Here is a 48,244-nt window from a genome sequence, read left to right as displayed (position 1 = left end):
GCTCACATGCACAACCTCGCCATGGCCGCATGAACCGACCGGCCTCGAACCCGGCTCTGACCTGCCCGAATACGACCTTCTGCAACACGCTTTAGGCGCGGCCCGCCGCCTTCTGGCTCCTGCGGGACAGCGAGTCGACGACCACGGCGGCCAGCAGGACCGATCCCGTGATCATGAACTGGATGGCGTTGCTGACGCCCATGATGTTCATCCCGGACTGGATGGAACCGATCACCAGGGCGCCGAGCAGGGCGGACCAGACCGATCCCCGGCCGCCGAAGAGGCTGGTGCCGCCGATGACGGCCGCGGCGATGACGTTCATCAGGAGATTGCCTCCGCCGGAGGTCTGGCTCGCGGACTGGATCTGCCCGGCGAGGAAGAGTCCGCCGACGGCTGCCATGGTGCCGGAGATCGAGAAGACGCTCATCCTGACGAACGCGACGCTGATGCCGGCCCGTCGCGCGCCCTCGATGTTGCCGCCGACCGCGAAGACGCGCCGGCCGTAGGTCGTACGCCGGAGCACGAAGTCGAGCACCACGAGCAGGATGAGGAAGATCAGCAGCGCGAGCGGGAGGCCCTGGTACTGGTTGAGGATGTAGGCCGTGGCGAAGGCGATCGCCGCCAGCACGACCGTACGCAGCGCGATCTCGGCGACCGGCCGGGACGGCACCCCCGCCGACCTGCGGCGGTTGGCATCCAGCAGCGAGGCGGCCAGGAAGAGGCCGACGCCCACGGCAGCGGCGACGTAGGCGGCGGCCGGGCTGTGGAAGATGGTCGAGTAGAGCCGGGCGACGATGCTCTCGGCGGGGATGTTGACGGTGCCGCTGGTACCGAGGATCTGGAGCATCAGCCCGTTCCAGGCCAGATTGCCCGCCAGGGTGACCACGAACGCGGGCACGCCGACTTTCGCGAAGAAGAAGCCCTGGATGAGCCCGACGGCGGCTCCGCCCGCCACGGCGACGAGCAGCGCCAGCCACTCGTTCATGCCGTTCAGCACGTTGAGGACGGCGAAGAGCGCGGCGCACAGTCCGCTGACGGATCCGACGGACAGGTCGATCTCGCCGAGCAGCAGGACGAAGACGATGCCGACGGCGATCATGCCGGTGCCGACGATCTGCTGGCTGAGGTCGGAGAGGTTCTGGGCGGAGAGGAAGGCGCTGTTCAGGCTGCCGAAGACCGTCCAGATGACGATCACGGCGACCACGACGGGCAGCGAACCGAGTTCGCCGCTGCGCAGCTTGCGCCGGAACTCGCCGAGGTACCCCCGCAGGCCCTCCTCCCTGACGAGCAGACGGCTGTCGACGGCGGGCATGGCGTCGCGTGCCGGTTCCTGGGCGGCGGCGTCGTCGGGGCCTCGGGCACGCTTCATCGCTCCTCCTCCCGCTTGCGCGTCTCCCGGCGGGTGACCGCGCTGTCGGTGGCTCCGGTGATGGCGGAGATGATCTCCTCGGTGGAGGTGGAGCGCTTGTCGAAGAAGCCGTTGTTGCGGCCGAGGCGCATGACCGCGATCCGGTCGGCCACCGCCATCACGTCGACCATGTTGTGGCTGATCAGGATGGTGCCGAGGCCCCGATCGCGCAGTCGCTCGACCAGGTCGAGGACTTCGGCGGTCTGTTCCACGCCCAGGGCGGCGGTGGGCTCGTCCAGGATGACGACCTTGGGGTCGCCGATGAGCGAGCGCGCGATCGCGACGGTCTGACGCTGGCCGCCGGAGAGGGAGGCGACGGGGATGCGGACGCTGGGGATGCGGATGGACAACGTGGCCAGCAGCTCGCGGGAGCGCTTGTCCATGCGGACCTCGTCGAGGACGCCGAAGCGGCGCAGCTCGCGGCCGAGGAAGAGGTTGCCGACGACGTCGAGGTTGTCGCAGAGGGCCAGGTCCTGGTAGACGGTGGCGATGCCGAGGTTCTGGGCGTCATGGGGCCGGTTGATGCCGACCGAGCGGCCCTCCCACGCGATGACGCCCTCGTCGGGCGGGTTCACCCCGGCGATCGCCTTGACGGCGGTGGACTTGCCGGCGCCGTTGTCGCCGACCAGTGCGACGACCTCACCGGCGTGGACCTCCAGGTCGAAGCCGGACAGCGCCTGGACGGCGCCGAACCGTTTGGAGATGCCCCGCAGGGCGAGCACGGGTGCTTCCGGCAACGGAACCGCCTCCTCCGTTCACCCCCCTGACCGCCCGCCGTCTCCGGCGGGCGTCGCCTCGGGGCTACTGGAGCCCGGCCTCCTTGCAGGCTGCGGCGTAGGTCGGGGTGCAGATCTCCTGGACGGTGTAGAGGCCGTCCTTGACGACCGTGTCCTTGATGTTGTCCTTGTCGACGACGATCGGCGTGAGCAGGTTGGCCGGGACCTTCTGGCCGCTGCCGCTGGTGACGGTGGTGGGCGTCAGGTCGGCCGGGAGCGGCTTGTTCTCGGCGAGGTTCACGGCCATCGTCGCGGCGATGTCGGCCTCCGGCTTGTACGGCTTCTCGACCGTGATCGTCTGGGTGCCGAGCAGGATCCGCTGGATCGCGTCGAGCTGGGCGTCCTGGCCGGTCAGCGGCACGTTCATGCCGGCCGACTTGAGGGCGGTGGCGATGCCGGCGGCGAGGCCGTCGTTGGCGGAGTAGACGCCGACGATGTTCTCCTTGCCCAGGGAACTGATCGCGCCCGACATCTGCTGGTTGGCGTTGTTCGGGTCCCAGTTCGGCGTGTCGTACTCCTTGCCGATCTTCACCTTGCCGTCGAGGACGGAGTGGGCGCCGGCCTTGAACTCCGCCGCGTTCGGGTCGGTCGGCGAGCCGTTGTGCATCACGATCTGGCCGCTGCCGGCCTTGTCGCCGAGCGCGTCCAGCAGCGCCTTCCCCTGCAGCTCGCCCACCTTGCGGTTGTCGTACGAGACGTAGGCGTCGACCGGGCCCTGGGCGAGGCGGTCGTAGGCCACGACCTTCACGCCCGCGTCATGGGCCTTCTGCACGGAGGACTGGATCGACTTCGCGTCGACGGCGTCCAGGATCAGCACCTGGTCGCCCTTGGCGAGCGCGGTGTTGACCTGCTGTTGCTGGGTGGTGGCGCTCTCGGCGGCGTTGTAGTAGTCGATCTGCGCGTTGGGCGCCAGTTCCTTGATCTTCTGCTCGATGTACGGGCGGTCGAACTTCTCGTACCGCGTGGTCTTGCTCTCCGGCAGCAGCAGTCCGATCTTCACCTCGTCCTGGGCCGCGCTGTCCGCCCCCGGCTGGGAGGCGCCGCTGGTCGCCACCGCGCCCAGCGACAGAGCCACGGCTCCGGCGAGGGCTATCGCCCCGCGCACTGTACGGGTCATGGGAGGCTCCTCTCGTACGCCCCCTTCCCGTCACCGGCACAGCGTGGGAACGAGGATGCACATTTCGCCTATATATCGACATTAGCGGCAACCCGTGGAGCGGCAAGCGGGTGAACGACCCCGGCCCCGACCCGCCACGTCAGGGTTGGACACACCCGCCATAACGGGACAAAGCGACCACGACGCTCTAGATTCGCCCCGGCGGGCGACCGACGTGGTCGCGCGCGCGGACGCACCGAGCTCGTGGACGAGGTAGCCCATGCCCCCTGCTGACACCGGCGCGGAGACCGCCGACGGCGCAGCCGCCGCACCGGCGGCCAAGCTGACCCTGATCACACTGACCGCCATGGTCGTCGGCTCGATGGTCGGAGCGGGCGTGTTCTCGCTGCCCCGGCGCTTCGCCCAGGAGACCGGCGTCGCCGGGGCGCTGATCGCATGGGCCGTCGCCGGGTTCGGCATGCTGATGCTGGCCTTCGTCTTCCAGGCGCTCGCCGTGCGACGCCCGGACCTGGACGCCGGCGTGTACGCGTACGCCAAGGCGGGCTTCGGCGAATACCTCGGCTTCTTCTCGGCCTTCGGCTACTGGGCCAGCGCGTGCGTCGGCAACGTCACCTACTGGGTCCTGATCATGTCGACGGTCGGAGCCGTCGCCCCCGCCCTCGGCGACGGTGACACGGCCCTCTCCATCGTTCTGTCCTCCGTCGGGCTGTGGGGCTTCTTCCTGCTGATCCGGCGGGGCGTGAAGGAAGCGGCGACGATCAACCGGATCGTCACGGTCGCCAAGATCGTCCCCATCCTCGTCTTCGTGATCCTCGCGCTCTTCTCCTTCGAACCGGGCGTCTTCGCGGACAACTGGGGCGGCGCCGACTACGCGGGCTCCCTCTTCGACCAGGTCCGCGGCACCATGCTCGCGACCGTCTTCGTCTTCCTCGGCGTCGAGGGCGCGAGCGTCTACTCCCGGCACGCCAAGCGGCGCGAAGACGTCGGCCGCGCCACCATCCTGGGCTTCCTCAGCGTGTTCGCGATCTTCGCCTCGGTGACCATCGTGTCGTACGGAATCCTGCCGATGAGCGAGATCGCGGAACTCCGGCAGCCCTCCATGGCGGGGGTCCTGGAGGCAGCGGTCGGCACCTGGGGCGCGGTGTTCGTCAGCGTCGGCCTCATCGTGTCCGTCCTCGGCGCCTATCTCGCGTGGACCCTGATGGCGGCCGAGGTGCTGTTCGTCGCGGCCAAGGACGAGGACATGCCCCGCTTCCTCGGACGGTCCAGCGGCGACGACGTTCCGGTGCCGGCCCTGCTGATGACGACGGCGCTCAGCCAGGTCGTCCTCATCGTGACGGCGTTCTCCGACGACGCGTTCAACTTCGCCCTGGACCTGACCAGCTCCCTGAGCCTGATCCCGTTCCTGCTGGCCGCCGGCTTCGCGGTGAAGATCGCCCTGCGGCCGCGCCAGGAGAAGGTGGCGGGGCGGACCACCCGACGGGAACTGGTCGTCGCCGTCCTCGCCACGCTCTACACGGCCTTCCTGCTGTTCGCCGCCGGCCTGAAGTTCGTCCTGGTCTCGTTCATCGTCTACGCCCCGGCGACCTTCCTCTTCGTCAAGGCCCGGCGCGAACAGGGCAGACGGCTCTTCTCCCCCCGCGAGCTCGCGATCCTGGCCGTGTCCGTGGCCGGTGCGACCGCCGGGATCGTCGCGCTGGCGACCGGCACCATCGAACTCTGACCCACACGCGTCCCGCAACCGTCGGCGCGCCGACCCCTCGCCCCGTACGCCCGCCTCCCGTACGCATCCCGTACGCCCCCTCCCGTACGCGCCGACGCTCCGGACCGCACCACGCGCGTCGGCCACCCGCACCCGAAAGGCCCACCATGACCGGCAACACCACCGCGCCCGCCGAGTCCGCACTCGGTGTCCACTCCGAGGTCGGACGGCTCCGGAAAGTCCTGGTCTGCTCCCCCGGCCTCGCGCACCGGCGGCTCACCCCCACCAACTCCGACGACCTGCTCTTCGACGACGTGATGTGGGTGGAGAACGCGCAGCGGGACCACGCCGACTTCGTCGACGAGCTGAAGCGGCGGGGCGTCGAGGTCGTGGAGCTGCACGACCTGCTCGGCGAGACCATGGCCGACCCCGAGGCACGCGCGTGGCTCCTGGACCGGAAGATCGTCGCCAACGAGGTCGGGCTCGGGCTCATCGACGGCACCCGGGCCTTCCTCGAGTCCCTCGCTCCGCGCGCGCTCGCCGAGTACCTCATCGGCGGACTGTCCACCACCGACCTGCCCGACGACTTCCGCTCCGGATACCTCGCCCTCGCCCGCGAGGCGACCGGCGCGCGGGAGTACCTGATGCCTCCGCTGCCGAACACCCTCTACACACGGGACACCACCTGCTGGCTCTACGGCGGGGTGACCCTTAACCCGCTGTACTGGCCCGCCCGGCACGACGAGACCCTCCTGATGAAGGCGGTCTACCGCTTCCACCCCGACTTCAGGGGCAGCACGGTGTGGTGGGGCGACCCCGAACAGGACTGGGGACAGGCGACGTTCGAGGGCGGGGACATCATGCCCGTGGGCAACGGCGTGGTGCTCATGGGGATGAGCGAGCGCACCTCCCGCCAGGCCATCACCCAGGTCGCCGCCGCCCTCTTCGCCGCCGGGGCGGCCCGGCACGTCGTCGTCGCCGGCATGCCGCGGCTGCGTTCCGCGATGCACCTGGACACCGTCTTCACCTTCGCCGACCGGGACATCGTCACGCTCTATCCGCGCATCATGGACGCCGTGCACACCTTCTCCCTGCGCCCGAGCGACAAGGCTCCCGGCGTCGCGATCACCGACGAGGGCTCCACGCCCTTCGTCGACGTGGTCGCCAAGGCGCTCGGCCTGCCCGGGCTGCGGGTGATCGAGACCGGCGGCGACGTCTACGCCTCGGAGCGCCAGCAATGGGACAGCGGGAACAACGCGGTGGCCCTGGAGCCGGGCGTCGTCTTCACCTACGACCGCAACACCCAGACCAACACGCTGCTGCGCGAGGCGGGCGTCGAGGTGATCACCATCGTCGGCGCCGAGCTCGGCCGGGGACGCGGCGGCGGCCACTGCATGACCTGCCCGCTGATCCGCGACGCCGTGGAATTCTGACACGCGCCCCTCGCGGGCCCGCCGCGCGCGACGTCCGCGGCGCGACCGGGAGTCAGTACCGCTGCGCCTTGGTGAGCCTGGGGGTGAGCGGCGGCGCCTCGGGCTCCCGGCTGATCACCAAAGGCTGGACGCGTCCTGCGGGGGCGAGACCCTCGGCGCCGGTGAACTGGGTCTCGACCACCTTGCCGGACGCGTCGAGGAAGTCGACCTGGACGGCGTAGGAGGCCTTGGCCTTCGTCGTGTTGGTGATCGTGACGACGACGGCGAGCAGCCCGCCCGTCTGGGCGCGGGGCTTGCCCGTCATCGCCACGTCGCTCACGGCGTTGCCGGGAGCGTCGACGTTCTTCAGGGCGTTCTCGGCCGCCTGCCGGGAGCGCTCGACCTCCGTCCCGATCGATGCCTTGCGGGAGGCCTCACGGGCGGACGCCGACGCGGCGGCGGAGGACGCGGACTCCCTGGCGGCGGCCGCGGCGGACTCCGCGGCGGAGGCGAGGGCCGAGGGCGGTTCGCCGGCGAAGGACTCCTGGTCCGGCGGTGTGGGCGCGTCGCTGAACGACGAGCTCCTGCCCGAGTCGTCGTCCGAACCGCACGACACGAGGGCGCCGGCGGCGAGGGCCGCCAGGACCACCCCCGCCGCGGCGCTCACGGCACGGTCGCGGACAGGGTGCTTCCTGCGGAATGAGAAAATCACTCGGCTCGTCCTTCGGCGGGAGGGATGGGTGCGGGTGACGGTCGCGCTCGGCTGCCCGGGCGGGGACACGCGCTCGGCGTCCGGAGCAGGCGCGGTACGGACCTGGGCGGGGCCGGGAGCGTTACGGAAGAGGGCTGGACCGGGGCGGAACGAGACGGGGCGGAGGGCAGGGCTCCCCGTGGCGCCGGCGGTGCGTCGGTCAGGCGGCCTGCGCTCGGCCGGCGAGCTGCTCGACGAGCTCCTGCTCGTCCCGCTCGGCGAGCGACGTCTTGAGGACGGTTCCGCCGAAGGGCTGGAGGGCCTCGGCGAAAGCGTCCTCGGTGAGCGTGGAAGCCATGATCACGACGGCCGCCGAGCCGGGTTCGAGAAGGGACTGGACCTTCGCCCGGAAGTCCTTGTCGACACCCATCTGGCTGAGCTTGCCGATCAGCCCGCCGAGCGCGGCGCCGACCACGCCGATCCCGGGGGTCAGGATGAGCATGCCGAAGACCAGGCCCCACAGGGCGCCGGCCGTGGCCGAGACGGCGACCTTCTCGTTCTTGGCGGGTGTGTCGACGTGCGTCTCGCCGTCCTCGTCCACCGAGACGACGGCGAGCCCGTTGAGCTCGACGACTCCGCTCCGTTGCAGCTCCTGGACCTTGCTGAACGCCTCGTTCGCGGTGGAGCGGTCGGCAAAGCCGATGACGACGAGCTCGGACATGTCCTTCTCCTTAGCCACCAGATCGACACTATGCACGATATGTCCCGTATGCCTCGTCGGCATCAGCGAACGCGTCGACGGACGGCGGCACGGCGAGCGTGAGCCGTGACCTCCGGACCGGGAAAGGTGACGCACAGGTGACCGACAGACCGCCGCATGGCCGCGGCGCCGACCATCCACGTCGGCCGGTTCGGTCACCACTCCCCGTGCGGAGGCCGGCCGGTGGCGGAGGCACACGGCGGACGCAGACGGGCTCACGACGGACTTCAGCGGATCGGCCCGGTCGGCATCCCCGTGGCTGGAGGGGGTCGACCCCCGCGGCTCGTGTCCGGGAAAAGATCCGGGGGCGGCCGGACCCTCACGGGTCCGGCCGCCCCCGGAGCGGGGTGGCGCGACGGGATCAGACCGCCGGAGCCGGGAAGGTCGGGTACTCGACGCCGGAGACGTGCTGGACGACCCGGATGACCTGGCAGGAGTAGCCGAACTCGTTGTCGTACCAGAGGTAGAGGATGGCGTTGTCGCCGTCGACCTTGGTGGCACCGGCGTCGACGATCGAGGCGTGACGCGAGCCGACGAAGTCCATGGAGACCGCGTCGGGAGCGGTGGTGAAGTCGATCTGACGCTTGAGCGGCGAGTGCAGCGAGACGTCGCGGAGGTACTCCAGGACCTCCTCGCGGGTGGTCTCACGGCCGAGGCGCAGGCTGAGGATGGCGATCGAGACGTCCGGGACGGGGACGCGGATCGAGCTGCCTGTGATCGGCGCCTTCAGGTCGGGCAGCGCCTTGGCGACGGCGGAGGCGGCACCGGTCTCGGTGATCACCATGTTGAGCGGCGCCGAACGGCCGCGGCGGTCGGCCTTGTGGTAGTTGTCCAGCAGGTTCTGGTCGTTCGTGAACGAGTGGACGGTCTCCACGTGGCCGCGCAGGACGCCGTACTCGTCGTCCATGGCCTTCAGCGGCGGCACGATCGCGTTGGTGGTGCACGAGGCGCAGGACAGGACGCGCTCGTCGGGCTTGATGGTGTCGTGGTTGACGCCGTGGACGATGTTGGGCACGTCGCCCTTGCCCGGAGCCGTCAGGACGACCTTGTCGATGCCGGGACGCAGGTGCTTGGCCAGGCCCGCGCGGTCGCGCCACTTGCCCGTGTTGTCGATGAGGATGGCGTCCTTGATGCCGTACGCGGTGTAGTCGACCTCGGACGGGTCGTTCGCGTAGATCACCTTGATCGCGTTGCCGTTGGCGACGATCGTGCTGGTCGCCTCGTCGACGGTGATGGTGCCCTGGAACTGACCGTGGATCGAGTCGCGGCGCAGCAGCGAGGCGCGCTTGACCAGGTCCTGCTCGCCGCCGCCGCGCACCACGATGGCGCGCAGGCGCAGGCCGTTGCCCGAGCCGGACTTCTCGATCAGCAGGCGGGCGACGAGGCGGCCGATGCGGCCGAAGCCGTAGAGGACGACGTCCCGTCCCTCGCGGCGCTCGATCTTGTTGGCGCCCGTGGCACCGGCGACGGCTTCGGCGGTGAACTCGGCCACCGACAGACCGCGGTCGTCGGTCTTGTACGTCGCGGCGAGCATGCCGATGTCGATCTGGGAAGGACCGAGATCCAACGCGGTGAGGGCCTGGAGGAACGGCAGGGTCTCGGTGACCGAGAGCTCCTCGCCGGCGATCTGCCGAGCGAACCGGTGGGTCTTGAGAATGCTGACCACCGACTTGTTCACCAGGGAGCGGCTGTGCAGCAGGACGGTCACGTCCTGCTCGCGGTGCAACTTCCCGATGATCGGGATCATCGACTCCGCGATCTCCTCGCGGTTCTTCCAGTTGGTGAACGAGTCGTCATTGACAGTCACAGGCTTATCTTTCGAGCTAGGCGGCGCTCATATGCTAACCCGGCCATCTTTCCATCCTTCAAGGGGGCCTTCGGAGCGGTACGAGACGGGGGTGCGGGGGTGGGGACGGCGGGGCGCGGCGGCCTGGGCACGGCTGCTTGGGACGCGGGGCCGGGCGGTCGGGCGCCCGCGGTGTCTGTCCCCGCCGCACGGTACGGACCGCTCAGGTCCGCGTGATCTCCGGCTCCAGGGAGACCATGACGAGGCGATCACTGAGGCCCGCGGGACCTCGGCCCTTCACAGCGGCGCGGTGGTCGCGGATCGCCGGGTCGGAGAGCGTCAGCGTCAGCACGGGGCACAGGGTGGCGTCGTTGGTTCCCTCGGGCGAGCAGCTGCCCACATCGGTGACGGTGTGGCCGGGGCACACCGCACCGGCCGGAAGGTCCACGTCCAGACGCAGCGGCTCGCCGGGACGCACGCGGAACGCGCCGGACGCGGGGGTCGTCATGGGTCGGCTCGGGTAGCCGTCGTCCACGACCGTCGCCGTCAGGCCCCGGGCGGAGGCGCGGCGGCCCTCGCCCCGCGGACCGTAGACGTCGAGATCGACGCGTCCGCCGGCGACGGGCGCGGCAAGGAGCAGGGGCCGGTCGACGGTGCGGACCGACACATGGACGGTGAAGCGGGGCCGGCCCGGTGTCCGGGGACCGGGATCGACCGCGCTGTACCCGCCGAAGACGAGCTCCGGGTCCCTGTCGCGCTCCCCCTCACCTCGCGCGCGCGGGCGGGGGCCGTCGTCCACCCCGCAGGTCGAGAGCAGGGCCGTGCCGCCGCCGGGGAGTGGGGCGTCCGGCAGGGGTCCGGAGAGGGCGGGACGACCGGTGGGGCCGCGCCACGGGGAGGTCAGGGCGGAGGTCAGAGAGGGGAAGGAGAGGGACGCCGTCAGCATCAGGAACACGGCGGCGAGTGCGGCGAGCATCAGCCAGGAGCGCGGCGACAGGCGGAACATCAGGCATGCACCCGCCCGGGCCCGCGCCGCCGCTCGCCGACCGGGGGCATCGTTTCGATCTTGCTCATGATCCGTTCAGCGTGCAACGGGCCGCGAACGTCACGGGAGCCCGCGCACGACCGGGCCGGGGGCTTCGGATGCGGCGGGTGCTCTGCGGAGGGCCTCGCCGATCAGGCCGGCGGCCGGGCCGAGGTCAGCACGCCTATCTTGTCGATCCGGTGCTCGGGGTTGCCGTTCTCGTCCCGCCAGTAGTTGCCGGCCGCGTCGTCCTCCGGCGTGGCGCAGGTGGATATCGTGATCATGGCCTTCGTGGGCTTCGCGCCCGGCTCGCCCGGTACGGCGGCCCTCTGCTCGGCGAGGGAACGCTCGGACCGGAAGGACGTCTGGCGCGTCTCGACGATCTCGTACTCGTACACCGTGCCGTCCGCCGCCCGGACGACGGCGCGGTCGCCGACCTCCATGGCCGGGAGATCGCGCAGCGGTCCTCCGGCGGAGAGCCGGTGCGCCGTCACGAGGAAGTTCCCGACCTCGCCGGGCCCGACTCCGCCGCCCTTGCCCTGGGGGCTTGCGGCGACGCCCCGGTCCTGGATGCGGGTGCCCGGCGTGTCGTCGGTCGTCCCCTCGTACGGGACGACGCGCAGCTCCTCGACCCCGATGGACGGGAGGGAGAGCCGGGACGGCCGCGCCCGGTCGGCGGGATCCGGCGTGGGCTCCATCGCGACGGGATCGGCCGCCGTGGCCGGCGGCGAGCTCGGAGCCGGCAGGGTGGCGGAGGGCGCGGCGGGGGCCGGGGACGTCGCCTCGGGAGCGGGGGAGGGCGCCGCCTCGCGCGCGCCGAGGGCGGAACAGCCCATCAGCGCGGCGAGGGCCGCGGCGACGACGGAGAGGAGCAGGGTTCTGGCACGGATCATGGCGCTTCCCGAGGGGCTGCCGGGCAATCTCGGGCCACCGATGGCGGCGATGACCGCTCAGCGGGCCATAACGACGACGTGAAGCCGCGTATTCCCGCCGGGGGCGACGGGGGCGCGGCCTGACGGGCCGGTCAGCCGGGGAGGCCGGCCGGGCCGAAGGCCGGGGAGGTTGGCCGGTCAGCCGGGGGCCGGCCAGGCCGAAGGGGAGGTCAGCCCGGCGGAGGCCGGGAAGGTCAGCCGGAAAGGCCGGCCGGGCCGAAGGCCGGGGAGGTTGGCCGGTCAGCCGGGGGCCGGCCAGGCCGAAGGCCCGGGAGGTCAGCCCGGCGGAGGCCGGGAAGGTCAGCCGGGAAGGCCGCGCGGGCGGACAGCCTGACGGGACCCGGACGGGCGGACAGCCGGGCGGGACCCGTCGGCCGGGCGGGGCCCGTCGGCCCGCCGGGCGGACGGCCAAGCCCGACGCCCCTCCACCGGCCCGGTCCGCCCGCGTCGCCGCCGTGCGCCGAGCGGTCCGCCCCGCCCCACTCCCCCGCCCTCCGAGTCCCTTCCGCCGACGTGTCGACCGTCACATTCGGAATAGAAGGCGGACGTCCGGATAGGTGCCCTGCCCCGAGGGCGCCCTGCGGTGGCGCTGACCTGGAGGAACGAGAACATGCCCGAACTCTTCATCGGCGGGGCCTGGCGGTCCGCGCTCGACGAGCGGACCCGCGAGATCCGGTGCCCCGCCGACGGCGGGCTGGTCGCCGTCGTCGACGAGGCCGGCGGCAAGGACACCGTCGAGGCGATCGCGGCCGCGCGCCGCGCCTTCGACGAGGGTCCCTGGCCCACGACTCCCGCGGCGGAGCGCGGTGACCTGCTGCTGCGGGTGGCGGATCTCCTCGCCCGCGACAAGGAGGCGCTGGCCCGGGCCGAGTCCCTCGACACCGGCAAGCGGCTGGTGGAGAGCGCCTACGACATCGACGACATCGTCAACTGCTTCCGCTACTTCGGCAGGCTCGCCGCCACCGAGACCGGGCGCGTGATCGACACGGGCACGGCGGGCGCCGACAGCCGCGTGGTGTACGAACCGGTCGGCGTCTGCGGGCTGATCACGCCGTGGAACTATCCGCTGCTCCAGACGGCGTGGAAGGTGGCGCCCGCGCTCGCCGCCGGCAACACCTTCGTCCTCAAGCCGAGCGAACTCACCCCGCACACCGCGATCCACCTGATGCGGCTGCTCGCCGAGGCGGGGCTCCCTGACGGCGTCGCGAATCTCGTGCTCGGTGCGGGCCCCGAGGCCGGAGCGCCCCTGGCCGACCACCCCGACGTCGACCTGCTCTCCTTCACGGGCGGACTCCTGACCGGCCGCAGGCTCATGGCGGCCGCCGCCGGGACGGTGAAGAAGGTCGCGCTCGAGCTGGGCGGGAAAAACCCCAACATCGTGTTCGCCGACGCCGACTTCGAGGCGGCCGTGGACATGGCGCTGACGGCGGTGTTCCTCCACTCGGGGCAGGTCTGCTCGGCGGGTGCCCGACTCCTTGTCGAGGACTCGCTGCACGACCGGTTCGTCGACGAACTCGTCCGCAGGGCCCGGGAGATCAGGCTCGGCGGGCCGTTCGACGAGCGGGCGCAGACCGGGCCGCTCATCTCGGCGGCGCACCGGGACAAGGTCGCGGCGTACGTCGAGCGGGGTGTCGCCGAGGGCGCGGTGCTGCGCTGCGGCGGAGCCCGTCCGGAGGGCTCCGCGTACGACACGGGCTTCTACTACCTGCCGACCGTGCTCGACGAGTGCCGGGCGGACATGTCCGTGGTGCGGGAGGAGTCCTTCGGGCCGGTGCTGACCGTCGAGCGGTTCGGGGACGGCGACGAGGACGCGGCCGTGCGGCTCGCCAACGACACGGTCTACGGCCTCGCCGGCGCGGTCTGGACGAGCGACGAGGGCAGGGCCCGGCGCATGGCGGCACGTCTGCGCCTGGGAACCGTATGGATCAACGACTACCACCCCTATGTGCCGCAGGCCGAATGGGGCGGGTTCAAGCAGTCGGGCACCGGGCGGGAGCTCGGCCCCGCCGGCCTGGCGGAGTACCGCGAGACCAAGCACATCTGGCGCAACACCGCGCCGGAACCGCAGGGCTGGTTCGCCTGACCGCATCGCTACTGCCCCAGGAGACGACTCATGGCAACCGATCCACCGTCCCGGCCGGGTGACGACGCCGAACTCACCGAGTTCGGCTACCGGCCCGAACTCAAGCGGACGCTCGGCAACTTCCACACCTTCGCGGCCGGGATCTCGTACATCTCGATCCTCACCGGCACCTTCCAGCTCTTCTACTTCGGCTTCGCCAGCGGCGGCCCCGCCTACTGGTGGTCCTGGCCGATGGTCTTCGCCGGTCAGTTCATGGTCGCGCTCTGCTTCGCCGAGCTGGCCGCGCGCTACCCCGTGGCGGGCTCCATCTACAACTGGGCGAAGAAGGTGGGGAACGGGCACGTCGGCTGGCTGGCCGGCTGGATGATGCTCATCGCGTCGGTCGTGTCGATCGCCGCCGTCGCCCTCGCCTACCAGCTGACGCTCCCCCAGATCTCCTCGTTCTTCCAGTTCGTGGGGGACGGCACGGGGACGTACGACGTGGCGACGAACGCGGTGCTGCTGGCCGCCGGGCTCATCCTCTTCACCACGGTCGTCAACGCCTTCGGCGTGAGGCTGATGGCGATGATCAACACCGCGGGGGTGTTCCTCGAACTGATCGCCACGGTCGTGCTGATCGTGCTCCTCGCGGTGAACGTCGTCCGCGGCCCGGAGGTCGTCACCGACACCGCGGGCACCGGCTCGGGCCAGCCGTACGGCTACCTCGGGGCGTTCCTGATCGCCTCGCTCGCCTCGGCCTACGTCATGTACGGATTCGACACCGCGGCCTCGCTCGGCGAGGAGTCCCTGGACCCCTCCCGCAACGCGCCGCGCGCCATCATCCGGGCGATCGTCGCCTCGTTCGTCCTCGGCGGGCTCATCCTGATCCTGGCGCTGATGAGCGTGTCGAGCCTGCGGGGCGAGAAGCTGTCCTCCGACGGACTGCAGTACGTCGTCCTCGACGTCCTGGGCCCGACGGCCGGCAAGGCCATGCTGTGGTGCGTCCTGATCGCGGTCACCGTCTGCGCGCTGGCGGTGCACACGGCGGCGGTGCGGCTCACCTTCGCCATGGCGCGGGACAACAACCTGCCGGCCTCCTCCCGGCTGGCGAAGGTCAGCCCGCGGTTCGGCACCCCGATCCTGCCGACCGTGATCATCGGCGTCCTGGCACTGGCGATCCTGCTGGTCAACATCCGTCAGCCGCAGATCTTCACCGTGGTCACCAGCATCGGCATCGTCATGATCTACGTCGCCTATCTGCTGGTCACCGGGCCGATGCTGGTCGCCCGGCTGCGCGGCCGGTGGCAGCCCGCCGAGGGCAGGTTCTCGCTCGGCCGCTGGGGCCTGCCCGTCAACATCCTGGCGGTGCTCTGGGGCGGCGCCATGACGCTCAACCTCATCTGGCCGCGCGCGGCCGTCTACAACGCCGCCGCCCCGTTCCACTGGTACCTGCGCTGGGGCGCGGTCCTGTTCGTCGGCGCGATCGCGCTCGGCGGTTTCGCCTACTACTGGTTCGTCCAGCGGCACCGCACCGGCGTCCTCGCCGAGCACGCCGCCGAGGCGGCCCCCGAGCCCGCCACAGTGAAGGAGACCATCCCCTCATGAGCACGGAACCCGAAGAGGTTTTCGACTACGTCGTGGTCGGCGGCGGCACGGCGGGCAACGTCGTGGCCGCGCGTCTCAGCGAGGATCCGTCCGTCACGGTCTGCGTCCTCGAAGCCGGGCCCAGCGACGTCGGCGACGACAACGTCCTGAAGCTGGAACGGTGGATGGGCCTGCTGGACTCCGGCTACGACTGGGACTATCCCGTCGAACCGCAGGCGAGCGGCAACAGCTTCATGCGCCACGCCCGCGCCAAGGTCCTCGGCGGCTGCTCCTCGCACAACTCCTGCATCGCCTTCTGGGCACCGGCGGAGGACCTCGACGACTGGGCGAGGGCCGGCTGTACGGGCTGGAGCGCGACGGACCTGTTCCCCCTCTACCGGCGCCTGGAGAACAACGACGCGCCCGGGGACCACCACGGACGGACCGGTCCGGTGAAGCTCCGTACGCTCAGGGGCGGGGACCCGTGCGGGGAGGCGCTGCTGAAGGCGTGCGACCAGGCCGGCATCCCGACGACGCCCTTCAACACCGGCAGGACGGTGGTGCGCGGCGCCAACTGGTTCCAGATCAACTCCGACGAGAACAACGTGCGCCAGTCCTCGTCGGTGGCGTATCTGCACCCGATCATGGGCAAGCGGCCCAACCTGGAGATACGGACCGGGGTGCGGGCCAAGCGACTGATGCTCGACGGACGCCGCTGTGTGGGCGCCGAGTACCTGGATCCGGACCTCGTCCACACCCGACGGGTCCGCGCCCGCCGCGAGGTCGTCGTCTCGTGCGGCTCCATCGACACGCCGAAGCTGCTGATGCTGTCCGGCATCGGGCCCGCCGCGCACCTGCGCGAGGTGGGCGTCGAGGTCGTCGTGGACTCCGCCGGGGTCGGCGAGAACCTCCAGGACCATCCCGAGGGCGTCATCATGTGGGAGGCGAAACAGCCGATGCCCACGGTCTCCAGCCAGTGGTGGGAGGCGGGCGTCTTCTACGACACCGAGCCGGGCCTGGACCGGCCGGACCTGATGTTCCACTACGGCTCGGTGCCGTTCGACATGAACACCGCGCGGCACGGCTATCCGACGTCCGAGAACGCCTTCTGCCTGACGCCGAACGTCACGCGGGCCAAGTCGCGCGGGACGGTGCGGCTGCGTACCCGCGACTACCGCGACAAGCCGAAGGTCGACCCGCGGTACTTCACGCACGAGCACGACGTACGGGTGATGACGTACGGTCTCCGGCTCGCCCGCCGGATCGCCGGGCAGCCCGCGCTCGCCGGATGGGCCGGGGCCGAACTCGCGCCCGGGCCGTCGGTGCACACCGACGACGAGCTGCTCGACTACATCCACAAGACGCACAACACCGTCTACCACCCGGCGTGCACGGTGAAGATGGGCGCGGACGACGATCCCCTGGCGCCGCTCGACGCGCGCCTGCGCGTCAAGGGGGTCGACGGTCTGCGGGTCGCGGACGGGTCGGTCATGCCGGACCTCGTCACCGTCAATCCGTGCATCACCACGATGATGATCGGCGAGAAGTGCGCGGATCTGCTGCGCGAGGACGCCTGACCCGTCCGGACCGGCACGAGACGGAACCCGCCCCGGCCGGACGGCCGGGGCGGGTTCGGTGGTGCGGCCTCGCGTGAAGGTCACCTCGCGCGGGCCCCTCTCCGGAGGCCCGCGCAGTACGCGCTAGAAGGTGAGGTTCCAGGCGTCGACGCGGCCGGTGTCCTGGTTGGCGTTGTCGTTCACCCGCAGCTTCCAGACGCCGTTCGCCACCTCGGCGGAGGCGTTGACGGTGAAGGTCTGGACGAGGTTGTCCGTACCGCCGCCGGCCCGGTTGTGGACCGTGTAGACGGTGCCGTCCGGGGCGACGAGGTCGACCTTCAGGTCGCCGATGTACGTGTGCTTGATGTCCACGCCCACCTTGAGGGTGGCCGGCGCGTTGCCGGTCACGCCGCTGACGGTGATCGGGCTCTCGACGGTGGCGTTGTCGGCGATCGTGACGTCGGTCAGGTTCTCGAAGTACGTCCCGGGCGGCGGGGTGGTGGTGCCGCCGACGGCCTTGAGCGCGTCGACCTGGCCGTCGCCGAAGAAGCCGTTCTTGGCCGTCGTGCCCGTGCAGCGGCTGTCCGAGGGGCAGGCGACGTCGTCGGCCTGGACGGCGAGCCGGTCGCGGATCTGCGCCGGGGTCAGGGCCGGGTCGGTGCTCGCGATGAGCGCGGCGACGCCCGCCACGTGCGGGGACGCCATCGACGTGCCGTTCTTGCTGCCGTACTTGCCGCCCGGAAGCGTCGAGTAGACGCCGGAGGTGCCGTCGCCGCCGGGGGCCGCGACGTCGATGACGCCGTTGCCGAAGTTGGAGTACGAGGCCTTGACGTTGCCGCTGCCCATGGCGGCGACCGTCACGACGCCCGGCAGCTCGGTCGGGATGTCGATGCAGGCGTTGGTGATGGTGCGCCTGACCGGCGTGGAGTCGTTGGGGCTCTCGGTGTCGGTGGTCTTGTTCGCCAGGTCGTAGTTGGCGTTGCCCGCCGCCGCGATCTGGAGGGAGCCCTTGCTCTCGGCGTACGCCTGTGCCCTGCGCACGCCCTCGATGATGGCGGCCTGGTCGGCGTTGTCCGGGCAGTTGAACTGCCACGGGTCGGTGTAGTAGCTGTTGTTGGTGACCTTGAAGCCGTGGTCACCCGCCCAGATGAAGCCGCAGACGGTGTTCTCGGCGAAGAACAGCCCGCTCGGCTTCTCGGCGATGCGCACGGAGGAGATCTTCACGCCCGGCGCGACGCCGATGACGCCCTTGCCGTTCTTGGCCGCCGCGATGGTGCCGGCGACGTGGGTGCCGTGGGTGTCCACGTCCCGCCACGCGCCGGCGCGCGTGTCCGGCTTGCCGTAGGCGCAGGAGACCGAGTCGGCCGCGTTGAAGTTGGGCGCGATGTCCTGGTGCTGGTCGTCCACGCCGGTGTCCAGGACGCCGACCTTGACGCTCGCGGAGCCGGTCGTCACGGCCCAGGCCTGGTCCGCCTTGATCTGGGTCATGTCCCAGCGGTTGGACTCGGTCAGCGTCGTCGCCGACTGCGCCGGGTTGGCCGGGATGGCCGGGTTGTAGGCGTCGGCCGGGACGTCGGACGTCCGCGTCGCGCCGACCTGCTGGACACCGCTCACGGCGCGCATCGAGGAGGCGAACGCCGCCGACGCCGAGTGCGCCACGATCACGCCGATCGCGTCGTACGAGGCGAAGACGGAGCCGCCGTTGTTCGCGACGGCGGTGCGCGCGGCCGAGGTGTCACCGGGGGCGGTGATCACCAGATAGGCGCGGGTGCCGGCCGCCCAGGCGGTCGAGGCCGCCGTCGAGGCCGTCGGCGCCGTCGCGGTGCGCGCCGAGGGGGACGAGGGCTCCGGGACGGCGTTCGGTGCCGCGTGCGCGGAGCCCGCGGGCGCCGCGAGGGCCATGGTCGCGCCGAGGGCGACGGCCGCCAGGGCGGAGTGTCTCAGCCGGCTGGATATGTGGGAAAACAATGCGTCCTCCGATGACCCGGTGGCGCTGGTGGCGCCGGCCGGGCCGTGTGATGTGTGGGGTGGACGCAAGATCCCAGACGAGGCGTGCGGAAGGAAGGCTTCTGTCCGACAAGTCCTGGGGCGTTACAGAGTGTTGACCTGGTGCGGTGCCGATCGGGGAGGTCTTCGGACGGGATGCACCGCTTCGTCCGGCCGGCCGTCGGCGCGACGGGCACACGAAAGGTACGGACCGGAGGCGATCTCCGGTCCCTCAGGGGGCGACGACGTGTCCGTCACGTGGCGACGTCCGGGCCGTCAGGGGCGACCAGCCGTCCGTCGGGCGGCGGCCTCCGGGCCGTCAGGGCAGCGCCGGGCGGCGGTCAGTAGGCGCGTGGGGCCATCACCCGGGGCTCGGCGCCGGGCGCTTCGAGCACGCAGTGGGGGACGTCCGGGCCGGGCGTCGCGCGGACGACGGCCTGGGAGGGCGGATCGGTCGGCAGCTCGACGGCGACGGTCACGGGACGGTCGCCGGAGAGCTTGACGTACCCCGTCTCCTTGCCGTCGACGAGCACCACCACGGCCGCGTTGTGTCCCGTCTGCACGGTCACGCTGATCGAGTGCCCCGCGTGGTCGAGGTGGAAGTGGTGGCGTCGTGTCATGGGTCGCCTCCCGCCGGGCCGCACCGTGAGCGGTCTCGTACTCCAGGGTAGTCATCCCGCCCCCGGCCGGGCGGCCCCGCCGGTCGCTCACCGTATCCGTCCAGGTCACGGTGGGTACGGCCGGATGCCCGTCACCCGAACAGCTGCGCTCCGGGCGTGCAACCGGCCCTGTCTCCGGTGCACTGGAGGGGCAACCGCCCGCCGAGCATGGAGACGACCATGTACGAAATGCACGTCGGCATCGCGACCCCGGACGGCGTCTTCGTCTGGCACGTCGCTCCCGTGGGCAACCGGACGGCCCTGTGCGGCCAGTCCCTCCACGGAGTGCCCACCGAGGAACGCGACAAGACGGACCGGCACTGCGCCTCCTGCATGCACTCGTTCCAGGAGCTGATGAACGACCGGCGTTGATCCCCACGGCTCCCGGCCCCCGCGCCGCCGTGCGGGCCGGCGAATGCTCCCGGCCCCGGCCCCGGGCACGCGACCGCCGCCGGTGTCAGACGCCCATGCGTTCCCGCAGCGCCGACAGGCGGGGCCGCTTCTCCTTGCGTTCGCGCGAATGCCGGTCCAGCTCCTCCATCAGACGGCGCGAGCGGTGGTCGAGGTCGAGTTCGTCCAGGATGCGGTCGACCTCGGCCAGCAGCGCACCGTAGAGCTGCCACTGCCGGGGCTCGCGCAGCACGACCCGGAGCAGCAGGTCCGCCACGTTGTCCCGGACGGCGCGGGCGGCGTGGAGTTCGTTGGTGAGGCGTTCCTCGGCGGCGTCCGCGTCCTCGCTGACCCGGGTGGTGACGAGGACGCCGAAGCTGACCAGGGTGTCGGCGACATGGGCGAGGAGTTCCTCGACGGCGGGCCCCACCTCCTCGGGGACCAGCTCCTCGTCCTGCCGCGCCTTGGCGAGGTCGGTGAGGGTCCGCGCGAGCACGCGCAGGACGACGGCGCAGATCTCCAGGGTGTCCAGGCCGGTGCGCAGCACGATGCGGTGCAGGAGTCCCTCCTTGACCCTCGGATTGAGGCGGAGGCTGTCCTCGGCCTGCCGCAGGGCGGCGTCGACGTCGGCGATGTCGTTGTCGAGCCGTCGGGCCTCGTACAGGCGGGCGGCGGCCCGTTCGACGGGCGTGGTGGCGTTGAGCTCCTCGCCGATGCCCAGCAGGAGCTGGCGCATGCGGCGGGAGAGGTCCTCGATCGACTCCCCCGCCGTCCCCACCCAGACGGGGGGCACGAGCAGGATGTTGAACAGCAGGCCGACGACGGCGCCGATGAGCGTCTCCAGGACACGGTCCCAGGCGGTGTTCGCGACCTGGGTGACGCCGAGCACGAGCATGGCGCTGATGGCGACCTCGGGCACGAACTCGTCGACCCGCACGAACCGCCCCACGACCAGTGAGGCGAGGATGACGAGGCCGAGGCTCCACCAGGTCAGGCCGACCAGGACGCTGAACGCGATCGCGATGAGCACACCGACGACCACCGAGTTGACGCGGCGGATGCCGGTGGTCAGCGTGGAGTAGAGGGTGACCTGGACGACGAGCAGCGCCGTGAGGGGCGCCGTCAGGGGGGCCGGCTCGCTGCTGAGCTGGAGGGCGACGACGTAGGCGATGGTCGCCGCCGCGGTGGATCGAAGGGTCTGGACGACGGCCGGTTCCCTGCGCCGCGCGAGCAGTTGGGCCATCGGTCGTCGGAGCGCGGTGCGGACGTCCGCCACGTGGTTTCCCCGGTCCTTCCGTGTGCGCTGCGGTCTCCTGGCTCCCCAAGGTTTTCGCAACTCGGGCCGCTTCGCACGCCGTGCGCGGCACACGTGCGTGTCGGCTCGGGGTCGGATAGCGTCGCCACGGCGGACCACGCCGACGTTCGCCCTGGACAAGACGGACACGGCGGACACGACAGGCCGGACGAAGGGGAGGAGTCGCGATGCCGCTCGAGGGAGAGTACGAGCCGAGCCCGACGAAGTGGGTGCGCGAACAGGTCGAGCGGTACGAGTCCTCCGACGGCGCGAAGGGCACCACGATCCGCGGCATGCCCGTCGTCCTGGTGACGAACCGCGGCGCCCGGAGCGGCAAGATCCGCAAGACCCCGCTCATGCGGGTGGAGCACGAGGGCTCCTACGCCCTGGTGGCCTCGAACGGCGGAGCGGTGAAGCACCCGGTCTGGTACCACAACCTGGTCGCCTCCCCCGTGGTCGAGCTGCGGGACGGGCCGAAGGTACGGGACATGCGGGCGCGTCTGGTCACCGGCGAGGAGCGGCGGACCTGGTGGGACCGGGCCGTGGACGCCTTCCCCGACTACGCGGGCTACCAGCGCAAGGCCGAGCGGGAGATCCCCGTGTTCGTGGTGGAACCGCTGGACTGACCCGGTCGGCGCGGGCCCGGCCGCCATCGGACCGGGGCCCGGCCGGAATGGCGATCTTGCCGGGGGTGGGGTGGGGTGGGATGTGCTGCTGTCGGGCGTCCACGAAGGATGGTTGAAGTCTGTGTCGACCTCGAGCCACGCCGTTCCCGGTGCCCCCTGCTGGGTCAGCCTCATGGCCCGCGACCTGCGGGCCGCCGAGTCGTTCTACGGCGCCCTGTTCGGCTGGGAGTTCCGGCCCACGCGCCTGGGCGAGGAGTTCTCCGTGGCGTTCCGCGACGGCGCTCCCGTGGCGGGCATCGGCGCGCTGGCGCCCCGGCTCGCGGTGGCCGTCGCCTGGACGCCGTACTTCGCCGTCGACGACGCCGATCTGACCGCGGCCCGCATCCGGGAGCGCAGCGCCACCGTCGCGGTCGGTCCCCTGCGTTTCGGGACCGGGCGCGCGGCGCTGGCCGCCGACCGCGAGGGCGCCGTGTTCGGCATCTGGGAGGGCCAGGTCATCCCGGACTGGAGCGTGGGCCGGGGCGGCGCGCCCGCCTGGCTGGAGCTGCGGACCAGGAACGCGTTCGACGCGGCCATCTTCTACGCGGAGGTGCTGGACTGGGCGGGCGAGGGGCCGGACTGCTGCCAGGTCTCCTACGAGGACGACCACGTCGTGCTGAGCCATCGGGACATCACGGTCGCCCGGCTCTCCGGCGGGGCGGTGGAGGCCGCCCCCGACCCGCAGGTCCGGCCGCGCTGGCACGTGCACTTCCGCGTCGAGGACGTGGACAAGACGCGCGAGACCGCCCTCGGTCTGGGCGGGGCCACCGCCTCCGCGGTGCTGACCACGGCCCACGGGCGCGAGATCATCCTGCGCGACCCCGACGGCGGCCTCTTCACGGTCGCGGAGGGCACGGGCGCCGAAAGCTCGGGCGCCGACGCGGGCGGCTTCTAGGGCGTGTGCGAAAGTCCCGTCCAGGCCCGAAGCCCCGTCCAGGGCCCCCGCCGATCCGTGCCGTCCCTTTCCGTACCTTCCGGGTCCGCTCCCGTTCCTTCCGCTCGGGCGTCCGCCGCGTCCGTACGGCCCGTGTCACCCCGTCCGGGCGCGGACGCATACTGGGCGCATGGGATGGCAGCCCCCGACCGTCGACGATCTGAGGGAACGGCTCGGCGCCACGCTCTTCCGCCGGGTGGCCGGTCCGTCGGGCGCGTCGACGCGCGCCCGCATCCACGGCGCCCCCGGTCCTCGCTGGTTCGGCCCCGACCGGCCCATCCGCGCGGTCCACGGTGACGCCTCCATGTTCGTCGGCGGGTTGACGGCGCTGCTGCTGCAGTCGCTGCACCCCCTTGCCATGGCCGCGGTCGCGGCTCACTCCGGGTTCAGGGGCGATCCCTGGGGCAGGTTGCACCGGACCAGTACGTTCCTCGCCGTGACGACGTTCGGGACGGCCGAGGACGCCCGGCAGGCGGTGGAACGGGTCCGGGCCGTCCACGAGCGGGTCCGGGGGACGACCCCGGACGGCGTTCCGTACCGCGCCTCCGATCCGCACCTGCTGTGCTGGGTGCACGTGGCGGAGGTCGACAGCTTCCTGCGGGCCCACCGCGCCTACGGAGCGGCCCCGCTCGACGCCGCCGGCTACGACGGGTACGTGGCGGACGCCGCCGTGATCGCGCGGGAGCTCGGCGTCCCGGACCCGCCGCGCAGCGTCGCCGAGCTGGCGGCGCGGATGGACGCCTACCGCGCGGAGCTGCGGGCCACGCCCGCCTCCCGGGAGGCGGCGAGGTTCCTGCTGCTGCGTCCGCCGATCCCCTGGCCCGCCCGGCCGCCCTACGCGCTGCTGGCGGCGGCCTCCGTCGCGCTGCTGCCCCCGTGGGCCCGGAAGCCGCTGGGGCTGCCGCGCCTTCCGGGTCCGGCGTGGGACGGGGCCCGGGTGGGCGGGCGGCTGGTGACGGGCTCCATCCGCTGGGCCATGGCGCCCAGGCCGCGCACCTGGGACGAGCGTGACGTCACTCCCCCGCGTGCGCGGCGCGACGGATCGTCGCGTCGATGAGCGCGAGCGCCTGCTCGGCGGTGCGGCCCGGCGCGCGGTTCCACGGGCCGATCAGGCCCGTCCAGCCCTGGGCGCGCAGCTCGGTGACCAGCCAGGCGGCGGAGCGGTTCATGGTGTCGGCGCTGCCGTAGCCGAGGCGGTGGGCGGTGAGCAGGGCGCCGCAGAGGCAGCGGGCACCGCGGGCGTCGCGGAGGCGGTAGGGCTTGTTCTGCCAGCCCCATTCCACGAGGACGCGGCGGGCGTGGGCGAGATGGGTGGAGGGCCGCAGGTCTGGCCGGCCGATGCGGCGCCAGGTGTGCAGACGGTCCGGCACGACCGCGCCGAGCCGGCCGGGGAGCGGCCGCTCGGGGGGTGGGGGCGCGGGGAGGGCGTCCAGTGCGGTGGCGACGAGCTGGTCGACGGGCACCGACAGGAGGGCACGCCAGCCGTCCTCGGGGGGTGTGGCCGGGACGTCGGCGGCGGGCGTGGCCGGGGCGTCCCAGTGACGGACGATCTCCTGCCACGCGGCGGTGTCGCAGAGGCGCGCGGCGGCGCGGTCGACGTCTTCGAGGACCGGGTCCACAGCCGGGACCGGGTCCGGCTCCGGGAGGGGGTCCGGGGCGGACGCGAGGGCGGGGTCGGCGGCGGTGGTCGGCATGGTGGGCGCGCTCCTGGCTCGATCGGTCCTCACTCTGCCCAGAATGTCGGCTTCATGATGATTCACCTTGAATGCCGGAGCGCACAAGGTGCGCGACCCACCCATAAGTTACCTATCGGTTTACCGTGACTTCCCGCGCGGGCGGCAGTAGAACTCGTTCCTCTTCCCATCGGCAGAGAGGAACGTCACGTGGTATCACGCCGAAGATTCATCACTGGAACAGGTTCCCTAATCGGCGCCATGGCTCTCCCCGGAGCGGCCATGGCGGCCACCCGCGTCACCGCGGGGGCCCACCTTCCCGTTCTGGTGATCGGGACCGGCTACGGCGGCTCCGTCGCCGCGCTGCGCCTGGCCCAGGCAGGCGTCCCCGTGCACATGGTCGAGATGGGCATGTCCTGGGACACCCCGGGGCCGGACGGGAACGTCTTCGCCAACACCACCAAGCCGGACCACCGCTCCTTCTGGCTGCGCACCCGGACCAAGCAGCCCCTCAGCAGCTTTCTCGGCTTCCCGCTCGACAAGGACGTCCCCCGCTACACCGGCATCCTGGACGCGGAGGAGTTCGCCGGCATCACGGTCTACCAGGGCCGTGGGGTCGGAGGCGGCTCCCTCGTCAACGGCGGCATGGCGGTCACGCCCCGGCGGGAGAACTTCGGGGCGATCCTCCCCTCCGTGAACGCCGACGAGATGTACTCCGTCTACTACCCTCGCGCCAACGCCGGGCTCGGCGTCAACCAGGTGGACCCCGCCTGGTGGGAGGGCGCCGCCTGCTACCAGTACGCCCGGGTGGGCCGCAAGCACGCCCAGCGCTCCGGCTTCCCCTTCGTCTTCGTGCCCAACGTCTACGACTGGGAGTACATGAAGCAGGAGGCGGCCGGGGCGGTCCCCAGGTCGGCGCTGGCCGGCGAGGTCCTGTACGGCAACAACCACGGCAAGAAGACCCTGCGCAAGACCTATCTCGCCCAGGCCCAGGCCACCGGACGGGTCACCGTCTCACCCCTGCACAAGGTCACGTCCGTCACCCCGGCGGCCGGCGGCGGCTACACGGTCGCGATCGACGAGCTCGACACGACGGGCGCCACCAAGGCGGCCAAGACGGTCACGGCGGGGAAGGTCTTCTTCGCCGCCGGCAGCGTCGGCACCAGCAAGCTGCTGACGACACTGCGGGCCACCGGCGCGCTGCCCGGCCTGAACGGCGAGGTCGGCAAGGGCTGGGGGGACAACGGCAACGTCATGTGCGGCCGCGCGAACCACATGTGGGACGCGACCGGCAAGCTCCAGTCGTCCATGCCGACGGCCGGCATCGACAACTGGGACGCGGGCGGCGCGTTCGCCGAGGTGGCGCCGCTGCCCACCGGCATCGAGACGTACGCCTCGTTCTACCTCTCCATCACCAAGAACCCGCACCGGGCGGAGTTCTCCTACGACGCTGCGGCCGGCCGGGTCGATCTGAACTGGCAGACCGCCTGGAAGCAGCCGTCCATCGACATGGCGAAGAGCATCTTCGACAGGATCAACGCGAAGGAGGGGACGATCTACCGCACGGACCTCTTCGGGGGCTCCAGGATCTGGGGCGACCACCTCACGTACCACCCGCTCGGCGGCGCGGTGCTGAACCGGGCCACCGACAACTACGGCCGCCTGCACGGGCACCCGGGCCTCTACGTCATCGACGGCGCGCTGATCCCCGGCAACGCCAGCGTCAACCCCTTCGTGACGATCACGGCGCTCGCCGAGCGGAACATCGAGAAGATCATCGCCACCGACCTGTGACGGCGGCCAGGGGCCGGCTCAGCCCTGGGGCAGGACGCACACGCTGTCCAGGCCCAGCACGTGGTTGAGCCGGCCGAACGCCAGCCAGGAGCCGATGCTCATGCTCAGCTCCACGATCTCCGTCTGGCTGTAGTGCCCGGTCATCCGCGACCAGAACTCCTCGTCGAGACCGTGGTGGTCCAGCGCGTACCGCTCGGCGTACTCCGCCGCCAGACGCGTCCGCTCGTCGAACGCTTCCGTGGTGCGCCAGTGCGTCACGGCGTCGGCGAAGGACTCCTCGACCTTCCGCCCGTCCCGTTCGGTCCGCCAGTCCAGGCAGAAGGCACAGCCGTTGATCTGCGCGATCCGCAGCCGCGCCGCCTCGAACTCGCGCAGGCCGAGCGTGGTGTGCTCGTACACCGACAGCGAGAAGTTGGCGGCCGCCATGCCGATGCCCGGGACCATGTCGCCCCAGACGTATCCGATCGGTTCCTGGCCCTCGGGGATGTCGATGATCACGGCTGTCTCCTTCCGAGCCTGCCCACCGCGGGGCGCAGGGGCACGTCCAGCGCGTCGTAGAGTCCGGGCTTGGCGTCCACGAGCCAGTCGACGGCGTTGACCAGCCTGCCGACCGCGGTGGCGTTCCCGCCCGCGGACCTGTTCTCCCCCTCGTCGGTCGCCTCGACGGTGACCTGGATGCGGGGGCGGCCCTCGACGATCACCCGGTGCGCTCCCGCGCCGTCGGGCGGTGTGGGCCAGTCGGGGGCGCAGGAGGGGTGGATGCGGGTGACGTGCTCGATGACGATGCGGGGTTCGCCGCCGACAATTCCCCGCACCTCGAACCGCACGGCGCCCTGGGTGCCCGCCTCGAAGGACCCCATCGTCCGGGTGGTCACGGTGGAGCCGAGCGGGCGCCGCTGCAGCGTCTCGGCGATGTCGTCGAGCGTGACGCCGAGGGCGCGCGCCATGAGCCGTATCTGGCCGCCCCACACCATGGTGGGCACGGACGGGGCGAGCATCGGCGGTTCGTACTCCATGGGCTGCCCCATGCCGACGAGGTGGCGGACGGAGTCCTCCTGCTCGTACGTCGAGTAGTCGAAGATCTCCTGGCAGCGGATCGCGTCGACGGTGGTGCCCAGGCCGCTGACAAGCAGGGGGAGGACGTCGTTGCCCCAGCCGGGATCGACTCCGGAGACGAAGAGCGAGCCGCCGCCCTCGGCGACGGCGGAGAGGACCGGTTCGCGCAGCTCGGGCGGGGCGCCCGCCGCGTCGTAGAGCGGGTACAGCGAGGGGGTGACCACCACGGCTCCGGCGCGGATCGCCGCGACGACGTCGGCGAGCGCCTCGTCGGGCCGGATGTCACCGGACGCGGCGTAGACGACGGCCCGCGGACGGCCGGCGAGCGTGCTCTCGGCGTCGTCGGTCGCGGCGACCCCCAGGGTGCGGCCGAGGCCGGCGAGGGCTCCGGCGTCGCGGCCCACCTTGGCGGGCGTGTGGACGAGTACGGCGTCCAGCTTCAGGGCCGGGTGGGCGTCCACGGCACGGATGGCGGCACGCCCGACGTTTCCGGTTCCCCAGACGACTGTCGGAATCATGGGCGGAGACTAGCCTGACGGATCGTCAGTTCCTAGGGGTGTGACGTACGCGATCGCCGTACGGGACCGATCGGGGGCCCGTACACGCCTCGCGGGAAACCGGTCACGGTGCGTCACCGCGCGAGGTGGGGCGGGCGTGGTTAGCGTGGCCTTGAGAGACGTCCACCGAGCACCCCCTCGGATGCGTATGCGGACGCACCGTCGATCGGAAGAGAGTCACCGTCATGGCCGCGCAACCCGAAGGCACGCCGATCTGGGCCGACGCGATGTTCACCGACCTCGAGGCCGCCAAGACGTTCTACGGCGAGGTCCTGGGCTGGACCTTCGCCGAGTCCTCCGCGGAGTTCGGCAACTACACCCAGGCGCACCGGAACGGCAAGGCCGTCGCGGCCGTCGTCCCCCCCATGCCCGGCCAGGACGCCGAGCCCCAGTCGGCCTGGTGTCTGTACTTCTCCTCGCCCGACGTGGCCGCCACGGCGGAGAAGATCAGGAACAGCGGCGGCACCGTCCTCATGGAGCCGATGGCGGTCGCCGACTTCGGCTCCATGTGCCTGGCGCGGGACCCCGCCGGCATCGTCTTCGGCATCTGGCAGCCCGGCACCCACCAGGGCTTCGAGCTGGAGGGCGAGCCCGGGGCGTACGCCTGGGCCGAGGTCTTCACCCGGGAGCCGGAGACGTCCGATGCCTTCCTGACCTCGGTCTTCGGCTACCACGCGAAGAAGATGATGGACGACCAGGTCGATTACAAGGTCTTCGACCTGGGCGGCGAGATGCCGGCCATCGGCAGGATGACCATGACCCCGGAGGACTTCCCGGCCGAGGTTCCGTCGTACATCCAGGTCTACTTCGCGGTGGACGACTGCGACGCGGCGGTGGCGACGGCGGAGAAGCTGGGCGGCCGGAAGGTGTTCGGGCCGATGGGCAGCCCGTTCGGCCGCTTCGCGAGCATCGTGGACCCGCAGGGCGCGGCCTTCGCCGTGATCGACCTGAAGACCACCGAGGGCGAGATGCCCGAGATGGTGTGAGGCGGGTACGCGGCGACGCCCGGACCCGGTGACGGTCCCGGGCGTCGCCGCGTCTCAGGCTCCGTCCCACCCGCTGTCCGGTGCGGAAGTCGACGGCGGTGAATCGGCGCGCGGGAGCGGGCTCGTCTGGGGGGCGTGGTCGAGGCCGCTCCTCGAGTGCGTACGTCGGTCGCGCCGGCGGCCGACGTTAGGCCCGAGCACCCCAGTTGTGCCTGCGACCGCCTGCGTTTCACGGGCACTTCATGGTCGTGAAACGTTACGGCAGTCAGGGCTTGAGGCTGCTGACCACGTTGGCGGTGGCGGCCACGCCGTTCTGGATGGTGGGCGCCATGCTGGTGCCCGCGAGGAAGAAGCCGAGCAGCGCGCAGACCAGGGCGTGGGAGAGCTTCATACCGCCGTTGCGGAGGAAGATCACCGCCAGCACCAGCAGAAGCAGCACCACGGAAATGGAAACGGCCATCGCCACACCCTCCTTGCACCGCACCGGAATTGCGGCGTCCGGCGGCCAGTGTGGCGCAGGGGGAGCTCCGTCCGGCGGTACGGCATGCCTGCCGAACGGGTGACGTTGGGGGCCGTGGGCGGCGACGCGTGGCCAGGGGTGTCCTGCCGATCTTGCCCGGATCAGCCGCCGCGGCCCAGGCGAGACTTTACGGACACGACCTAGCCCAGGCACTCCTGCCAGTCGACCGTGCGGTCGCACCAGCGTTCCAGGAGGACACGGTCGTGGCCCACGGCCAGCAGCCCCGCGCCGAAACGGGTGCGGTAGGCCTCGACTGCCGCGACCAGGGCGGCCGTGGTCGAGGCGTCGAGCATGGCCGTCATCTCGTCGCAGACCAGCCAGCGCGGGCGCAGCACCAGGGCCCGGGCCAGGCAGGCGCGTTGGAGCTGGCCGTCGCTGACCTCGTGCGGGCGACGTGCGAGGAGGTCGGCGGTGAGGCCGACCTCGCGGGCGAGTTCGGCGAGGCGGTCCTCGCCGTCGGACCGCCGGCCGGTGGCGCGCAGGGGCTCGACGATCAGGTCGGCGAGCCGGAGCCGGGGGTCGGCGGAGAGGCGGGGCTGCTGGAAGACCACCCCGACGGAGGTCCGCAGCGCGCGCGGCGCGCCGTGCCGCCAGCCGCGTACCTCCGTCCCGTCGAGCACGAGGCGGCCCGCGTCGGGCCGGTGGAGCAGGGCGGCGACCCGGGCGAGCGTGGACTTGCCGCAGCCGCTGGGGCCGAGCAGGCCGACGGACCGGCCGGGCGGGACGGTCAGCGACGCATCGCGGAAGACCGGCGCTCGGCGGTCGTAACCGGCGGTGATGGCGTCGAGTTCAAGCACGGGGCCCTCCGGGTGGGACGGGAGCGAGGACGTGACCGGGGGTGGGAGCGAAGACCCGGCCGAGGGGCCGGCCGATAACCCGGCTAGGCGTCGGGCCAGGGGGCCGCCCGGAAGCCCGGCCGAGGGTGCCGCCGGGGTGGGGAACGAGGGCCGGCGCCGGCCGGGCGGGGCGGGAGCGGGTGCCCGGGCGCGGGGCCGTGGCGCTACGCATCGCCGCCGCCTCGCACGGGGTGGTGGCAGGCCACGCCCGCGAGCGGCACGGGGAGCGTGCCGCACTCCGCGGTCGCGCGCCCGCACCGCGGGGCGAACGCGCAGCCGGGCGGCAGATCGGTCAGTTCGGGCGGCATGCCGGGGATGGGGGTGAAGGCGCGGTCCGGCAGGGCGTCCAGGAGGCCGCGGGCGTACGGGTGGCGGGGGCCCGGCTCGCCGAAGAAGCGGTGTGCGGCGGCGGTCTCGACGATGCGGCCCGCGTACATCACGGCCACCCGGTCGGCGATGCGCCGCGCCGCCTCCAGGTCGTGGGTGATCAGCAGCAGCCCCCGGCCCTCGTCGGTGTGGCGGCGCAGCTCGTCGACGGTCCGCTCGACCAGGTCACGGTCGAGCCCCGTGGTCGGCTCGTCGGCGAGCAGCAGCGGCGCGTCCCCGATCAGGGCGAGGGCGGTCGCCGCGCGCTGCGCGAGGCCCCCGGAGAGTTCGTGGGGGTGGCGGTCGAGGTGACCGGCCGGGAAGGCGGCCCGTTCGGCGGCCGCCTCGGCCGCCGCGCGCCGCTCCCGCCGCGCCGCCCCGGTGAGTTCGCGCACCGTCTCCTCCAGCTGGGAGCGCACGGTGCGGACGGGGGTGAGGTGGGCGGCCGGGCTCTGCGGTACGAGTCCGACGCGCCGGCCCCGTACCGTACGGGCCAGGGTCCGTTCGTCGGCGGCCAGCAGGTCGACGCCGCCGAGGCGGGCCGTGCCGGTGGTCTCGGCGTTGCCGGGCAGCAGACCGAGGAGCGCGGAGGCGAGGACGGACTTGCCGCAGCCGCTCTCCCCGACCAGGGCGAGGCACTCCCCCGCGGCCAGGTCGAAGTCGGCGTCGGTGACGGCGGCGACCCGGCGTCCTCCGCGCATGCGGAAGCGGACGGACAGGCCCCGGACGCTCAGGACGGCGTCGTCGGCGCGTCCGGCGGCGACCGCCTCCAGGGCGCGTACGACGCGTACGTTCCCCGCTCGGGGGTGCGGGGCCTCGGGGTCACCGGCTCGGACGTCCGGGACCGGGGTGTCCGAGGCCGGGGCGTCTCCGGCCGGGGTGTCCGAGGCGCGGGGGTTGACGGCGCGGGAGTTCACAGCATCAGCTCCGATCGACGGCGCGGATTGAGGCGGTCCCGCCACACTCCGGCGAGTCCCGCGACGGCCAGGGTCGGCACGATCAGGAACAGGCCGGGGAAGAGCGTCGGCCACCAGTCCCCGGCGAGCAGGGAGGAGCGGGCGCTCTGCACGAGGTTGCCGAGGCTGGCCTGGTGGCTGGGGAGGCCGAGCCCGAGGAAGGAGAGCGCGGACTCGTGCCACATGGCGTGCGGGACCATGAGCACGGCGGCGAGTCCGGCCTGGGGCAGGACGGCCGGGAGCAGGTGGCGTGCGGCGACCCGCCACCGGGAGGCGCCGCCGGAGACCGCCGCGTCGATGTAGGGGCGCGAGCGCAGCGAGAGGACCTCGGAGCGGACGATCCGGGCGGTCGACAACCAGTGGGTGAGGGCGACGGAGACGATGACCGGCCAGACGCCCGGCCGGAACATCGCCACGATGAAGATGCCGAGCAGCAGGTGCGGTACGGAGGAGAAGGCGTCGACGATCCGCATCACGAACCGGTCCGTCCAGCCGCCGAACGCTCCGGCGGCGGCGCCGACGGCGGTGCCGATGACGGTGGCGACGAGCGCGGCGACCAGGCCCACGAGCAGCGAGATCCGCAGCCCGTAGACGCTGCGCAGCAGCAGGTCCCGGCCGACGTCGTCGGTCCCGAACGGGTGCTCCCAGGACGGCGGCAGGAGCTTGCGGGACAGTTCGACCGCCTGCTCGTCGAGACGGACGACCGGGGGGACGACGAGGACGGCGAGGACGACGGCGCCGACGATCACGGCGGAGGACCAGAAGCGGACGCGCCGGGTGCGGGGGTCAGCCATCGAAGCCCACCCTCGGGTCGGCGAGGCCGTACAGCAGGTCGGACAGGAGGTTGCCGAGGAGCACCGCGGCCGTGGCGAGCACGGTGAGCGCGGCGAGCAGCGGGAAGTCGACGGAGGTGGCGGCCTGGACGGTGGCGGCGGCGATGCCGGGCCAGCTGAAGACGGTCTCCACGAGCAGGGCTCCGGTGATGAGTTCGGGGACGCGGGAGCCGACCAGGGTGAGCATGGGCAGCATGCCGGAGCGCAGGGCGTGGCCGAGCAGGACGGTGCGCTCCCGCAGCCCGCGCGCGCGTGCCCCGCGGACGGGGTCCTCCTCCAGGGCGTCGCCGACGCCCTGCCTGACGTAGAGGAAGAACCACGGCAGTTGGGTGACGCCGAGGACGGCGGCGGGCAGCACGAGGTGTGCGGCGACCTGGCCGAAGGTGACGGTGTCGCTGGCCGTGTCGGTGAGGCCGCCGGCCGGCAGCGCGCCGAGCTTCAGCGCGAAGAACCAGATGGCGAGCAGGCCGAGCCAGAAGGCGGGGGCCGCTTCCAGGGTGTACGCGGCGGAGCTGACGGTCCGGTCGAGCCAACCGCCGCGGCGGCGTCCGGCCAGGACCCCGAGGGTGGTACCGAGGAGGATGGCGAGGAGGAAGGCGGTGACGGCGAGGAGCGCGGACCAGCCGATCCGCTCGGCGATCACGTCGGCGACGGGCTGCCGCATCACGCTGGAGTCTCCGAGGTCGCCGCGCAGGGCGGAGGTGAGCCAGTCCCACCAGCGGGTGACGAGCGGCCGGTCGACGCCGAGGTTGGCGCGCAACTGGTCGAGGTTCTCCTGCGAGGAGGTGAGTCCGGCGGTGCCGGCGTACGCCTTGACGGGGTCGAAGGGGGAGGCCGCGGCGACGGCGAAGACCGCGAAGGTGACCGCCAGGAGGACGGGGACGGCGAACAGCGCCCGCCGTCCCGTCATCCGGGCCATGGCCCCCCAGGGGAGGCGACGGCTCACCGCGTGTCCTTCGGCTTCCAGGTCTCGACGTTCCACCAGGGGCCGGCGGCGAGACCGTGGTCGTGCGGCTCGGTCTGCGTGGACAGTCCGGTCCAGCGGTCCTCGACGACGTACAGGTGGTCGATGTGGGTGAGGAAGGTGTAGCCGGGGTTCTTGACCAGCTCGCGCTGCACGGTGTCGTACGCGGCCCGGCGCGCGGTGAGGTCGTCGGTGCGCCGGCCGGCCTCCAGGGCCTGATCGACGGCCTTGTTGTCGTACCAGGCCATGTTGTTGAAGCCGTCGCCGCCGAGGGTGGACTTCAGGAGGAGGTACTGGTCGAAGTCGGGGTCGCCGGGCGAGCCGCCGCCGGCGAGGACGGCGTCGGTCCTCATGCGCGGCTCGATGACCTCCCAGGTGCCGCCCTGGGTCCTGATGTCGATGCCGGCCTTCTTGGCGTCGGAGGCGTAGGCGAGGGCGTGGTCCTGGCGGAGCTTGTCCCCGGAGAGGTACCAGAGCGGAAACTGGGCCCGTACGCCGTTCCTGACGCGGATGCCGTCAGGACCCGGCTTCCAGCCGGCCTCGTCGAGGATCTTCCGGGCGCCGGCGAGGTCGTGGCGGCGCTCGGTGCCCTTGGCGAACCACGCGCTGTCGGTGGGTACGGGGCCGTAGGCGGGCTTTCCGGCGCCTTCGAGGATCTTGTCGACCATGGTCTGCCGGTCGACGGCGATGTCGAGGGCGCGGCGGACGGCGGTGTCTCCCGTGACCGGGTGGTGCGTGGGGAGCGTGACCGTGCGGTAGTCGTACGTCGTGGCGGCGTACGTCTTCTTCGCCTTGTCGTTCGTGAAACCGGCCGCGAGGTTGGGCGGCAGGATGGCGCCGTCGAGGTCGCCGGAGCGCAGCCGGGTGGCGCGGACGTCGTCGTCCTTGATGATCGCCATGGTGAACTTCTTCACCTGCGGGGCCCCACCCCAGTAGCGGGGGTTGGCATTGAAGCTGAGCTTCTCGCCCTTGGACCAGCCGGTGAGGACGTAGGGGCCGGTGCCGATGGGCCGGGTGGTGAAGGGGCCGGAGTTGACGTCCTGGCCGGCCGCGACGTGCTCGGGGGCGATGGCGAGGACGGTCCGCTCGGCGAAGGGCGCGTAGGGGTACTTCAGGGTGAAGACGACGGTGTGCTCGCCGACGGCCTTGACGTCCTTCAGGGCGTCGAGCTCGGTCCGCGAGGGGTTGTTGGTCTTCGGGTCGAGGATCGTCCGGTAGGTGAAGACGACGTCCTTGGCCGAGAAGGGGCGGCCGTCGCTGAAGGTCACGCCGGTGCGGAGCGTGTAGGTGTACGTCAGTCCGTCGGGGCTCACCCGGGGCAGGGCGTCGGCGAGGGCGGGCCGCAGCTTCATGGTCCCGTCGAAGGCGAGGAGCCCGTCGAAGATCTTGGAGTTGCCGTCCTTGCCGTAGCCGAGGAGAGGGCTGAGGGTCTCGGGCTCGTAGGCGATGCCGACGACCGCGGAATCCGTGGGGCCGCCGGAGCCCGAGGCGGGTCCGCCGGGGTTCGAGCAGGCCGCCGCGGTGACGGCCAGGGTTCCGGCCAGCGTCGCGGCGGCCGCGCCGCGTATGGATCGGGCGGTCATGGTGCCCACACCCCTCTTGAAGATCAACCGTTGTTGCGAACAACTCGCAATTAAACAGTATGTAAAGGGGTGTGGGCACGGGGGCCCCTTACCGCGGCCTGACCTCCCGGCTCACGCCGGAGCCGGGAGACCCACCAGTTCCGCGATCGCGTCCTGGTGGAAGCCGGCCGAACCGAGGGCGATCTGGTCCGACTTCGCCCGCTTCAGCGCGAGGTGGGCCGGGTGCTCTCAGGTCATGCCGATGCCTCCGTGCAGTTGCACGCACTCCTCGGCCGCGTGGACGGCCACCCGGGAGCAGTACGCCTGGGCGACGGCGACGGTCAGGGGGGCCTCGGGGCTGCCGGTGGCCAGGGCGTCGGCGGCGGCGCGGGCCGCCGCTCGGGCGTTCACGATCTCCAGCCAGAGCTGTGCCATCCGGTGCTTGAGCGCCTGGAAGGAGGCCACCGGGCGGTTGAACTGGTACCGCTCGCGGGTGTGCCGGACGGTCTCCTCCAGGCACCACTCCGCGAGGCCGAGCTGCTCGGAGGCGAGCAGCCCGGCGCCCGCGAGCAGACCGCGCCGGACGGCCTCGGCGGCGGTGTCCGCGTCGGCGATCCGGGTGCCGGCGGCTGCGCCCGTGGTGACGGTGGCCAGGGGCCGGGTCAGGTCGAGCGGCGTCCGCGGCTCGACGGTGGCCTCGGCGGCCGGGACGGCGTGGAGCCCGTCCGCGCGCGGTACCAGGAAGACGTCGGCGACGACGGCGTCGGCGACCCCGGACACCGTGAGCGCGCCGTCGCCGCCCGTGCCGGAGGACGGGAGCGCGGCGGTGGGGCCGGTCGGCAGCGGCAGCGCGAGGACCGCCACGCTCCGCCCGGCGGCGAGGTCGGCGAGGAGGCCGGCGACGGGCCCGGTCTCCGTGTCCAGCGCGAGCAGGGTCTCGGTGGCCACCACGGCGCTGGTGAGGTACGGCGCCGGCGTCACCGCGCGGCCCAGCTCCTCCAGCACCACGGCCGCCTCGCGGTGGCTCGCGCCCTGGCCGCCGAGCTTCTCGGGTACGAGCAGTCCGGCCGCGCCGATCTCGCCGGCGAGGGACTTCCACAGGCCCGGCACGTACGGGCTCTCGCCCTCGATCCGGCCGAGCAGCGTCTGCGCGCCGGCCCGGTCGGCGAGCAGCGAGCGGACCGCCGCCCGCAGGTCGTCTTCCGTCTCGGAGTAGAGGAGGTCGGTCATCGGGCGAGGTCCTTCCAGGCGACGTCCTTGTCGTTGCGGGGTTCGGCGGGCAGGCCGAGGACCCGTTCGGCGACGATGTTGAGCAGGACCTCGGTCGTACCGCCCTCGATGGAGTTGCCCTTCGAGCGCAGGTAGCGGTAGCCGGCGTCCCGGCCGGTGAAGTCGACCAGTTCGGGGCGGCGCATGGTCCAGTCGCCGTACAGCAGCCCCTCGTCGCCGAGGAGTTCGACCTCCAGGCCGCTGATGGCCTGGTTGAGGCGGGCGAAGCCCAGCTTCATGGCGCTGCCCTCGGGGCCGGGCTGTCCGGCGACGAGCTGCTGGCGCAGCCGCTCGCCGGTGAGCCTGGCCACCTCGGCGTCGACCCAGAGGTCGAGCAGGCGGCGGTGCAGGTCGTGGGTGCGCAGCTCGGGGCGCTCGCGCCAGGTCGCGGCGACGGGGCCGATCATGCCGCCCTCGCGCGGGATGCGGGCGCCTCCGATGGTGACGCGCTCGTTCATGAGCGTGGTCTGGGCGACCCGCCAGCCGTCGCCGACCTCTCCGAGGCGGTGGGCGTCGGGGATCCGGACGTCGGTGAGGAAGACCTCGTTGAACTCGGCCTCGCCGGTGATCTGGCGCAGCGGCCGTACCTCGACACCGGGGTCCGACATGTCGCAGACGAAGTAGGTGATGCCGCGGTGCTTGGGCACGTCGGGGTCCGTGCGGGCGATGAGGATGGCCCAGCGGGCGACATGGGCGCTGGACGTCCACACCTTCTGGCCGTTGACCACCCAGGAGTCGCCGTCCCGGACCGCCCGGGTGCCGAGCGCGGCGAGGTCGGAGCCGGCTCCCGGTTCGCTGAAGAGCTGGCACCACACCTCCTCGCCGACCCAGAGCGGCTTCAGGAAGCGCTGCTTGACCTCGTCGGAGCCGTAGGCGAGGAGGGTCGGCGCGGCCATGCCGAGGCCGATCCCGATCCGGCGCGGGTCGTTGTCGGGGGCGCCTGCCGCGGCGAGTTCGGCGTCGACGACGGCCTGGAGCGAGCGGGGCGCGTCGAGTCCGCCAAGGCCGGCGGGGTAGTGCACCCAGGCGAGCCCGGCGTCGAAGCGTGCGCGCAGGAAGTCCTCGCGCGGGGTGGTGGCGGGCGGGTGCTCGGCGAGCAGCCGCCGGGTGCGGTCGAGCAGTTCGGCGGCGTCCGTCATGCCCGGGCTCCTTCCGGAAGAACGACCAGACGGCCGGTGGTGACGCCCTCGGCGACCCGCTGCACGGCGTCGGCCGCGTCGGCGAACGCGACGCGCTCGCTGACCAGCGGCTTGATCAGCCCCTTGGCCGCGTACGCGGTGAGGGTCTCGTGGCAGCGCGGGATCGCGGCCGGGTCCTTGAGGTTGTAGAGGCCCCAGTGCAGGCCGAGGATCGCGTAGTTCTTCACCAGGGCGTGGTTGAGCGCGGGCGAGGGGATCGAGCCGCTGGCGAAGCCGACGACGACGATCCGGCCCTCGAAGGCGACGACCTTGGCGGACTGGGCGTAGGCGGCGCCGCCGACCGGGTCGTAGATCACGTCCGCTCCCCGGCCGCCGGTGGCCTCCTTCACGGCGGCGACGACGTCCTCGGAGCGGCGGTCGATGACGACGTCGCAGCCGAGCGCACGGGCCACCTCGGCCTTCTCGGGGCCGCCGACCACGCCGATGACCGTGGCGCCGGCCGCCTTGCCGAGCTGGACGGCGGCGCTGCCGACTCCGCCGGCGGCGGCGTGGACGAGCAGCGTCTCGCCCTCCTTCAGGGCGGCGCGGCGGTGCAGGCCGAACCAGCCCGTCTGGTAGCCGATGTGGAGCGCTGCGGCCTCGGCGTCGTCCAGGGCCTCGGGGGCCGGGAGCACGCTCGCCGCGTCCGCCACGGCGTACTCCGCGAGGCCGCCGTGCGGAAGGACGGGGGTGGCGATGACCCGCCGGCCGTCCTCGGTCTCGCCGCAGATCTCCACCCCGGGGGTGAAGGGCAGGGGCGGCCGCACCTGGTACTGCCCGCGGCAGAGCAGGGCGTCGGGGAAGTTGATGTTCGCGGCGCGGACCTTGAGGAGGAGCTGCCCCTCGCCCGGGGTGGGCACGTCCACCTCGTCGCGCTGCATCACCTCGCCCGGCTCGCCGTTCTCGTGCACTCGCCATGCCTGCATGGAGCTCCTCCACCAGCGGTCGTCCGTACTGCCCGGTCGGTCGCATACTAAGCGGTCGCTTGATGTGGAGGAACCGTATGCCGCGACTTTCTCGCCCGCCCTCAGGAGTTCTTCGGCCGGGCTCGCACGTGCATGCGCTCACCCTGCGGCCCGAAGAGGCTCAGGAACTCCACCGGGCCGTCGTCCGTGGGCCCGAACCAGTGCGGCACGTGCGTGTCGAACTCGGCCGCCTCTCCCGCGACCAGGACGACGTCGTGCTCGCCGAGGACGAGCCGCAGCCTGCCGGAGAGGACGTAGAGCCACTCGTACCCCTCGTGCACCCGCGGATCGGGGTTCTCGTACGGCTTGTCCTGCACGACCTTGTACGCCTGCAGGCCGCCGGGCTGGCGGGTGAGCGGGAACATGGTGCGGCCGTGGCGCACGATCGGCTTGGCCCGCACGCGCGGGTCGCCGACCGGCGGCGCGCCGACCAGCTCGTCGAGGGGCACCTGGTGGGCGCGGGCGATGGGGAGCAGCAGCTCCAGGCTGGGCTTGCGGTGCCCGGACTCCAGGCGGGAGAGCGTGCTCACCGAGATGCCGGTGGAGGCGGAGAGATCGCCCAGGGTGGCTCCCCGCTCGTGCCGGATGCGGCGCAGCCGCGGACCGACCTCGTTCAGTACCTCGTCGATGCGTTCGTCATCGGTCATGAGTCCATTGCAGAAACGGCAAGAACGTTTGTCAAGTGACGACCGCCGGAGTGAGAGTCGTGGCATGAGCGAACACGAGCACACTCCCGGACAGCGGTACGACGTCGTGGTGGTCGGAGGTGGCGCGGCGGGGCTGAGCGCCGCTCTGGTCCTCGGCCGGTCGAGGCGCCGGACCCTGGTGGTCGACGCCGGCGAGCCGCGCAACGCCCTGGCCGCCCACATGCAGGGCTACCTCTCCCGGGACGGGATGGACCCGGCCGCGTTCCTGGCGGAGGGGCGGCGGGAGATCGCGGCGTACGGGGTGGAGTGGACGGCGGGGCGGGTGACGGAGGCGGCCCCGGACGGGGCCGACGGGTTCGTGGTCACCCTGGACGGCGGACGGACGGTCCGCGCGCGCCGGCTGGTCGTGACCACGGGCCTGGTGGACGGACTCCCGGCGATCGAGGGAGTGGCGGAGCGGTGGGGGAAGGACGTGCTCCACTGCCCGTACTGCCACGGCTGGGAGGTCCGCGACCAGGCGTTCGGGGTGATCGCGCACCCGGTGATGGGCGCGCACCAGGCCCTGATGGTGTCCCAGTGGTCCGACGACGTGACCCTCTTCCTCCACACGGCCGCGCCCCTGTCCCCGCAGGACCGGGCGCGGGTGGCGGCGGCCGGCATCACCGTGGTGACCGGCGAGGTGTCCGGGCTGGTCGTCGAGGAGGACCGGCTGACCGGCGTGCGGCTGGCCGACGGCCGGGTCGTGGAGCGTGCGGTGCTCTTCGCCGGGACGCTCCTGTCGCCCCGGGACGGGCTGCTGACGGCGCTCGGCGCCACGACCGAGGAGACGCCGTTCGGGCCGTTCGTGGCGGTGGACGCGACCGGGCGGACCAGCGTCCCGGGGGTCTGGGCAGCGGGCAACGCGGTCGGGCCGGCGGAGCAGGTGATCAACGCGGCGAGCGGCGGGTACCGGGCGGGCGCGGCGATCAACGGGGAGCTGATCCTCACCGACCTGGACCGGAAGGCCGCGTCCGCGAGCCGACGGGGATGACACCGGGGGTGACGGGTCCGCCCCGGGGCGCCGGAGCGGCCGGCCGAGTGCGGCGGGGAGCGGTGCCCCGCGCGGGGTGCCGGCACCCGGTCCGCCGGCGGGCCTTCCGTTCTCACGGCCCCCGCGCTATCGATGCCGCATGACCGACGAAGCGACCGACCCGCCGGGACTGCCCGCACCTCCCCCGCTCGGCGCGAGCGCGCTGCCGCCGGGGACGTACGACGGGAGGGTGGTCCTGGTGACCGGCGGAGGCTCGGGGCTGGGCAAGGCGATCGCCGCCGAGTTCGCCCGCCTCGGGGCCGAGCTGATGCTCGTCGGCCGGACGGCCGCCCGGCTCGAGGCGGCCCGCGTCGCACTCGCGCGCGTCGGCGGGACCCGGGTGGCGGCCGCCGTCTGCGACATCCGCGACGCGGAGGCCGTCGCGGGGGCCTTCGACGCCTGCGAGGCGGCGCTCGGCTCCCGGCCGCACGTCCTGGTGAACAACGCGGCCGCCAACTTTCCCGTACCGGCCGAGGAGTTGTCGCCCAACGGCTGGCGGGCGGTCGTCGACATCACGCTGACGGGGACCTGGTTCGTGACCCGGGAGTTCGCCCGACGCCATCTCGCCGCCCGGACCCCGGGCTCGGTGGTGAACGTCGGCGCCTCGTACGCGTGGACCGGCGGCCCCGGGTTCGCCCACTCGGCGGCGGCGAAGGCCGGGGTCAAGAACCTGGTGGAGACGCTGGCGGTGGAGTGGGGACCGTACGGGATCCAGGTCAACGGCCTGGTGCCCGGGCTGATGCCGCACGAGGACATGACCGCCGGCATCCGGGCCGGTCTCGACCGCGCAGGGGCGCCCGACGGGCGGCAGCCGGCGCTGCGGGTGGGCCTGCCCCGCGAGCTGGGCTGGGCGGCGACCTTCCTCGCCTCGCCCTACGCCCGTTTCGTCAGCGGGCACACGCTCGTGGTCGACGGGGCGAACTGGCAGCGCCGGAGCGTGGTCGGCGATCCGGTGGTGCCGGTGCGCGAACAACTGGGGCGGGGGCGGTTCGAGGTCTGACGGGCGCTGCGGAGTGTCCGGAAGGTGTCGGCGTCCGCCCGGAGGGCGGGGGCTGCGGCGTCCGGTGCGTGCGATCGCAAGGCGGAGGAGGGAGACATGGCGGAGCCATGGCGACCGACGACAACGCGGCCGGGGGCACCTCCCCTGCCCGAAGGGCTACGGGGGAGCACGTGCAGGGCGTCGCAGCCCGGGCGAGACGTGACGGACGCGACTTAGGCCGTGCGGATGAATCCGGGGACGCCCGGGCTGCGGCGCCCGGGCGGCGCGGCGAGGATCGGCTGTGGTGGCCGGACGGCCTCCGCACGCTGAAAGGCAGGGCCCTCGCATGCTCGGTACGGACTTCACCACGGGCTCCCCCGTCTGGCTCGACCTGGGCAGCCCCGACACGGCGGCCGCCGCCGCGTTCTACTCCGGCGTCTTCGGCTGGCAATTCGCTCCCGTCGGCCAGGAGGACGTCGACTACGGCTTCTTCCAGCTCGACGGCAAGACGGTCGCGGCCCTCGGGGCCCTGACCGAGGAAGGGGCGGGCTCCGCCTGGATGCTCTACTTCCAGACCCCGGACGCGGACGCCACCGCGAAGGCCACCGCGCAGGCCGGCGGACGGGTGCGCGCCGAGCCCTTCGACATCCCGGACGCCGGGCGGATGGCCCAGCTGACCGACCCGGGCGGCGCCGAGTTCGCCGTGCGGCAGCCGCCCGGGCGCATGGGCCTGGAGAAGACCTCCGAGAACAACACCCTCTGCTGGGCCGAGCTGCACGTCGGCGACCCGGCGGCCGCCGTGGACTTCTACGGCGGGCTGTTCGGCTGGCGGTCGCAGGACATGGACGCCCCGGGGATGACCTACCGGGTGCTGTCCACGGCCGAGGGCGACCAGCAGGACGCCTCGTTCGGCGGGATCGCCGCGCTGGGGGACGGCGGGGACACGGCGCGCTGGATCCCCTACTTCGCCGTGGCGGACGCGGACGAGACGGCCGCCCGGGCGCAGAGCGCCGGCGGGTCGGTCCTGATGCCGGCGGCGGACGTTCCGGACGTGGGGCGGATCGCCTGGCTGGCGGACCCCTTCGGCGCCGCCTTCGCCGTCCTCAAGCCCGCGCCTCAGACGTAGGTCAGCGGCCTTCGAAGCGCGGGGGCCTACGGGCCGCCTTCGCCGCGTAACCCTCGCGGGCGTCCTCGGACGTCAGGGTGAGCGCCGAGGCGAGGGCGGCGCGGTCGAGGGCGGCGTCCAGGCCGTGGTCGGCGTAGGCGTCGATGTCCCGCTTGATCGCGCGTACGGCGAGGGGCGCCGCCGCCGCGATGGCGGCCGCCGTCTCCCGGGCGGCGGCGTCGAGTTCGCCGGCCGGCGTGACGCGCTGCACGAGGCCGAGGCGCTCGGCGGTGGCCGCGTCGATGCGGCGGCCGGTGAGCGCCAGGTACTTCGCCCAGCCGGCGCCCGCCTCGCGGGCGATCCGCAGGTCGCCGCCCGCGTCCACCGCGACACCGATGCCGGCCTCGGGCAGCGCGAAGACCGCGTCGTCGGCCGCCAGGCGCACGTCGGCCATGAGCGCGAGCTCGAAGCCGAAACCGAGGCAGTAGCCCTGGACGGCGGCCACGACCGGCTGCGGGAGCCGGGCGAAGGCCGCGAAGCGCTCGTGGACCCAGCGGATGCCTTCGGCGTAGCGCTGGGTCCGTTCGGCGGCCGAGCGGCCCGTGATCGCGCCGCCGGGCGCGGTGACGTCGATGCCGGCGCAGAACGCGCGCCCTTCGGCCCGCAGCAGGACGACCCGGACCCGGTCGTCGAAGCGGATCCGGTCGGCCGTGATGCCGAGCTGGCGGCTCGCCTCCCAGCTCCAGCCGTTCAGCTTCTCGGGCCGGCACAGGGTCAGCACACCGATCCCGTCCTCGCCGACGTGCAGCGAGAGACGCCGCTCGCCCTCCGGGATCTCCCTGTCGAGCGTGTCGATCACCGTGCCTCACCCCACTCCCCCACCCACTGACGGACCGTCAGGCTAGCGCGGGAACACCTCGAAGGCGACGGCGGGACGGCCGCCGAACCGGTCCGCGAAACGCTGGTTGTTGCCGGCGAGGAAGGTACGGACGTACTCCTCCGGGTCCGCGTCCGTCAGCCCTTCGAGGTAGGCGCGGTGGGCGAGCAGGGAGCGGACGGAGCGTTCCAGGCCGGGCGTGGCGTCGACGGCGTGGGTCGGGGTGGTCGTTCCGGCGACCGCGACCCAGCGGACTCCGTCCCACGGCTCCAGGCCCTGCTCGACCAGCTCGGGGAAGACCCAGCGGTTGCCCGCGTCGCCCGCCGCGTCGAGCGTGGCCCGCCCGACCGCGACGTGGTCGGGGGTGTTCCAGGCGCCGCCGACCGCCGGGCCCCAGGTGTCCCGGTGGTTGAGGGTGACGACCAACTCGGGGCGGTGCCGCCGGATGGCCGCCGCGATGTCGCGGCGCAGACCGGGGCCGTACTCGATCACCCCGTCACGGTGGTGGAGGAACTCCACCACCGCGACCCCGACGACGGCCGCGCTGTCGCGCTGCTCCTGTTCGCGCAGCGGGCCGCAGACGGCGGGGTCGAGGGAGTCGATCCCGGCCTCGCCGCGGCTGGCGAGCACGTACGCGACCTCCTTGCCGGCGTCCGTCCAGGCGGCGACCGCGGCGGCGCAGCCGTACTCCAGGTCGTCGGGGTGGGCGACGACGGCGAGGGCCCGCGTCCAGTCGTCCGGCATCTCTTCCAGGAGCGGGGTGTTCGTGTCGATCATGAGCGCAGGATAGGGGTTTCACCCCGGATCGACCGCGCCGTGAACGTCCGCGCCGGCGTCAGCCCTCGCCCCGCGCGAGGGCGAGCAGCCGGTCGAGGACGCGGGGGCCGCCCGCCCGTACGCCGTCGTGCTCGAACTCGTCGGTGACCCAGGTCCGCAGGCCGCGGATGGCGCGGGCGGTCTCCAGAGAGTGGGCGGTGTCGACGTACAGGTCGTCGTGGTAGACGGCCGCGGCGACGGGCACCTCGTTGGCCGCGAGGCGTGCCGGGTCGTAGAGCGGTGCCCAGTCGGCGCGTTCGGCGAGGAGGTGGGCGGTCTCGCGCAGCGGGCGCAGCGCCGGGTCGGTCTCGAAGTGCCAGGGGTGGACGGTCTCCCCGGTGAAGAGGAGCGGGGCGTCGCCGGTGAGGGTCTTCGCGGCGTCGAAGCCGGGGAACTCCGCGCGCACCCGGTCGGCGGCCCAGGCGGTGGGCCCCTGCCCCTGGGCGTAGATCGCCTCGTGGAGCACGGCGTACAGCGGGTGTCCCGCGTACGAGAGGAGGTTCTGGACGTTCTCCAGGAAGGCGTCCGACAGGGCCGGTCCTTCGACGGTCGGGGCGAACGCGTCCTCCAGGAGGAGGTGGAGCTGGTGGGTGCCCTCGCCGCCGCCGAGGAGGTTGCCGAGGGACTGGAAGGACGGCGCGGTGAGCAGGCCGCCGTTCGGGAGGGTGACCGGGCGTTCGACGAGGTGGGAGGCGATCCGGCGGGCGCGTTCGACGTCCTGCGGATAGCGGGCGTAGTGGGCTTCGGCCTTGCGCCGCATGCGCGGGAAGGCGGCTCGGTAGACCTCGTCGGCGGTGTGGTGCAGGGAGGGCAGGCCCCCGGTGATCAGGACGGTCTCCAGGCCCTCGGGGGCGGTGGAGAGGTAGTGGACGGCGCAGAAGCCGCCGAAGCTCTGGCCCAGGACGGTCCAGGGGGCGCCGCCGGTGAGCCGTCGCCGGATCAGCTCACAGTCCTTGACGATGGAGTCGGCGCGGAAGTGGGCGAGGTGGTCGGCCTGCTGCCGCGGGGTTCCGCGCAGGGGCAGGGTCTGACGGTTCGCCGGGGTGGAGTGTCCGGTGCCGCGCTGGTCGAGGAGGAGGACGCGGAACTCCTGGACGGCCCGGCCGAGCCAGGCCTGCCGGCCGACGAAGCGGCGTGCGCCGAAGCCGGGCCCGCCCTCCAGGTACACCAGCCAGGGAAGGTCCGCTCCGGCCTGGTCGCTCGCGACGGCCTCGCGTCCGTAGACCTCGATCCGCTCTCCCTCGGGATCGGCGTGGTCGAGCGGCACGCTGAAGCGGTGGTCGGTGAGGACGAGGCCGGGCTGGCGGTAACGGGGCACTGCCGCTCCTGTTCGATGCGCCCCCGCCCGCCCAGTGGATCACAGGGCGTGGAGCGGGGGCGCATCGAGGGGGCGCCGGAAGGATGCCCGTCCGTCCGGGAGGTGTCAGGAGGTCGGGAAGTCGTCGGCGGTCCTGATCCGCTCCCGGATCCACACTCCGGCGGGCTTGAGTGCGGAGGTCCCGGTCCACGGGCCGTTGCCGTCGCAGGTGCCGGGGCGGAAGACGGCGCCGCTGCGGTGGTCGTCGGAGAAGTTCCAGTTGACCCAGCTGATCTTCTTGGCGGCCATGAGGTCGAGGTAGCGCTGGGTCATGGCGAAGTCGTCGGTGCCCTCACCGGCGTAGTTCTGGGTGCCGAACTCGGTGACGAAGACGGGCAGCTTGTCGGCGGCGCGGGAGAGGGTCTTCAGGTACTCGTCGCGGTGCGAGTACGCGTAGAAGTGGAAGGTGTACATGATGTTGGAGGCCCTCACCGGGTCGGCGACGACCTCGGACTCGTTCGCGCCCTCGGAGACGCCGAGCGAGGACCACGCGCGCGTGCCGACGAGGACCGGGGTCTCGGCGTCCTTGGCGCGGATCACGGGGATGAGCTGCTCGGCGTAGCTCCTGACGCGGGACCAGGAGACGCCGCTGGGCTCGTTGGCGATCTCGTAGAGGAGGTTGGCCTTGGCGCCGTGGCGCTGGGCGATCTCGGTGAAGAAGGTCTTCGCGCGGGCGAGGTTGTGGTGGGGGTCGCCCGGGTCGAGCATGTGCCAGTCGACGATCACGTACATCCCACGGGCCGTGGCCTGTTCGATGAGCGAGTGGGCCAGGTCGGTGTACTTGCGTGGGTCGGTCTCGTACCCCTCCTCCTGGACGTAGGTGGAGACGCGCAGGACGTCCGCCTTCCAGTCCTTGGCGAGGGCGTCGAGGGAGCCGCCGGTGAGGCACTGGCTGTACCACTGCGTGCCGTGGCTGGACATGCCGCGCAGCTGGATGGGCTTGCCGTACCGGTTGCAGAGCTTGGTGCCGCAGACCTTGAGCTGTCCGTTGACCGCGGCCGGGCTTCCGGCGACGGGGGCGGCGGCCGCGGCGGGGTCGCCGTTGACGGGCGCGGGGGCGGCGGCCGCGGTCTGGTGCGGTGAGGCGGCGAGGCCGAGGAGCAGGGCGGCCACGGCCGCGCCGACGGCGCCGAGGGAGCGGAGGTGAGGACGAGCCGATCGTGCCGATGTCATGGGGGTCTCCACGGAACGATGGATTGAAAGGAAAGTTTCCTAACCAATGGATAGCAGCCGGACCGACGGCCTCGCAAGGGTCATGACAACAGACGGTGTTCAGCGGGCCGTCCGCGCGGCAGCTCCCGTCCGCCCCGGAGCCGCCGTGGCCCGCCGGTCCGGAGCCTCCCGGACGGCCCCGGTCCCCGTGCGCGGCGCACGCACCGCTCCTAGCGTGGGTCCATGATCCGGTTCGAGCAGGTCGGCAAGGTGTACGCGGACGGCACCACGGCCGTCGACGGCCTCTCCTTCGAGGTCGCCGAGGGCGAACTGGTCACCCTGGTCGGTCCGTCAGGCTGCGGCAAGACGACCACGATGATGATGGTCAACCGGCTCATCGAGCCCACCTCGGGCCGCATCCTGGTGAACGGTGAGGACGTCTCCACGGTCGACCCGGTCAGGCTCCGCAGGAGCATCGGCTTCGTCATCCAGCAGGGCGGCCTCTTCCCGCACCGCACGGTCCTGGAGAACGCCGCGACCGTGCCGGCGCTCCTCGGGTGGAAGAGGTCGAGAGCCCGGGCCCGCGCCGCCGAACTCCTCGACCTCGTCGGTCTCGACCCCGGGACGTACGGCGGGCGGTACCCGGCCCAGCTCTCCGGCGGACAGCGCCAGCGGGTCGGAGTGGCCCGGGCGCTGGCCGCCGACCCGCCCGTCCTGCTCATGGACGAACCGTTCGGGGCGGTGGACCCAGTGGTCCGCGAACGGCTGCAGAACGAGTTCCTGAACCTCCAGGCCACCGTCCGCAAGACGGTCCTCCTGGTCACCCACGACCTCGAGGAGGCCGTCCGGATGGGCGACCGGATCGCGGTGTACGGCCAGGGGCGCGTCGAGCAGTTCGACACACCGGCGGCCGTCCTCGGCGCCCCGGCCACCCCGTACGTCGCCGAGTTCGTCGGCACGGACCGCGGCCTCAAGCGGCTGTCGGTCACCGCGATCGAGCCGGACGACCTCGAACAGCCGCCGGTCGCCCGCGTGGACGAGGCGGCCTCCGCCGCCGCGGCCCGGCTGCGGGCCGACGGGGCACGGTGGGCGGTGGTCCTCGGAAGGGGCGGCGAGCTGCACGGCTGGGTGGCGGCCGAGGCGCTGGCCCTCGCCGGCGAGGAGGGCACGGTCGGTGACCTGGCGCGCCGGATGGAGGCGTGGGTGCCGGTCGGCGCCCCGCTGAAGCGGGCCTTCAGCGAGATGCTTCAGCACGACGCGGGCTGGGTGGCCGTCCTCGACGGTCCGCGCTTCCTCGGCGTCCTGACCCCGGCGGGACTCCACGAGGCGCTGCGCCGTTCGGTCGACGCGGACGTGCGGGGCGTCGGGCGCGGCGAGGTCCAGTTCGACTCGATCGCCGACGCCTGAGGGCCGCGCCTTCGGGCGGCGCTCCGCCGGCGGGGCCGGCCGCTTCACCGTCGGTCAGTCACCGGCCGGAAGGAGCCTTTTTCCGACGAGGTAGTTCCTCGCCACGTCCTCGGGGAGCCGGCGCCAGCTGTCCACCTCTTCGTTCATGCGGGCCAGATCGGCCGTGGTGAGGACCGTGTTGAGGCGGCCGAGGGCGCGGGTGACCCCCTCGCCGCCCGCCCGGGAGCGGTTGACCACGGGGACGATGTGGTCGGCGTTCTGCAGGCGCCGGTCGTCCTCCAGCAGGACGAGCCCGAAGTCGTCCAGGGTCGCGTCCGTGGTCGTCGTCAGGACCATCTGGTCCTGGCCGCTCCGCACCGCCTGCTTGGCCTGGGTGGTGCCCACGCCCTTCGGGTCGACGGCCGTGACGTCGATCCCGTACGTCTCCCTCAGCCCGGGCGCGCAGTAGGGCCGCCGCACGCACTCGTCGCCCGCCGCGAGCCGTACGGGCAGCTTCGCCGCTCCCAGGTCGCTGAGCGTCCTCAGCCGGTGGCGGCCGGCGAAGGCGGAGGTGACGGCGAAGGCGTTCTGGTCGACGGCCCG

The 48,244-nt window shown here is 72.5% G+C and carries 43 protein-coding genes and 1 pseudogene (1 of these 44 only partly in view); 15 read left to right on the top strand and 29 right to left on the bottom strand.

The window, feature by feature from the left end; all coding sequences use genetic code 11:
• Window positions 1–91: 91 nt before the first annotated feature.
• The 3 genes from ACZ68P_RS13340 to ACZ68P_RS13330 form a co-directional block, all read right to left on the bottom strand.
• On the bottom strand, window positions 92–1,369 hold the full coding sequence (locus ACZ68P_RS13340) for a sugar ABC transporter permease (RefSeq protein ID WP_471005571.1): 1,278 nt from the start codon (window positions 1,367–1,369) through the stop codon (window positions 92–94).
• The gene (locus ACZ68P_RS13335; RefSeq protein ID WP_471005570.1) at window positions 1,366–2,145 is read right to left on the bottom strand and encodes an ATP-binding cassette domain-containing protein; all 780 of its coding nucleotides are present in this window, start codon (window positions 2,143–2,145) and stop codon (window positions 1,366–1,368) included. Before ACZ68P_RS13335 ends, ACZ68P_RS13340 begins: the two co-directional genes overlap by 4 nt.
• Window positions 2,146–2,209: 64 nt before the next feature.
• Complete coding sequence (locus ACZ68P_RS13330; RefSeq protein ID WP_365715717.1) at window positions 2,210–3,301, bottom strand: sugar ABC transporter substrate-binding protein; 1,092 nt, start codon at window positions 3,299–3,301, stop codon at window positions 2,210–2,212.
• A gap of 259 nt (window positions 3,302–3,560) precedes the next feature.
• Between ACZ68P_RS13330 and ACZ68P_RS13325 the strand changes: the two genes are divergently transcribed.
• Both ACZ68P_RS13325 and ACZ68P_RS13320 read left to right on the top strand, forming a co-directional pair.
• The gene (locus tag ACZ68P_RS13325) at window positions 3,561–5,024 is read left to right on the top strand and encodes a basic amino acid/polyamine antiporter (RefSeq protein ID WP_471005567.1); all 1,464 of its coding nucleotides are present in this window, start codon (window positions 3,561–3,563) and stop codon (window positions 5,022–5,024) included.
• 146 nt (window positions 5,025–5,170) lie between these two features.
• Window positions 5,171–6,436 (top strand): arginine deiminase, encoded by a 1,266-nt coding sequence (locus ACZ68P_RS13320; protein WP_471005566.1) that lies wholly within the window; start codon window positions 5,171–5,173, stop codon window positions 6,434–6,436.
• 52 nt (window positions 6,437–6,488) lie between these two features.
• Here ACZ68P_RS13320 and ACZ68P_RS13315 read toward each other — a convergent pair whose 3' ends face one another.
• The 5 genes from ACZ68P_RS13315 to ACZ68P_RS13295 form a co-directional block, all read right to left on the bottom strand.
• On the bottom strand, window positions 6,489–7,127 hold the full coding sequence (locus ACZ68P_RS13315; protein ID WP_471005564.1) for a hypothetical protein: 639 nt from the start codon (window positions 7,125–7,127) through the stop codon (window positions 6,489–6,491).
• Window positions 7,128–7,326: 199 nt separating this feature from the next.
• Complete coding sequence (locus tag ACZ68P_RS13310; protein WP_471005562.1) at window positions 7,327–7,827, bottom strand: DUF1269 domain-containing protein; 501 nt, start codon at window positions 7,825–7,827, stop codon at window positions 7,327–7,329.
• 400 nt (window positions 7,828–8,227) lie between these two features.
• A complete protein-coding gene (locus ACZ68P_RS13305; RefSeq protein WP_471005560.1) occupies window positions 8,228–9,673 on the bottom strand; it encodes a glyceraldehyde-3-phosphate dehydrogenase in 1,446 nt (481 codons plus the stop codon).
• A 202-nt stretch (window positions 9,674–9,875) separates the two neighbouring features.
• Entirely contained in the window at window positions 9,876–10,658 is a 783-nt protein-coding gene (locus tag ACZ68P_RS13300; protein ID WP_471005557.1) for a hypothetical protein, read from the bottom strand.
• 170 nt (window positions 10,659–10,828) lie between these two features.
• Complete coding sequence (locus tag ACZ68P_RS13295) at window positions 10,829–11,569, bottom strand: sortase domain-containing protein (RefSeq protein ID WP_471005555.1); 741 nt, start codon at window positions 11,567–11,569, stop codon at window positions 10,829–10,831.
• Window positions 11,570–12,218: 649 nt separating this feature from the next.
• Here ACZ68P_RS13295 and ACZ68P_RS13290 point away from each other — a divergent pair.
• Genes ACZ68P_RS13290 through ACZ68P_RS13280 form a run of 3 tightly spaced genes read left to right on the top strand, consistent with a single transcriptional unit; the run spans window position 12,219 to window position 16,831 of the window.
• Window positions 12,219–13,691 carry an aldehyde dehydrogenase family protein gene (locus tag ACZ68P_RS13290; RefSeq protein WP_471005553.1) on the top strand — a complete coding sequence of 491 codons (1,473 nt, stop codon included), beginning with the start codon at window positions 12,219–12,221 and terminating at the stop codon, window positions 13,689–13,691.
• Window positions 13,692–13,721: 30 nt separating this feature from the next.
• Window positions 13,722–15,275 (top strand): APC family permease, encoded by a 1,554-nt coding sequence (locus tag ACZ68P_RS13285; RefSeq protein ID WP_471005552.1) that lies wholly within the window; start codon window positions 13,722–13,724, stop codon window positions 15,273–15,275.
• On the top strand, window positions 15,272–16,831 hold the full coding sequence (locus ACZ68P_RS13280; protein ID WP_471005550.1) for a GMC family oxidoreductase: 1,560 nt from the start codon (window positions 15,272–15,274) through the stop codon (window positions 16,829–16,831). Before ACZ68P_RS13285 ends, ACZ68P_RS13280 begins: the two co-directional genes overlap by 4 nt.
• A gap of 123 nt (window positions 16,832–16,954) precedes the next feature.
• Here ACZ68P_RS13280 and ACZ68P_RS13275 read toward each other — a convergent pair whose 3' ends face one another.
• Window positions 16,955–18,739, bottom strand: coding sequence for a S8 family peptidase (locus ACZ68P_RS13275; RefSeq protein WP_471005631.1), 1,785 nt, complete (start codon window positions 18,737–18,739; stop codon window positions 16,955–16,957).
• A 398-nt stretch (window positions 18,740–19,137) separates the two neighbouring features.
• Window positions 19,138–19,416 carry a hypothetical protein gene (locus tag ACZ68P_RS13270; protein WP_471005549.1) on the bottom strand — a complete coding sequence of 93 codons (279 nt, stop codon included), beginning with the start codon at window positions 19,414–19,416 and terminating at the stop codon, window positions 19,138–19,140.
• Window positions 19,417–19,635: 219 nt separating this feature from the next.
• Here ACZ68P_RS13270 and ACZ68P_RS13265 point away from each other — a divergent pair, with 219 nt between their 5' ends.
• The gene (locus tag ACZ68P_RS13265) at window positions 19,636–19,827 is read left to right on the top strand and encodes a hypothetical protein (RefSeq protein WP_365715707.1); all 192 of its coding nucleotides are present in this window, start codon (window positions 19,636–19,638) and stop codon (window positions 19,825–19,827) included.
• Window positions 19,828–19,912: 85 nt separating this feature from the next.
• Here the strand turns inward: ACZ68P_RS13265 and ACZ68P_RS13260 are convergent, their stop codons facing one another.
• Window positions 19,913–21,088: an FUSC family protein gene (locus ACZ68P_RS13260; protein WP_471005630.1), complete on the bottom strand. Its 1,176-nt coding sequence runs from the start codon at window positions 21,086–21,088 to the stop codon at window positions 19,913–19,915.
• A 239-nt stretch (window positions 21,089–21,327) separates the two neighbouring features.
• On the opposite strand from ACZ68P_RS13260, the gene ACZ68P_RS13255 reads away from it, so the two are divergent.
• From ACZ68P_RS13255 to ACZ68P_RS13245, 3 genes are all read left to right on the top strand, one after another.
• Window positions 21,328–21,765, top strand: a complete 438-nt coding sequence (locus tag ACZ68P_RS13255; protein ID WP_471005547.1) for a nitroreductase family deazaflavin-dependent oxidoreductase — start codon at window positions 21,328–21,330, stop codon at window positions 21,763–21,765.
• A gap of 172 nt (window positions 21,766–21,937) precedes the next feature.
• Entirely contained in the window at window positions 21,938–22,699 is a 762-nt protein-coding gene (locus ACZ68P_RS13250; protein ID WP_471005629.1) for a VOC family protein, read from the top strand.
• Window positions 22,700–22,868: 169 nt separating this feature from the next.
• Window positions 22,869–23,795 carry an oxygenase MpaB family protein gene (locus ACZ68P_RS13245; RefSeq protein WP_471005546.1) on the top strand — a complete coding sequence of 309 codons (927 nt, stop codon included), beginning with the start codon at window positions 22,869–22,871 and terminating at the stop codon, window positions 23,793–23,795.
• Here ACZ68P_RS13245 and ACZ68P_RS13240 read toward each other — a convergent pair.
• Window positions 23,752–24,432, bottom strand: coding sequence for a DUF6197 family protein (locus ACZ68P_RS13240; protein ID WP_471005544.1), 681 nt, complete (start codon window positions 24,430–24,432; stop codon window positions 23,752–23,754). The two genes, ACZ68P_RS13245 and ACZ68P_RS13240, sit on opposite strands and share 44 nt — an antisense overlap.
• A gap of 240 nt (window positions 24,433–24,672) precedes the next feature.
• Here ACZ68P_RS13240 and ACZ68P_RS13235 point away from each other — a divergent pair, with 240 nt between their 5' ends.
• Window positions 24,673–26,205, top strand: coding sequence for a GMC oxidoreductase (locus ACZ68P_RS13235; protein ID WP_471005542.1), 1,533 nt, complete (start codon window positions 24,673–24,675; stop codon window positions 26,203–26,205).
• 18 nt (window positions 26,206–26,223) lie between these two features.
• On the opposite strand, the gene ACZ68P_RS13230 is transcribed toward ACZ68P_RS13235, so the two are convergent.
• Together ACZ68P_RS13230 and ACZ68P_RS13225 are read right to left on the bottom strand one after the other, a co-directional pair.
• Complete coding sequence (locus ACZ68P_RS13230) at window positions 26,224–26,703, bottom strand: carboxymuconolactone decarboxylase family protein (RefSeq protein ID WP_471005540.1); 480 nt, start codon at window positions 26,701–26,703, stop codon at window positions 26,224–26,226.
• The gene (locus tag ACZ68P_RS13225; protein ID WP_471005539.1) at window positions 26,700–27,779 is read right to left on the bottom strand and encodes an NAD(P)H-dependent amine dehydrogenase family protein; all 1,080 of its coding nucleotides are present in this window, start codon (window positions 27,777–27,779) and stop codon (window positions 26,700–26,702) included. The genes ACZ68P_RS13230 and ACZ68P_RS13225 overlap by 4 nt, the downstream gene beginning before the upstream one ends.
• A gap of 224 nt (window positions 27,780–28,003) precedes the next feature.
• On the opposite strand from ACZ68P_RS13225, the gene ACZ68P_RS13220 reads away from it, so the two are divergent.
• Entirely contained in the window at window positions 28,004–28,804 is an 801-nt protein-coding gene (locus ACZ68P_RS13220; RefSeq protein WP_471005537.1) for a VOC family protein, read from the top strand.
• 265 nt (window positions 28,805–29,069) lie between these two features.
• On the opposite strand, the gene ACZ68P_RS13215 is transcribed toward ACZ68P_RS13220, so the two are convergent.
• The 10 genes and pseudogenes from ACZ68P_RS13215 to ACZ68P_RS13170 all read right to left on the bottom strand — a co-directional run bounded on the left by ACZ68P_RS13215 (window position 29,070) and on the right by ACZ68P_RS13170 (window position 38,900).
• Window positions 29,070–29,264, bottom strand: coding sequence for a hypothetical protein (locus ACZ68P_RS13215; protein WP_365715689.1), 195 nt, complete (start codon window positions 29,262–29,264; stop codon window positions 29,070–29,072).
• A 200-nt stretch (window positions 29,265–29,464) separates the two neighbouring features.
• Window positions 29,465–30,121 (bottom strand): ABC transporter ATP-binding protein, encoded by a 657-nt coding sequence (locus ACZ68P_RS13210; RefSeq protein ID WP_471005536.1) that lies wholly within the window; start codon window positions 30,119–30,121, stop codon window positions 29,465–29,467.
• 203 nt (window positions 30,122–30,324) lie between these two features.
• Window positions 30,325–31,227, bottom strand: coding sequence for an ABC transporter ATP-binding protein (locus tag ACZ68P_RS13205; RefSeq protein WP_471005628.1), 903 nt, complete (start codon window positions 31,225–31,227; stop codon window positions 30,325–30,327).
• Window positions 31,228–31,439: 212 nt separating this feature from the next.
• The gene (locus ACZ68P_RS13200) at window positions 31,440–32,276 is read right to left on the bottom strand and encodes an ABC transporter permease (RefSeq protein ID WP_471005534.1); all 837 of its coding nucleotides are present in this window, start codon (window positions 32,274–32,276) and stop codon (window positions 31,440–31,442) included.
• On the bottom strand, window positions 32,269–33,234 hold the full coding sequence (locus ACZ68P_RS13195) for an ABC transporter permease (RefSeq protein ID WP_471005627.1): 966 nt from the start codon (window positions 33,232–33,234) through the stop codon (window positions 32,269–32,271). The genes ACZ68P_RS13200 and ACZ68P_RS13195 overlap by 8 nt, the downstream gene beginning before the upstream one ends.
• A 23-nt stretch (window positions 33,235–33,257) precedes the next feature.
• Window positions 33,258–34,862 (bottom strand): ABC transporter substrate-binding protein, encoded by a 1,605-nt coding sequence (locus ACZ68P_RS13190; protein ID WP_471005531.1) that lies wholly within the window; start codon window positions 34,860–34,862, stop codon window positions 33,258–33,260.
• 111 nt (window positions 34,863–34,973) lie between these two features.
• Window positions 34,974–36,071, bottom strand: a pseudogene (locus ACZ68P_RS13185) (acyl-CoA dehydrogenase family protein).
• Window positions 36,068–37,249 (bottom strand): acyl-CoA dehydrogenase family protein, encoded by a 1,182-nt coding sequence (locus tag ACZ68P_RS13180; RefSeq protein ID WP_471005529.1) that lies wholly within the window; start codon window positions 37,247–37,249, stop codon window positions 36,068–36,070. Before ACZ68P_RS13180 ends, ACZ68P_RS13185 begins: the two are co-directional and overlap by 4 nt.
• Window positions 37,246–38,214 carry an NADPH:quinone oxidoreductase family protein gene (locus ACZ68P_RS13175; protein ID WP_471005527.1) on the bottom strand — a complete coding sequence of 323 codons (969 nt, stop codon included), beginning with the start codon at window positions 38,212–38,214 and terminating at the stop codon, window positions 37,246–37,248. Before ACZ68P_RS13175 ends, ACZ68P_RS13180 begins: the two co-directional genes overlap by 4 nt.
• Window positions 38,215–38,315: 101 nt before the next feature.
• Window positions 38,316–38,900: a helix-turn-helix domain-containing protein gene (locus ACZ68P_RS13170; RefSeq protein WP_471005526.1), complete on the bottom strand. Its 585-nt coding sequence runs from the start codon at window positions 38,898–38,900 to the stop codon at window positions 38,316–38,318.
• Window positions 38,901–38,964: 64 nt separating this feature from the next.
• On the opposite strand from ACZ68P_RS13170, the gene ACZ68P_RS13165 reads away from it, so the two are divergent.
• The 3 genes from ACZ68P_RS13165 (at window position 38,965) to ACZ68P_RS13155 (ending at window position 42,074) form a co-directional block, all read left to right on the top strand.
• Window positions 38,965–39,930, top strand: coding sequence for an NAD(P)/FAD-dependent oxidoreductase (locus ACZ68P_RS13165; protein ID WP_471005524.1), 966 nt, complete (start codon window positions 38,965–38,967; stop codon window positions 39,928–39,930).
• A 139-nt stretch (window positions 39,931–40,069) separates the two neighbouring features.
• Window positions 40,070–40,969 (top strand): SDR family oxidoreductase, encoded by a 900-nt coding sequence (locus ACZ68P_RS13160; RefSeq protein ID WP_471005522.1) that lies wholly within the window; start codon window positions 40,070–40,072, stop codon window positions 40,967–40,969.
• 325 nt (window positions 40,970–41,294) lie between these two features.
• Complete coding sequence (locus ACZ68P_RS13155) at window positions 41,295–42,074, top strand: VOC family protein (RefSeq protein WP_471005521.1); 780 nt, start codon at window positions 41,295–41,297, stop codon at window positions 42,072–42,074.
• Between the two features lies 1 nt (window position 42,075).
• On the opposite strand, the gene ACZ68P_RS13150 is transcribed toward ACZ68P_RS13155, so the two are convergent.
• From ACZ68P_RS13150 to ACZ68P_RS13135, 4 genes are all read right to left on the bottom strand, one after another.
• Window positions 42,076–42,912 carry an enoyl-CoA hydratase/isomerase family protein gene (locus ACZ68P_RS13150; RefSeq protein ID WP_471005520.1) on the bottom strand — a complete coding sequence of 279 codons (837 nt, stop codon included), beginning with the start codon at window positions 42,910–42,912 and terminating at the stop codon, window positions 42,076–42,078.
• A gap of 42 nt (window positions 42,913–42,954) precedes the next feature.
• Window positions 42,955–43,707, bottom strand: coding sequence for a PIG-L deacetylase family protein (locus ACZ68P_RS13145; RefSeq protein ID WP_471005518.1), 753 nt, complete (start codon window positions 43,705–43,707; stop codon window positions 42,955–42,957).
• A gap of 58 nt (window positions 43,708–43,765) precedes the next feature.
• Window positions 43,766–45,064: an alpha/beta fold hydrolase gene (locus tag ACZ68P_RS13140; RefSeq protein ID WP_471005516.1), complete on the bottom strand. Its 1,299-nt coding sequence runs from the start codon at window positions 45,062–45,064 to the stop codon at window positions 43,766–43,768.
• 105 nt (window positions 45,065–45,169) lie between these two features.
• The gene (locus tag ACZ68P_RS13135) at window positions 45,170–46,276 is read right to left on the bottom strand and encodes a glycoside hydrolase family 5 protein (RefSeq protein WP_471005514.1); all 1,107 of its coding nucleotides are present in this window, start codon (window positions 46,274–46,276) and stop codon (window positions 45,170–45,172) included.
• A gap of 222 nt (window positions 46,277–46,498) precedes the next feature.
• On the opposite strand from ACZ68P_RS13135, the gene ACZ68P_RS13130 reads away from it, so the two are divergent.
• Entirely contained in the window at window positions 46,499–47,662 is a 1,164-nt protein-coding gene (locus ACZ68P_RS13130) for an ABC transporter ATP-binding protein (protein ID WP_471005512.1), read from the top strand.
• A 54-nt stretch (window positions 47,663–47,716) separates the two neighbouring features.
• On the opposite strand, the gene ACZ68P_RS13125 is transcribed toward ACZ68P_RS13130, so the two are convergent.
• On the bottom strand, window positions 47,717–48,244 hold the 3' portion of the coding sequence (locus tag ACZ68P_RS13125; RefSeq protein ID WP_471005511.1) for an ABC transporter substrate-binding protein. The gene runs 426 nt beyond the window's last position; only the last 528 of its 954 coding nucleotides appear in the window; its start codon lies beyond the right edge, outside the window; the stop codon is at window positions 47,717–47,719.

Source organism: Streptomyces sp. NPDC036822 (genome assembly GCF_055609145.1).
The sequence above is the reverse complement of the archived record's forward strand: the minus strand, read 5'-3'. Positions and strand labels throughout refer to the sequence as shown.

What these genes read in the sequence shown, in the direction of transcription:
- ACZ68P_RS13205 (WP_471005628.1), bottom strand. Translation starts at nt 31,227, where the DNA reads ATGCGCGGAGGACGCCGGGTCGCCGCCGTCACCGACGCCGACTTCGAC.
- ACZ68P_RS13340 (WP_471005571.1), bottom strand. Translation starts at nt 1,369, where the DNA reads ATGAAGCGTGCCCGAGGCCCCGACGACGCCGCCGCCCAGGAACCGGCA.
- ACZ68P_RS13320 (WP_471005566.1), top strand. Translation starts at nt 5,171, where the DNA reads ATGACCGGCAACACCACCGCGCCCGCCGAGTCCGCACTCGGTGTCCAC.
- ACZ68P_RS13195 (WP_471005627.1), bottom strand. Translation starts at nt 33,234, where the DNA reads ATGGCCCGGATGACGGGACGGCGGGCGCTGTTCGCCGTCCCCGTCCTC.
- ACZ68P_RS13135 (WP_471005514.1), bottom strand. Translation starts at nt 46,276, where the DNA reads ATGACATCGGCACGATCGGCTCGTCCTCACCTCCGCTCCCTCGGCGCC.
- ACZ68P_RS13130 (WP_471005512.1), top strand. Translation starts at nt 46,499, where the DNA reads ATGATCCGGTTCGAGCAGGTCGGCAAGGTGTACGCGGACGGCACCACG.
- ACZ68P_RS13155 (WP_471005521.1), top strand. Translation starts at nt 41,295, where the DNA reads ATGCTCGGTACGGACTTCACCACGGGCTCCCCCGTCTGGCTCGACCTG.
- ACZ68P_RS13325 (WP_471005567.1), top strand. Translation starts at nt 3,561, where the DNA reads ATGCCCCCTGCTGACACCGGCGCGGAGACCGCCGACGGCGCAGCCGCC.
- ACZ68P_RS13270 (WP_471005549.1), bottom strand. Translation starts at nt 19,416, where the DNA reads ATGACACGACGCCACCACTTCCACCTCGACCACGCGGGGCACTCGATC.
- ACZ68P_RS13260 (WP_471005630.1), bottom strand. Translation starts at nt 21,088, where the DNA reads ATGGCCCAACTGCTCGCGCGGCGCAGGGAACCGGCCGTCGTCCAGACC.
- ACZ68P_RS13200 (WP_471005534.1), bottom strand. Translation starts at nt 32,276, where the DNA reads ATGGCTGACCCCCGCACCCGGCGCGTCCGCTTCTGGTCCTCCGCCGTG.
- ACZ68P_RS13175 (WP_471005527.1), bottom strand. Translation starts at nt 38,214, where the DNA reads ATGCAGGCATGGCGAGTGCACGAGAACGGCGAGCCGGGCGAGGTGATG.
- ACZ68P_RS13165 (WP_471005524.1), top strand. Translation starts at nt 38,965, where the DNA reads ATGAGCGAACACGAGCACACTCCCGGACAGCGGTACGACGTCGTGGTG.
- ACZ68P_RS13280 (WP_471005550.1), top strand. Translation starts at nt 15,272, where the DNA reads ATGAGCACGGAACCCGAAGAGGTTTTCGACTACGTCGTGGTCGGCGGC.
- ACZ68P_RS13295 (WP_471005555.1), bottom strand. Translation starts at nt 11,569, where the DNA reads ATGATCCGTGCCAGAACCCTGCTCCTCTCCGTCGTCGCCGCGGCCCTC.
- ACZ68P_RS13170 (WP_471005526.1), bottom strand. Translation starts at nt 38,900, where the DNA reads ATGACCGATGACGAACGCATCGACGAGGTACTGAACGAGGTCGGTCCG.
- ACZ68P_RS13310 (WP_471005562.1), bottom strand. Translation starts at nt 7,827, where the DNA reads ATGTCCGAGCTCGTCGTCATCGGCTTTGCCGACCGCTCCACCGCGAAC.
- ACZ68P_RS13245 (WP_471005546.1), top strand. Translation starts at nt 22,869, where the DNA reads ATGGGATGGCAGCCCCCGACCGTCGACGATCTGAGGGAACGGCTCGGC.
- ACZ68P_RS13240 (WP_471005544.1), bottom strand. Translation starts at nt 24,432, where the DNA reads ATGCCGACCACCGCCGCCGACCCCGCCCTCGCGTCCGCCCCGGACCCC.
- ACZ68P_RS13255 (WP_471005547.1), top strand. Translation starts at nt 21,328, where the DNA reads ATGCCGCTCGAGGGAGAGTACGAGCCGAGCCCGACGAAGTGGGTGCGC.
- ACZ68P_RS13180 (WP_471005529.1), bottom strand. Translation starts at nt 37,249, where the DNA reads ATGACGGACGCCGCCGAACTGCTCGACCGCACCCGGCGGCTGCTCGCC.
- ACZ68P_RS13220 (WP_471005537.1), top strand. Translation starts at nt 28,004, where the DNA reads ATGGCCGCGCAACCCGAAGGCACGCCGATCTGGGCCGACGCGATGTTC.
- ACZ68P_RS13190 (WP_471005531.1), bottom strand. Translation starts at nt 34,862, where the DNA reads ATGACCGCCCGATCCATACGCGGCGCGGCCGCCGCGACGCTGGCCGGA.
- ACZ68P_RS13300 (WP_471005557.1), bottom strand. Translation starts at nt 10,658, where the DNA reads ATGTTCCGCCTGTCGCCGCGCTCCTGGCTGATGCTCGCCGCACTCGCC.
- ACZ68P_RS13285 (WP_471005552.1), top strand. Translation starts at nt 13,722, where the DNA reads ATGGCAACCGATCCACCGTCCCGGCCGGGTGACGACGCCGAACTCACC.
- ACZ68P_RS13250 (WP_471005629.1), top strand. Translation starts at nt 21,938, where the DNA reads ATGGCCCGCGACCTGCGGGCCGCCGAGTCGTTCTACGGCGCCCTGTTC.
- ACZ68P_RS13290 (WP_471005553.1), top strand. Translation starts at nt 12,219, where the DNA reads ATGCCCGAACTCTTCATCGGCGGGGCCTGGCGGTCCGCGCTCGACGAG.
- ACZ68P_RS13265 (WP_365715707.1), top strand. Translation starts at nt 19,636, where the DNA reads ATGTACGAAATGCACGTCGGCATCGCGACCCCGGACGGCGTCTTCGTC.
- ACZ68P_RS13225 (WP_471005539.1), bottom strand. Translation starts at nt 27,779, where the DNA reads ATGATTCCGACAGTCGTCTGGGGAACCGGAAACGTCGGGCGTGCCGCC.
- ACZ68P_RS13160 (WP_471005522.1), top strand. Translation starts at nt 40,070, where the DNA reads ATGACCGACGAAGCGACCGACCCGCCGGGACTGCCCGCACCTCCCCCG.
- ACZ68P_RS13330 (WP_365715717.1), bottom strand. Translation starts at nt 3,301, where the DNA reads ATGACCCGTACAGTGCGCGGGGCGATAGCCCTCGCCGGAGCCGTGGCT.
- ACZ68P_RS13215 (WP_365715689.1), bottom strand. Translation starts at nt 29,264, where the DNA reads ATGGCCGTTTCCATTTCCGTGGTGCTGCTTCTGCTGGTGCTGGCGGTG.
- ACZ68P_RS13235 (WP_471005542.1), top strand. Translation starts at nt 24,673, where the DNA reads ATGGCTCTCCCCGGAGCGGCCATGGCGGCCACCCGCGTCACCGCGGGG.
- ACZ68P_RS13145 (WP_471005518.1), bottom strand. Translation starts at nt 43,707, where the DNA reads ATGATCGACACGAACACCCCGCTCCTGGAAGAGATGCCGGACGACTGG.